This is a genomic window from Pandoraea faecigallinarum, assembly GCF_001029105.3.
GTDB lineage: Bacteria > Pseudomonadota > Gammaproteobacteria > Burkholderiales > Burkholderiaceae > Pandoraea > Pandoraea faecigallinarum.
Genome location: NZ_CP011807.3, coordinates 4547718 through 4605388 on the forward strand (window position 1 = coordinate 4547718; position 57671 = coordinate 4605388).

Sequence of the window (57671 nt, forward strand, 5' to 3'; positions counted from 1 at the left end):
GCCGCCACGGCCGATATTGGTGCCCGCACCGCCGGCCATCGCCTCGAGACGTTCGTCTCCCGCTTCGGCTTCGTGCACGAATTCGGCGTCCGGATTTTTGCGCGGATCGGCGGTATAGAGGCCCGACTGGTCGGTAAGGATGACGAGCGCATCGCCATCGATCAGGTTCGTGACGAGCGCTCCGAGTGTATCGTTGTCGCCGAACTTGATTTCGTCGGTCACGACCGTGTCGTTCTCGTTGATGATGGGCACCACGCCGAGACGCAACAACGTGAGCAACGTCGTTCGCGCGTTCAGATAGCGTTCGCGATCGGCCAGATCGGCATGCGTGAGCAGAATCTGTGCCGTTCGCACGCCATGCTCGGCAAAGCGGGTCTCATAGACCTGTGCGAGTCCCATCTGGCCCACGGCGGCGGCGGCCTGCAATTCATCGATGGCTTTCGGGCGGCGCGCCCACCCCAAACGCTGCATACCCTCGGCGATTGCGCCCGAACTCACGAGCACAACCTGCTTTGGCGGTCGCCCATCGCCCCCGTGCCGCAACGCGGCGATCTGCTGCGCCCAACGCGCAATGGCAACATCGTCCAGCCCGCGACCGTCGTTGGTCACGAGACTGGAACCCACTTTCACCACGAGCCGCCTGGCATCGGCGATGACCGAACGCATGGAACTGGATTCTCCTGCGGATGTATTGGGAAGACGGGGCCGCTGCGGGCGGGGACGACGCGGCGCACCGGTCCGTCCCTCATCTGGCCGCAGCAGCCGGATCGCTGGCGTAGGCGCGCGATGTCCGAAACGTCGGCGCCAGCGTTTGAGTGATGTGGAGTTTACGCCTTTGGCGCGTCGTCCGTTGGGATTTGTGGTGCGTCTTCGGCGACGGGAGCCGCACTGCCGGCGCGGAAGCGCGGGTCTGCGGCAGCGTCTTCGATCGCCTCTTCGACGGCGCCGCGTTGCTGATACAGATACTCCTGCACCGCCAGGCACAACTTCTCGCAGCCCTCGCCCGTCAAGGCGGAGATCTCGAAGGTCGGGCCGTCCCAGCCGAAGCGCTTCCTGAAATCTGCCACGCGCTCAGCGCGCTCCGCTTCCGCCACCATGTCCACCTTGTTGAGCACCAGCCAACGCGGCTTCTGGAACAGCGCTTCGTCGTACTTTTGCAGTTCGAGAACGATGGCATTGGCCTCCGCCACCGGATCGACTCCTTCGTCGAACGGCGCGATGTCCACGATATGGAGCAACAAGCCGGTACGCTGCAAGTGGCGCAGGAACTGGTGGCCGAGTCCGGCGCCTTCCGCGGCACCTTCGATCAGGCCCGGAATGTCGGCGATCACGAAGCTCTTGCCCGGCGCAGTACGCACCACGCCCAGGTTCGGATGCAACGTCGTGAACGGATAGTCCGCGATTTTCGGACGCGCGTTCGACACCGACGCGATAAACGTCGACTTGCCTGCGTTGGGCATACCAAGCAGGCCGACGTCAGCGAGCACTTTGAGCTCTAGCTGGAGCATGCGGCGCTCACCGGGCTTGCCGTCCGTCTTCTGACGGGGCGCGCGGTTCGTGCTCGACTTGAAGTGGAGATTGCCCAGACCGCCCGCACCGCCTTGCGCCAGCACGACTTCCTGACCATGCTCGGTCAGGTCGGCGATAGTCTCGCCGGTGTCCATGTCGGTGATGATGGTGCCGACCGGCATGCGAAGGAAGATGTCGTCTCCGCCCTTGCCGTAGCAATCCGAGCCGCGACCGGATTCACCGTTCTTCGCCAGATGCTTCTTCGAATAACGGTAATCGATCAGGGTGTTGATGTTGCGATCCGCCACGGCAAACACGCTGCCGCCGCGACCGCCGTCGCCGCCGTCAGGTCCGCCGAACGGCACGAACTTCTCACGGCGCATCGATGCCGAGCCGTTGCCGCCGTTCCCGGCGATCACCTCGATTCGTGCTGCGTCAATGAATTTCATGTGGGTCCGCCCCGCTTAACGACCGTCCGCAGACGATCCTGAATACTGTTCAATGCCCCGCTCCGGGCGCGACAGGTTCGCGGCACGCTGGCGGGACAAACAAAAAAGGCTCCGCATGAGAGCGGAGCCTTTTGGTGGCAAAAGGCTTAGCTTACGCTGCCGGCACCACGCTAACCACTTGCTTCTTCGCTGCGCCCTTGACGGCGAACTGCACGTGACCGTCGGCCAGTGCAAACAGCGTGTGGTCCTTACCGATGCCGACGTTTTCGCCAGCATGCATACGAGTACCACGTTGGCGAACGATGATGCCGCCAGCCAGGATCGCCTGACCGCCGTACACCTTCACGCCAAGGCGCTTCGACTCGGAATCGCGGCCGTTACGGGACGATCCGCCTGCTTTTTTGTGTGCCATGACTTAACTCCTTACCTAGCTCGATCGATTAGCCGTTGATGCTGTCGATGCGCAGCTCGGTGTAGTTTTGGCGATGGCCTTGACGCTTTTGGTAGTGCTTGCGACGGCGCATCTTGAAAATCTTCACCTTGGGGTGACGACCCTGGGCGATAACGGTAGCCTTGACGGAAGCCCCACTGACCAACGGCGCACCGAACTTAATCGATTCACCCTCGCCAACGGCGAGAACCTGGTCGATGGTGATTTCAGCGCCAATGTCAGCCGGTATCTGTTCTACTTTGAGCTTTTCGCCAGCAGCAACCTTATATTGCTTACCGCCGGTTTTTATGACCGCGTACATTGTTGAACCTCACTCATAAACAAGAGAATTTCCGCGCAGACCGAGGGTCCCGAAAGGACTCGACTTACCGGCCATCGCACCGCCGCGGGGCCGTCATACCGAAGTATTTTCGGACCAGGCGCAACGAATGCGCGCACGAAAACCGGGGATTATACAGACTTTCTCCTTTTGCGTCAAAGACTTCCATGACGCCAGTCATTCCGCGGCCCTGGTGCCCGAAAGTCGCCGCGCCCACTATATAATTTGGGGCGAATTTTTCCTCACCCGAGCCTTGTCTTGACTGCTTCGACTTCTTCCCAGAACGTACTGGCCGCCATCGCCGACGACATGCGTGCCGTCGACCAGCTTATCCGCCACCGGCTGGCCTCCGAGGTGGTCCTGATCAATCAGATCTCGGAGTACATCATCAATTCGGGCGGCAAACGGCTGCGTCCGGCATTGCTGCTACTCGTGTCCGGCGCGCTGGGCGTGAGCTCACCGGCGCGCTACGAGCTGGCCGCGGTCATCGAATTCATTCACACCTCCACGCTGCTGCACGACGACGTCGTCGACGAATCCGACCTGCGTCGCGGCAAGCAGACCGCCAATGCGCTGTTTGGCAACGCGGCGTCGGTGCTGGTCGGCGACTTCCTGTATTCGCGCTCTTTCGAAATGATGGTGAGCGTGGACAACATGCGCGTGATGCAGATCCTGGCGCGCGCGACCAACGTGATCGCCGAAGGGGAAGTGCTGCAACTGCTGAACATGCACGATCCGGATGTGGACGAAGCGCGTTACTTGCAGGTCATCAAATACAAGACGGCAACGCTGTTCGAAGCGGCCACCCAGTTGGCTGCCGTGCTGGCCAACGCCGATGCGCAGACTGAAGCGGCCGTGCGCGAATACGGTGGACGTCTGGGCACCGCCTTCCAGTTGATGGACGACTGGCTGGACTACGCCGGCGACACCGACGCGATGGGCAAGAACGCCGGCGACGATTTGCGGGAAGGCAAACCGACGCTACCGCTGATCCATGTGCTTCAGCACGGTACGGACGAAGAACGCGCGCTCGTGCGTGAAGCCATCGAGAACGGCGGCACCGACAAGTTCGAACCCATCCTCGCTGCCATCACGCGTACGGGCGCGCTCGATTACACGTTGGCGCGGGCCAAGGAAGAGGCAGACGCGGCTGCACAAACAATTTCTGCACTTCCCCCTTCCCATTACAAAAATAGCCTGCTAGAATTATGTTCTTACTCGATAGCGCGACGCACTTAGCGAAGTAGCAGTATCGAAGCGGGGTGTAGCTTAGCCTGGTAGAGCGCTACGTTCGGGACGTAGAGGCCGGAGGTTCGAATCCTCTCACCCCGACCAGGATTTACTTTGCGTTGACTTTACGTTACGCGGAGCAAAAAAACCGACGGCCTTGTCCGTCGGTTTTTTATTTTCGCGGCCGGATTCTCTCCATCGCCGCACGCTTGGTACTCCGTCGCATCCTGGCGATGCGCTCGCCGATCAGTACGTTGGCGCGCTGAGGGCACGATCCGCTCTGATATAGTGGCATCTCGTTGCCACCCCCTGCGCTCAATGCGCATCTAAAAGCTTGGACGCCTTGCCCTTATGGGCGCAGATTTGCGCCGTCGCCTTCCTGATCGTCTGCTCGGGATTCTTTTCCATTTCCGAGACGAGCATGATGGCGCTCAATCGCCATCGTCTGAAACATCTCGTGCGCATGAACGTGCATGGCGCCAGGTCCACGCAAGGGCTGCTCTCGCGCACCGAAGATCTGCTCTCGACGATTCTCGTCGGCAATAACGTCATCAACACGGTTGTGCCGGTGCTCACCACGTCGATTGCGGTGCGCTACTTCGGCAACGATGCCATCACGCTGTCCATCGCCACTGCGGTGATCGCGCTGCTCATCATCATCTTTGCGGAGATCGCTCCAAAGATCGTCGGCGCAACGTATCCGGACCGCATTGCCCTGTCGGTCAGCACGCCGCTCAAACCCATCGTCGCCGTGGCCACGCCGCTCGTGTGGGTGCTCAACAGCTTCGTGCGCGGTATGTTGCGCGTGCTGCGTATCGACACGCGCCGCGCGGCGAGCGAAGCGCGTCTGACGACCGAAGAACTGCGCACCATCGTGCTTGAAGCCGGCAACTACATGCCGACCAAGCCGCGCAGCGTGCTGCTCAACCTGCTGGATCTCGAAAACATCGCCGTCGATGACGTGATGGTGCCGCGCGCACGCATCGAGGCACTGGACATCTCAGCGCCGCTCGACACGATCCTCTCTCAGCTCGAGACCTGCTATCACAACAAATTGCCCGTCTACGACGGCGACATCGACCGCATCGTCGGGATTCTCCCGGTACGCCGTACGCTTTCCGCTCTGCGTCACCCGGACGACATCACCGTGGATACGTTACGCGCGCTGCTCGTCGACCCGTACTTCATTCCGAGCGATACACCGGCGCTGCGTCAGTTGCAGTATTTCCAGGAAAACCATCGTCGCGTGGGACTGGTCGTCAACGAATACGGCGAAGTCGAAGGGCTTGTGACGACCGAAGACATCATCGAAGAACTCATCGGCGAATTTACGACGAGCGTGCCGGGTACCGGTGGCAGTCGTTCGGGGTGGACGGCCGAAGGCGACTGTCTCGTCGGTGGCGGTGTCGGACTGCGCGACCTGAATCGTCGCCTGGGGCTGCATCTGCCGACCGATGGCCCCAAGACGCTCAACGGCTTGATTCTCGAAGTGCTGCGCGAAATTCCGGAAGCCGCCGTCAGCCTGGAGATAGACGGGCTGCGCATGGAAATCGTGCAGATCGACAATCAGGCCATCAAGACGGTCCGGCTGTTCAAGCCCGGCGCGCATCCCGCCCCTCACGGCGCATAGACGCGCATAGGTGCACATGGGCTCGCATAAGGACACATAGGGGACACATAAGGGACGCATAAGGGACGCGACGGTAGCGCCAACGATTCACGATCGACGTGACACGATCGCGCCGCCCTCGCTCACTGCCCGTCACCCCCCTCCATTTTTCGGGTTATTCCGATTGAGTCGTCGCAAGGTTACGACGAGACTGAAGCTTCACGCAGCTCTCGCCAAACCCCGTCATGCCACACTCAACCGCCGCCTCTGGTCACGCTTCGTCGTCGGCACGAGATCCCTTCCCGATGCCATCTTCAGGACCTCCCGCCCCCGGCATTGCCGCCACCTCCGCGCTGCAATGCCTCGAACATATTCTGAACGACGCGGTTCGCGCAGGGGCTTCCGACGTGCATTTCGAACCGATGGCACAGCGCTTTCGCGTTCGGCTGCGAATCGATGGCCGCTTGCAGGAACATCGCGACGTGCCACTGCCCTGGCGCGATATGCTCGTCTCGCGACTGAAGATTCTCGCGAATCTGGACATCGCGCAGAAGCGCTTGCCACAGGACGGACGACTCGTGTGGCGCGAGGCCAGCGAGCCGGTCGAGTGCCGTGTGAGCGCACTGCCGACATTGCACGGCGAGAAGCTCGTGGTGCGATTGCTCGACGGCGCCAAGGTGCCGCTCTCGCTTGAAGGTCTCGGCTACACACCGGCCCAATACCTCGCGCTCACACAAGCGATTGCACGTCCGCACGGCATGATTCTGATGACCGGCCCCACCGGCAGCGGCAAGACCGTCTCGCTATACAGTTGCCTGCGACGCCTCAACGACACGTCACGCAATATCGTCACCATCGAAGACCCGGTGGAAATTCGCTTGCCGGGCGTGACACAGGTCAATCTCAACGAACGCGCCGGACTCGACTTCGCCACCGCGCTGCGCGCCTTTCTTCGACAGGACCCGGACGTTCTCGTGGTCGGTGAGATACGCGATGCCCGGACCGCGGAGATCGCCGTGCAAGCGGCGCAAACCGGCCATTTGGTATTTGCCACGGTTCACGCCAACGACGCGCCAAGCACGCTCGCACGCCTCTTCGATCTCGGCGTCGCGCCATTCAATCTTTCGTCGACGCTGTTGCTCGTCAGTGCGCAGCGACTGCTGCGACGCCGCTGCCCTGCCGGGTGCGAACCGCGCCATGCCGTTCACAGCGAAGCCGGCTCGCCGGATCTCTGCATGCGCTGCCACGGCAGCGGTTTCGCGGGACGAATCGGTGCGTTTCAGGTTATGCCGATCAGTGCCACGCAAGCCGTTAACATCGCGCAGGCGCGCAGTCCGCACGAACTCGCGGCGCAGGCACGCAGCGAAGGCGTCATGACGTTGCGTGAGTCGGGACAGTGGCACGCCGACGCCGGCACCGTCGCCCAGGAGGATGTCGATGCAACCACGCCCGTCTGATTTGGGGTCGAGGGGGAATGGCCGACGGCGTTGGCAGATCGCCCGCACGGAGCGCGTCCTATGTCCCGAATAGGCCGATCACGCCAGTGGCACTGGCAAGGTCGCGACGCAGACGGCCAGCGTCGACGCGGCGATATCGTCGCACTCGGCGAGGCGGCGGCGCGGCTGGCGCTGCGCCAGCAGTATCCGCAGATGACGATTACGCATCTGGCAGCAGGACGCCGACGTGCGCCTGCCGCGCGTACCCGGTCCGCGGACGCCACGGACCTCGTCCGTCGCCTCGCCACCTTGCTCGGCGCCGGTGTACCGTTAAGCGCCGCACTAGACGTAATGGCGCGCGGCGCACATACGCGCGGGCTCAAACGCCTGGCCTCCGAGATTGCACAGGATGTGGCGATGGGGCACCCGCTGGCGTCGGCAATGTCGCGCGCCAGCCGTCGATTCGGTAGCGTCGATTGCCAACTGATCGCCGCTGCGGAACTGAGCGGTCAGCTCGGACCAACGTTGGCGCGTCTTGGCGCGCATTACGATCATGCGCGGGGCGTACGGGACAAATTGCAACGCGCCCTCGCCTACCCGCTGACCGTGCTGGCCGTGGCGCTTGCGGTTGTCGTCGCATTGCTGCAATGGGTGATTCCGGAGTTCGAGCGCCTGTTCGCGAGCGCCGCTGGCGGGGGCATGCCATTACCTCCTCTGACTCGCGGGTTGATCGATCTCTCGCGAGCGTCCGTGAGTCAGGGGCCGGGAATACTCGCGAGTGTCGGTGCCATCGGCCTGATCGCCGCGATGGCCGTGAGACGCAGCATCCGGGTGCGGCGCCAGCGGGACCGCTGGATACTGTGCTTGCCGCGCGCGGGCGGGATCATCCGCATGATGAGCGCGGCCCGCTGGGCCCGAACGCTGGGCACGCTGCTCGATGCCGGGGTTGCCCTGCCGGACGCCATGGACGCCGCCGCGGGTGCCTGCGGCAACCTCGTCATGCAGCAGGCCGCGCATGAAGTGCACCGGAAGGTCACGCGTGGTGCCCGGCTGGCAACGGCGCTCGAGGCCGACGCGCGCTGGCCTCTGGCCGTGGCGCAACTGGCCGTGATAGGGGAGGAATCGGGTACACTCGGGCGCATGCTCAATCAGGCCGCAGGTCTGCTCGACGAAGAGGCATCGCAGGCGCTGGTCAGCACCTGCGCGATGCTGGAACCCATGATGATTACATTTCTCGGCCTGCTCATCGGCGGCATGGTCCTTGCCATGTATCTGCCGATGTTCCAACTCGGATACGGTGTCGCATGAATGCCCTCGACGGCTACGCTGAGCTGCTTCTGGTCGATTGGCTCGCACAGCTGGCGCCGCACTGGCGTCTTGCAATCTTCGCGGTCGCGGGCGTGGTGGGAGGGCTGCTACTCGATGTCGTCGTGCGGCGCGTACCGGCGGCCATCGAACGCGCGTGGCTCGAGGAACTGCAAGCCACCGAAACCCCGGAAGGCGTGGCTCCCGGTTCGCTTTCCGGGACATCGGCTTCCTCCGCATCGCTGCTCACCGGATTACACGCGCGCGCCACTGCGCCTGTACTCGCATCTTCAGCGAAGGATTCCGGCGTCGGCGCAACCGAGTTGCCGACGGCATTGACGGAGGCCCCGCCACCGCGTCGCTGGCGGCTCGCGCTGCTCACCGGTGCACTCAGTGCGGCCATCTCATGGCGCTTCGGACCGACGTGGCAGAGCATTGGCGCACTCGGTCTCGTCTGGACACTTGTCGCGCTCGCCTACATCGACCACGACACACAGTTGCTGCCCGACATTCTCACGCTGCCGCTGCTCTGGGCCGGACTGCTCTGTAATCTCGGCCACTGGTTCGCGGCCTTGCCGTCAGCCGTTATCGGGGCCGCCGCCGGCTATACGAGTCTTTGGGCGATGTACTGGGTGTACTGGTGGATCCGTCGCCGGGAAGGCATGGGCTTTGGCGACTTCAAACTTTTTGCGGCGCTGGGGGCCTGGTTCGGCTGGACAGCGCTGCCCCAGATTCTGCTGGTCGCGTGCGTCCTCGCCATTGTTTTCGCCGGCAGCGCGTGGGTGATGGGACGGCTGCGCAGCGACCAGATGTTTCCTTTCGGCGCCTTTCTCGCCGTCGCAGGCGTCGTCACGCTCTTTGGCGGCGATGGCCTGATGCTCTGGATCGGAGGAACTCCATGACGTACGCCATCGGCCTGACCGGCGGCATCGGCAGCGGCAAGACGACCGTTGCCAATCTGTTCGCCACGCACGGTATTACGATCATCGATACCGATGCCATCGCGCACGGCATCACTGCCCCGGGGGGCGCTGCGATGCCGGCGATTCGCCGCGAGTTCGGCGACGCGTTCGTTGCGCCGGATGGCTCGCTCGACCGCGCCCGCATGCGCGAAGCGGTGTTCACCGACGATGCAGCGAAAGCACGTTTGGAGGCCATCACCCATCCGCTCATCCGCACGGAATGCGAGCGGGCGGCCGCCGAAGCCGAAGGGCCCTATCTGATTTTCGTGGTGCCGTTGCTGGTCGAATCGGGCACATGGAAAACGCGCGTCCAGCGCGTGCTCGTCGTCGACTGCACGGAAGAGACGCAGATCGCACGCGTCATGTCGCGCAACCGATTCACCCGGGAGCAGGTGCAGGCCATCATGGCCCGTCAGGCCTCTCGCGCACAGCGCCTCGCTGCGGCGGACGACGTCATCGATAACGATGTGCACGACGCGCCGCTCGCGCCGCAAGTCGACCGCCTGCATGCGGCCTATCTTCAGTTGGTCAGGCAGACCGGGGGCGAATAAGCGTCGCGGGCGACGCATCGGAAAAAGTGAGGTTGGCGGGCGTTTCGTGCAGAAGTCTCGCATGCTGTCCCCGATTGAGCGCCGACTCGCGTTGCACCCCGACAGATTCCCGCATTAGAATGTCGCCATTACGCTGAAAAGCGCCAACTTTTGGGCCAACGCGCTTGATCCTGTACGAATATCCGCTCAACGAACGCATTCGCACGCTGCTTCGGCTAGAAGAGCTGTTCGGGCGTTTTGCCTTTTTCGTCGGACAGGAGCAGCCGCTAGATCACCACGCGGCCCTGATCACGATGTTCGAAATTGCCGACATCGCGGGTCGCACCGATCTGAAGAACGAACTGGTCAAGGAACTCGACCGGCAACGTCAGACGCTGCAAACCTATCGCGGCAATCCCGATATCGCCTCCGACGCGCTCGAACAATTCATCGGCGAAGTCGAACTCGCGATCGCGAACCTCAACCAGATTCCCGGCAAGCCCGGCCAGCATCTGAACGACAACGAATGGCTTGCCAGCATTCGCAGCCGATCCGTGATTCCCGGTGGTACATGCCGCTTCGACCTGCCGTCGTATTACGCGTGGCGCCATAACGACGCCGAGCAGCGACGTCACGACATCGACAAGTGGATCGGCCCGCTGTTCCCGATTCGTGACGCCATCGGTATCGTGCTCGGACTTGCGCGAGAATCCGGCCACGCGAGCAAGGCCATGGCGCAGCAAGGCAGCTATCAGCAGATGCTCACCGGCCGTGTGTATCAGTTGATGCAGGTGCGTGTCGCGGCGGACCTTCGCGTAATTCCGGAAGCGAGCGCGAACAAGTACATGCTGTGGGTACGTTTCACGACGCAGGACGGTGATCTGAAGCCGCGTCCGGTCGACAGCGACGTGCCGTTCCTGCTGACCCTTTGCAATCTGTAAGACGATGACGAGTGTCGTGAACTGTCCGACCTGCGGCAAGAAGGTGGTTTGGGAGCCGCAGGCCAAATTCCGCCCGTTCTGCTCGGAGCGCTGCAAGCAGATCGACATGGGCGCGTGGGCGGCGGAGAAGTACACAATCCCGGCCGAATCGCCGGAAGATCCGTCGCAGGAATCGCCGCTCGACCCGACACAGCGCTGATCGGCGGCTACACAGCGGCCGGCACAAAGGAAAAGGCACCCAAGGGTGCCTCAGATTGCTGACAAACCCTCGCCAAGTGCGAGGGTTTTGTTTTTTAATAGCAGGATGCTAAAGATCCCGACGCCCACGCAGCACGAACTCGAGATGGTGACGCTCGAGGAACTCGTGCCGAAGGACCACCTGCTGCGCCAGATCGACGCGGCAGTGGATTTCGAATTCATCCGCGAAAAGGTCGCGCATCTGTACTGCGCAGACAACGGTCGTCCGGCGCTCGATCCGGTGGTGATGTTCAAGCTGCTGTTCATCGGCTACCTGTTTGGAGTGCGCAGTGAGCGGCAGTTGATGCGCGAGGTCCAGGTCAACGTCGCCTATCGGTGGTTCGCCCGGTTTCGGCTGACCGACAAGGTGCCGGATGCGTCGACGTTCTCACAGAATCGCCGCCGACGCTTCACGGACACGACGGTGTATCAGGAGATCTTCGACGAGATCGTGCGCCAGGCGATGGGCCGTGGTCTGGTCGATGGCCGGGTGCTGTACACCGACAGCACGCACCTGAAAGCCAACGCGAACAAGAACAAATTCGACGTGGTAAAGCTGGAACAGACGCCTGCGGCCTATCTGGAGAAGCTCAATGCGGCAGTGGATGCGGACCGGGCCGCGCATGGCAAGAAGCCGCTGAATCGCGACGGCGATGAGCCGCCGTCGAGCAAGGACACCAAGATTAGCCGGACCGATCCGGACAGCGGCTACATGGTGCGGGACGACAAGCCGAAGGGGTTCTTCTATCTGGACCACCGCACGGTGGACGCGAAGCACGCGATCATCACCGATACGCATGTGACGCCGGCCTCGGTGCACGACAGCCAGCCGTATCTGGAGCGGCTGGATCGACAGCGCGAGCGCTTCGAGTTCAAGGTGGAAGCGGTGGGGCTGGATGCTGGCTACTTCACGCCGGCGGTGTGCCAGGGGCTCGAGGAGCGGGAGATTGCCGGGGTGATGGGCTATCGCACGCCGAACCACAAGCCGGGGCTGTTCTACAAACGGCAGTTCCAGTACGACGCGTACCGCAACGAGTACGTGTGCCCGCAGGGACAGGCGCTGCCGTACAGCACGACTAACCGGCTCGGCTATCGGGAATACAAATCCGATGCTCGGATATGCCGGTGCTGCCCGGTACGAGCACAGTGCACGAACAGTGCCAACGCGGTGAAGGTGGTGACGCGCCATGTCTGGGAGCGCGCCAAGGAGCGGGTGGATGCGAGGCGGCTGAGCGAGTGGGGGCGACGCATTTACGCGCGGCGCAAGGAGACGGTGGAACGCAGCTTCGCCGATGCCAAGCAACTGCATGGGCATCGCTATGCGCGCATGCGCGGGCTGCGCAAGGTGGCCGAGCAGTGCTTGTTGGCTGCGGCGGCGCAGAACATCAAGAAAATTGCGATGCTGGTGGCGCGCCTACGGGCGCGTTTAGGCGAGCGTTCGTACCTCTGGCGCCCGTTTCGGTGGCTCATGAGCGTCCTGAGGGCTTGTCTCTCAATGTGCGCGCCCTTACGCTGCCCATTCGCCCTTGCCTAAAAGCCAAAAACCCCTCGCTCCGAAAAACGAGGGGTTCGTCAGCAATCTGAGGCACCCAAGGGTGCCTTTCGTCATTTCAACGTACGTCACGCGTTGCGCAAGCCGACGGCGTCACCTTCGTCCCGCACGATCCAGCACGGCCCACCATGTGCCCGCCCGCATCCCCACGGCACCGACGCGCCACCGTCACGCCCGCTGCGCCAACTCCTCAGCAAGCCACGTCAGCGGCGGCAACGCCGCCGGGAGCAACGGCTCGACGCTCACGGGTGGATGCTCCCACGCCAGCGCCTGCCCTTCCTTGCCGTGAGGCTCACCCTGCCACGCCGTCACCTTGCAGAAGTGCAAACGCACGTAAGCATGCGGATAGTCATGTTCGAGCACGCGCCACGGCGCACAGCGCTCGACTGTCACACCGAGTTCCTCGTGCAACTCGCGCGCGAGTGCGGCGGCAACCGACTCGCCCGCTTCGAGCTTGCCGCCCGGAAACTCCCAGTACCCGGCATATGGCTTGCCGGCGGGACGCTGGCCCAGCAGCACCGCACCATCGGGGCGCACCATCACGCCGACCGCCACTTCCGTGACGGGACGCCCGTCGGGCGCAAATTGCTTCGAGTCTGTCATATCGCTACACACCTACGGTATTTCCTGCCCGGACACACGGCGATCGAGCCAGGCCAAGCCCGGTGCAATCGCTACGCCCGCCAGATTCTTACGACGCCGGCGCCAACGCGCCACGCTGCTTACCCGCCCAGTCACGCGCGAACTGAAACGCCACACGCCCCGAGCGCGATCCGCGCTCCAGCGCCCAGATCAACGCTTCCTGACGCGCGCTCTCCGTCTGCTCCGCCGGCACGCCGAAATGCTGCAACCAGTGACCGACGATCGTCAGGTAATCGTCCTGCTTGAACGGATAGAAACTGACCCACAGCCCGAAGCGCTCGGACAACGAGATCTTCTCCTCGATCACTTCGCCCGGGTGAATTTCACCGTCTTCGGTATGGCGATAGCTCTCGTTGTCCTTCATGTACTCAGGCAGCAAGTGACGGCGGTTGGACGTCGCATAAATCAGGACGTTGTCCGACTGCGCGGCCACCGAGCCGTCGAGCGCCACTTTGAGCGCCTTGTAACCGGACTCCCCGTCTTCGAACGAAAGGTCGTCGCAGAACACGACGAAGCGTTCCGGGCGCTGCGAAATCAGATCGACGATATCGCCCAGATCGGTCAGATCGTCCTTGTCGACTTCGATCAGACGCAAGCCTTCCGGCGCGTACTGGTTCAGGCAAGCCTTGATCAGCGACGACTTGCCCGTGCCACGCGCCCCGGTGAGCAGCACGTTGTTGGCCGGTTCACCGCGCACGAACTGCCGCGTGTTCTGTTCGATCAGCGCCTTCTGACGCTCGATGTTCTGCAAATCGCCCAGCGTGATGCCAGATACATGCGCGACCGGTTGCAGGAAGCCCCGTCCCTGCTTCTTGCGCCAGCGAAATGCCGTGGCGACGCTCCAGTCGATCTCGGGGGCGGCCGGGGGCAACATCGCCTCCAGCCGGGCCAGCACGCCTTCGGCGCGCGTCAGGAACTGTTCCAGTTTGTCCATGCTTCGAAATCCCCGCGCCGCTCATGGGCGCTCGTGTCGATGCTTCGCGTTGTTGTCGTTTCCCTTCGCTGTGCGCCACGGTGCTTTTGCCACCCACCGGCGATACCCGCGATGTCGATATGCCAGGGCTATCGGCGCGCTCACTTCCACCGGCGCACGGTCAATGCCGGTCAGGCATTGGCCTCGTGCGCCGACGGCCCCTGCTCCCTGTGGGAAGCCGAATACGGTTCGGGCCGTCGCGTCGGGTCTTAAGAGCGGTAATCCGCGTTGATGCTCACGTAATCGTGCGAGAGGTCGCATGTCCACAGCGTTGCCGCAGCATCGCCGCGGCCCAGCACCACGCGCACCGTAATTTCGCTTTGTTTCATCACGCGCTGACCGTCCTCTTCACGGTAATCGGCATTGCGACCGCCTGCGCGCGCGACAAGCACGTCATCCAGATAGAGGTCGATCTTGCTGACGTCGAGATCGTTCACACCGGCGTAGCCAATCGCAGCCAGAATGCGTCCCAGATTCGGATCGGACGCAAAGAAGGCCGTCTTCACCAGCGGTGAATGCCCGATGGCATACGCGATCTGACGGCATTCGGCCACGTCACGACCGCCTTCGACAGTCACGGTGATGAACTTGGTCGCGCCTTCGCCGTCGCGCACAATGAGTTGCGCCAGTTCCTGCGAGATCGACAGCAGCGCGTCGCGCAGTGCCGCGAACGCCGGCGTATCCGTGCTCGCGATTTCCGGCAGTTCGGTCTGCCCCGTGGCAGCCACGATGAACGAATCGTTCGTCGACGTATCGCCATCGATGGTGATGGCGTTGAACGAGCGGTCGGCCACGAACTTCACGAGCGCGTCGAGCACCGGCTGCGCCACGCGGGCGTTGGTGCCGACGAAACCGAGCATGGTCGCCATGTTCGGCTTGATCATCCCGGCGCCCTTGCTGACGCCCGTGAGGACGATCGTCTGGCCGTCGATCACGATCTGACGCGATGCGGCCTTGGGCAGGGTGTCGGTTGTCATGATCGACTGCGCGGCTTCATACCAGTGCGCGGGCGCGAGATTGCCGATCGCCTGCGGCAGACCGGCGACCAGACGGTCGACCGGCAGCGGCTCGAGAATCACGCCGGTCGAGAATGGCAGAATCTGGTTCGACGACACATTCAGCAGCTTGGCCAGCGCGTCGCACGTCGCACGGGTTGCGAGCATGCCCGGCTCGCCGGTTCCGGCGTTGGCATTACCCGTATTGACGACGAGCGCACGAATGCCGGCCTTCGCCGCCAGATGCTCCTTGCACACCGTTACCGGCGCCGCGCAGAAGCGGTTAGTCGTAAAAACGCCCGATACCGTGCTGCCGGCGGCAAGTCGCATGACCAGCACGTCCTTGCGGTTCGGTTTGCGGATATTGGCTTCGGCCCAGCCCAGTTCCACGCCGGGAACGGCGTGCAGTCGGGAGGCTTCGATCGAGGGGAAATTGACGGCCATGAGGGTTCGCCCGCGAGAGGTAAGGGTTGCAGCTCCCGCCCCGGCGATGTCTGCACGACAGCCCGCCGGGGCGGCGGTTGATCGGTGCGGCCGGTCGCAAAAACCGGCGCGACAAACGACGCGGCGCCGAAAAGGAGTCGGCGCCGCGTCGATTGGTTCACATCTTAAGACAGTTTGCCGTGGCAGTGCTTGAATTTCTTGCCGCTGCCGCACGGGCACGGATCGTTGCGTCCGACCTTCGGCAGGAAGTCGCCGCCAGCTGCGCCCGCACCTGCGGCCGCCTGCGCAAGCGCCGCGACCACCGGGCGGCCCGCGTCCTCGTCGACCTCGCCCTCGCCGCCCACCGTCTCCAGTTCATCGTGCTTGAACTCGATATTGACCAGGCCACCGGCGTGGTAGTCGAACGATTCCGTGGCCTGTTCGAGTTCTTCCTGCGACTGGATACGCACGTTCATGATGACGCGCGTGACTTCCAGCTTGATGGTCTCGAGCAACTGCGCGAACAGTTCGAACGCTTCGCGCTTGTACTCCTGCTTCGGGTTCTTCTGCGCGTAACCGCGCAGATGAATGCCCTGACGCAGGTGATCGAGCGCCGCCAGATGCTCGCGCCAGTTCGAGTCCACGCTTTGCAGCATGACCGAGCGTTCGAACCCTGAGAACGACTCGCGTCCCACCAGTTCGACCTTGGCCGCGTAGGACGCTTGCGCGGCGTCCATCACTTCCTTGAGAATATCCTCGTCATCGATTTCTTCCGAACCTTCGATGCGCGATTGCAGCGGCAAGTCGAGCTGCCACTCTTCGCGCAGCGTCGTCTCCAGGCCCTTCAGGTCCCACTGCTCTTCGACAGTACCGACCGGCACGTAAGTGCGCACCAGATCCTCGAACACGCTTTGGCGCATGCCCGCGATCGTTTCCGAAACGTCCTGCGCTTCGAGCAGTTCGTTACGTTGCTGATAGATCACCTTGCGTTGATCGTTGGCAACGTCGTCGTACTCCAGCAGTTGTTTGCGCACGTCGAAGTTACGCGCTTCGACCTTGCGCTGCGCCGACTCGATCGAACGTGTGACGATGCCCGCTTCGATCGCTTCGCCTTCCGGCATCTTCAGACGATCCATGATCGCGCGCACGCGATCGCCTGCAAAAATGCGCAGCAGCGGGTCTTCCAGCGACAGATAGAAACGCGACGACCCCGGGTCGCCCTGACGGCCCGAACGACCGCGCAACTGGTTGTCGATACGACGCGACTCGTGACGCTCGGTGCCGATGATGTGAAGACCGCCGGCCGCCTTCACCTGCTCGTGCAGCCCTTGCCACTCGTCCTGCAATTGCTTGATGCGGGCTTGCTTGTCGGCGTCGGACAGCGATGCGTCGGCTTCGATGAACGCCGATTGTTTTTCGACGTTGCCGCCGAGCACGATGTCGGTGCCGCGGCCAGCCATGTTGGTCGCGATGGTAATCACGCCCGGACGACCGGCCTGCGCCACGATCTCGGCTTCGCGCTGGTGCTGCTTGGCGTTGAGCACCTGATGGGGCAGCTTTTCACGCGTGAGCAGTTGCGAGAGATATTCCGACGTCTCGATCGAAGTCGTGCCCACCAGCACCGGCTGGCCACGCTCCACGCAATCGTGGATGTCCTTGATGACGGCGTCGTACTTTTCCTTGGCCGTCTTGTAGATCTGATCCTGACGGTCAATACGCTTGGGCACGCGGTTCGTCGGAATCACCACCGTCTCGAGACGGTAGATTTCGTTGAATTCGAACGCTTCGGTATCCGCCGTGCCCGTCATGCCCGAGAGCTTCGCGTACATGCGGAAGTAGTTCTGGAACGTGATCGACGCAAGCGTCTGGTTCTCGTTCTGAATCTTGACGTGTTCCTTCGCTTCCACGGCCTGGTGCAGGCCTTCGGACCAGCGGCGGCCCGCCATCAGACGGCCCGTGAACTCGTCGACGATCACGATCTCGTCGTTCTGCACCACATAGTGCTGATCCTTGTGAAACAGCGTGTGCGCGCGCAGGGCGGCGTACACATGGTGCATGAGCGTGATGTTCTGCGGTGCATAAAGGCTGTCGCCCTCGGCGATCATGCCCCACTCGGCGAGCAGTTGTTCGGCCTTCTCATGGCCGCGCTCGGTCAGGAACACCTGACGGCCCTTCTCGTCGAGCGTGTAATCGCCCGGCACTTCGACACCCGTGCCGTCAGCCTTCTCTTCGCCGATCTGACGCTCCAGCATCGCCGGCAGACGATCCATCTTGACGTACAGTTCGGTGTGATCTTCGGCCTGACCGGAGATGATCAGCGGCGTACGCGCCTCGTCGATCAGGATCGAGTCCACTTCGTCGACGATGGCGTAGTTGAGCGTGCGTTGCACTCGCTGCTCGGTCTCGTACACCATGTTGTCGCGCAGGTAGTCGAAACCGAATTCGTTATTCGTACCGTACGTGATGTCGGCGGCGTAGGCCGACTGCTTCTGATCGTGAGGCATCTGCGACAGGTTGATACCCACCGACAGGCCGAGGAAGTTGTACAGACGCGCCATCCACTCGGCGTCGCGCTGTGCCAGATAATCGTTCACGGTCACAACGTGCACGCCCTTGCCCGAGAGCGCATTCAGATAGGCGGGCAACGTAGCGACGAGCGTCTTGCCCTCGCCCGTACGCATTTCGGCGATCTTGCCGTAGTGCAGCACCATACCGCCGATGAGCTGGACGTCGAAGTGGCGCATCTTGAGAACGCGCTTACCCGCCTCGCGACACACGGCAAAGGCTTCAACGAGTAACGAGTCGACGCTCGCCCCCTGGGCGATGCGTTGCTTGAATTCCTCGGTCTTGCCGCGCAGTTGCTCATCGCTCAGTTGGGCGATCTGCGGCTCGAGGGCATTGATCGCCGCGACGGTTTTCTGGTACTGCTTGATGAGCCGCTGGTTGCGGCTGCCAAATACTTTTTTGAGAAGACCGGGAATCATCGGATCACTGGTTAGGGCGGCAAATGTCGTTCGCATCGGCGCAGCCGGTCCGTGGACGGAATCTCACCCCGGAGTTGTGCCCCGTGAGTCATGACCCGACCACAGCGTCTGTGCGCTGCGGGTCACCGTGTTTGGCACTCTGGCCGCACGCCGGTTCGATATATGTACTGAAAAATGGATTCTAGCATGCTGTCGTGGCACGTCCCGACGGCACCCGGGCTCGGCAATCCGGCCTTTGTCGGACGATCCAAGGAGGCGACGCCCGATCGCGGGGTAAAATATGCGGCGATATCTGTCTCATCATATGAAACGACCCAAAGCACCCCGCGTTGCCCGCCCGCTCACCGACCTGCTGTCCGCATCCGACGGCGCAGGTTCGCTACTGGTCGCCGCCGAACAACTCGGGCGGCTGGAACGGGACGTCCGCGCGCTGCTCCCCCCCGCCCTTGCCGGGAGTGTGCGGCTCGCGCCGCCTCGCGAAGGGGCGCTGGTGTTCCTGGTCTCGAACAACGCGCTGGCCGCGCGTCTGCGTCAGCAAACGCCGTCGCTCATCGACGGCCTTGCGACGCGCGGATGGCTCATCCGGACCATCCGGATTCGCGTGAGCATCGCCGCCCCCGAGCCGCAAAAGCCGCCCAAGGAAGCCCGCCTCTCGCGCCAGGGACTGGTCAGTCTGCGGGATCTGCGCGACTCACTCGATCCGTCCCCGCTTCGCGACGCGCTCGCCCGCCTCGTCTCACGCCATTCGTACGGCGGCACACGCAAACCGTAGGCAGCATGGCACTTCGCCCGCTTAAACCCGACGCCGAAAATAAGCGCGCGTCAAATAAAAAAGCGCCGGATTTCCGGCGCTTTCCTTTTGTTACATCCCGTCACCAGACGTCACGACCGGCGAGGTCTTGCGTGACTTACGCGAACTGCGTCTGCGGTTCGAACTGGAATCCGCGCGGGGCGTCCTCCGCACGCTCGAATGTAACGATTTCATAGGCTTGCTGTGCGAGAAGCTCGCGCAGCAGCTGGTTGTTCAAACCATGTCCCGACTTGTAGGCGGTATACGAGGCGAGCAGCGGATGACCCACCACATACAGGTCGCCGATGGCGTCGAGCATCTTGTGCTTCACGAACTCGTCGTCATAACGCAGCCCGTCGTTGTTCAGGATGCGGTATTCATCGAGCACGATGGCATTGTCCATGCTGCCGCCGCGCGCCAGCCCCAGCTCGCGCAGCATTTCGACTTCATGAGCGAAGCCGAACGTACGCGCCCGCGCGATTTCCTTGGCATACGACGTATCAGCGAAGTCGACTTCAAGCGCCTGGCCCGTGCGGTCCACGGCCGGATGACGGAAGTCGATGGTGAACTTGAGGCGGAAGCCGTCGTACGGTTCGAGACGAGCGAGCTTGTCGCCTTCGCGAATCTCCACGGGCTTCGTCACGCGAATGAACTTCTTGGCGGCCGGTTGCTCTTCAATGCCCGCCGACTGAATCAGGAAAACGAACGTCGCCGCGCTGCCGTCCATGATCGGAATTTCTTCAGCAGTCACGTCGACATACAGATTGTCGATGCCCAACCCCGCGCACGCCGACATCAGATGTTCCACCGTGGACACCCGCGCACCATCCTTCTGCAACACCGACGCCAGGCGCGTGTCGCCGATCGCCATTGCCGAGGCCGGAATCTCCACAGGCGGATTCAGATCGGTACGGCAAAAGACGATGCCCGTGTCGGGCGGCGCCGGACGCAGCGACAACTCGACCTTGCGACCGGAGTGCAAGCCGATGCCGACTGTCTTGGCGATGGATTTGAGAGTGCGCTGCTTAAGCATGCTATTTATTAAAACTATCAGACGCTAAGGATCATAGATCGAATTATATCAGATCGGCGCCGTCATCGCTGTGCCACAAACACAACGCTTCGTTACTAAACATTCCGAATCTTGCCTCATCGGACTGTCCCCGCCCATATCGCGATACGAAATAACATCTTCGCGAAAAAAGCATGGTTCCATCTTAGACGTCAGGCCATGGACCTGCGCGTCGAATCTTGTTCGGGGCACCCCGGCCGCTGCGACGGAGGCATGCCGCAACGGTCGGGGGGACAGATCCGCGAGACCGGGTCAGGGATCACGAACGCTTACCCGTAACGTCGTCATCTGTGACGCGTCGATACCTCTTGCGACTCTGGTTGTCGCAGCCACAAGGCATCTCCGTGCGTCACAACCTTGCCGTATCGTCGTTCGGACGCGTACCGAGGCGCGCCTTCCCCACGCCACGTGGCATGGTAGTCGGAGCGACGGCGAATCCTCACGACGACCTGCGTAGGTCTCGCGATTCCCAAGGTGCGGCGGCGCCGAGCACTGGCACCCGGCCCGCGCGCAACCCTGTCAGTCGGCTTGCTTGCGCAGGAACGCCGGAATGTCGTACGTGTCGACACCCTTTTCCTGCAACGCGGCAACGTGCGAGGCTGCGGTCTCGCGCGTGCTGCGCCACACGGCCGGCGTATCGAGCGCGCCGTAATCCGTACCGGCTGCCTGACCGACGTTCGGCACGTGGCCGGTCGCAATCGGCATGTTGTCGGTACCGGTCTTGAGCAGCGTCATCGGTGCAGCAGCCTTCTTCGCCACGGCACGGCCCAGGCCGGTCGCCACGACGGTCACGCGCAGCGCATCGCCCATCTTGTCGTCGTAAACGGTACCGAAAATCACGGTCGCGTCTTCGGCGGCGTAGCTCTTGATGGTGTTCATCACTTCACGCGTTTCCGACAGACGCAGCGAACGCGATGCCGTGATGTTCACCAGCACGCCACGCGCGCCCGACAGGTCCACGCCTTCGAGCAGCGGGCTTGCCACCGCTTGCTCGGCGGCCAGACGTGCACGATCGACACCGGCCACCGTCGCCGTACCCATCATCGCCTTGCCCTGCTCGCCCATCACCGTCTTCACGTCTTCGAAGTCGACGTTCACGAGACCGTCGACGTTGATGATTTCGGCGATACCTGCCACGGCGTTATGCAGCACGTCGTCGGCGCACTGGAAGCACTTGTCCATCTCGGCGTCGTCGCCCATGACTTCGAACAGCTTGTCATTGAGCACCACGATCAACGAATCGACGTTGTCTTCCAGTTCCTGCGCGCCCGTCTCGGCCACGCGCATACGCTTGCCGCCTTCGAACTCGAACGGCTTCGAAACCACGCCGACCGTCAAAATACCCATTTCCTTGGCGATCTGCGCCACCACCGGCGCCGCGCCCGTGCCCGTACCGCCGCCCATACCGGCGGTAATGAACACCATGTGCGCGCCACGCAGAGCGTCGGCCACACGCTCACGTGCCTCTTCCGCGGCGGCACGGCCCATTTCCGGCTTCGCGCCGGCCCCCAGACCGGTCTTGCCGAGCTGAATGTTGACGCCGGCCTGCGAGCGGCCCAGCGCCTGCGCGTCGGTGTTCATGGCGATGAATTCCACGCCTTGCACACCACGGTTGATCATGTGCTGGACGGCATTGCCGCCAGCGCCACCAACACCCACCACCTTGATGATGGTGCCGTTGGTTTCCGTTTCCAACATTTCAAAGTTCATAGCGCCTCCAGTGAATTAAAAGCAGATCCGGTACTGCGGGTCACGTGCCACTCGGGTAAGTCGCGCGTGTTTTCAACACCGAATCCACACCCCTCAAAAACCAAAAAACAGCTTAAAAATTGCTGAAGAACCAGTCGCGCATACGCGCCCAGACCTGGTTCGCCTGCCCCGACTGCACCGCGACCTTGCGTCCGCGCATGCGTTGGGAACGTCCTTCGAGCAGCAGGCCCATCGCCGTTGCATAGCGCGGGCTGCGCACCACGTCGGCAAGACCGCCTGCGTATTCCGGCACACCAATGCGCACCGGCTTGAGGAAGATGTCCTCGCCAAGCTCGACCATGCCCGGCATCATTGCCGCGCCGCCGGTGAGCACGATGCCCGAGGACAGCAACTCTTCGTAACCCGACTCGCGCACCACCTGCTGCACGAGCGAGAACAACTCTTCAACGCGCGGCTCGATCACCGCCGCGAGCGCCTGGCGCGAGAGCGTGCGCGGACCGCGCTCGCCGAGCCCCGGCACTTCGATCATTTCGTCCGGATCGGCCAGCGACTGCTTGGCGATGCCGTGCTGAATCTTGATGTCCTCCGCATCCGGCGTTGGCGTGCGAACGGCCATGGCGATGTCGCTCGTGATCTGGTCCCCGGCAATGGGAATCACGGCCGTGTGACGGATCGCGCCTTCGCTGAAGATCGCGATATCGGTCGTGCCGCCGCCGATGTCGATCAGCACCACGCCCAGTTCCTTTTCGTCTTCCGTGAGCACCGAGATGCTCGACGCCAGCGGTTGCAGAATCAGATCGTTGACTTCGAGGCCGCAACGGCGCACGCATTTCACGATGTTCTGCGCGGCCGACACCGCGCCGGTCACGATATGCACCTTCACTTCGAGACGGATACCGCTCATGCCGATCGGCTCGCGTACGTCCTCCTGACCGTCGATGATGAATTCCTGCGTGAGGATATGCAGTACCTGCTGATCGGTCGGAATGTTGATCGCCTTGGCCGTCTCGATGACGCGCGCCACATCCGCCTGCGTCACTTCCTTGTCCTTGATCGCCACCATGCCGCTCGAATTGAAGCTGCGGATATGGCTGCCGGCAATGCCGGTGAAGACGTTGGTGATCTTGCAGTCGGCCATCAGCTCGGCTTCTTCGAGCGCACGCTGAATGGACTGCACCGTGGCCTCGATGTTCACCACGACGCCCTTTTTCAGGCCCCGCGATTCGCTCTGGCCAAGGCCGATCACTTCATAGCGGCCTTCAGGGCGCAGTTCGGCCACCACCGCCACGACTTTCGACGTGCCGATATCGAGGGCGACCAACAGATCCTTGTAATCTTTGCTCATAGCGTGTGTAAGTCCTGAAGTCTCACTGGCTTCGCTTTGCCGGCGCGGCAGGTTTCGCTGCCGGCTTCTGCGAATCCCGCTTTTGCACGGGTGTCGCGGCAAGCTTCTTGGCCTGTTCTTCGCTCAAGAAACGCATGCCCGCGGCACGCACTGCAAAACCGTTCGGGTACCGCAGATCGGCATACTCGATCTGATTCCCCCAGCGTGCCGCCACCTGCGGATACGCCTGTACGAAGCGCCGGCTGCGCGTGGCGAGGGTCTCGGGGGTACGCTCCCGTCCCAGCGCCAGTTGCACGCCCCCTGCGAGCCGCACGCCCCATGCGTAGCGATTCGACAGCGTGACCGCCTCGGGTTTCATGTTCAGCGGCGCGAACCATTTCACGAAGTCGTAGTACCGCGCCGTCACATCCTTCTCGCTGCCCGGCGGCCCCGCGAATTCCGGCAGCTTGCCGTCGTCCTCGGCTTCCGCCAGGTTGGCGGCGAACAACTCGCCATCCACACTCACCAAGCGGCCATCGTTCCAGGTGGCCAGCGGTTTGTATTCTTCGATCGTCACCGCCAGTTGATTCGGCCAGACACGCCGAACACTCGCATGGCGCACCCAGGGCACGGCTTCGAACGCGGCCCGCGTGGCATCCAGATCGATCGTGAAGAAGTTGCCCTTGAGTCGCGAGACGGCATTCGCGCGCAAGGTCGGACCATTGATGTGGGATACATCCCCATCGATCTGAATCGCCTTGAGCGTGAAGACCGGACGCTGGATCAGCCAATGACCGCCCGCCGCGAGCGCCGCCAGCACGACGAGTGCGACGAGTGCACTCGCGATGGCGTTGAGCAGGCGTACGTTGTGCCACATGGCGATTTGCTTTCCGTATCAGGGCGTTCTTCAACGCGTTCAATGTTTTGCTCGGTTCACTCAGGCTTCCACTGCGCGTTCGGATGCAGATCGAGCGTCGCAGTTGCCAGAATTTCAACCACCAGGTCTTCATACGACAGGCCCGCCGCACGCGCCGAGATGGGCACGAGCGAGTGACCGGTCATTCCCGGCGACGTATTGATCTCCAACAGGTACGGCTTGTTGTCGCGCTTGCGCAGCATGACGTCGGCACGCGCCCAGCCACGGCAGCCCAGCACGAGGTAGGCGCGCAACACGAGACGCTGCACCTCCTCCTGCAACGACACGGACAACGGCGGCGGGCATTCGTAGCGCGTGTCGTCCTTGAAATACTTGTTCTGGTAGTCGTAGTTCGCGTCCGGTGCAACGATGCGGATCACCGGAAGCGATCGGGCGGCATTTGCGCCCTTGGTGCCGATACCGAGCACCGGCACGGTCAGTTCGTCGCCATCGATGAATTCTTCGGCGAGCACGTCCGGATCGAGCGCCACGGCCTTCTCGAACGCGGCCTTCAGTTGCGAGGCTTCGGTCACCTTCGTCAGACCAATGGTCGAGCCCTCGCGTGAGGGCTTGACGATAAGCGGCAGGCCGAGGTCACGCGCAACGGCGTCGAAGTCGGTATCGGCGCTGAGCATCGTGAAGCGCGGCGTCGGCAGACCTTCGTTGATCCAGATGCGCTTGGTCATCTCCTTGTCCATCGCCAGCGCGGAAGCCAGCACGCCGCTGCCGGTGTACGGAATGCCAAGATGCTCCAACGCGCCTTGCAGCGTGCCGTCTTCGCCATAACGGCCATGCAGCGCGATGAATACGCGGTCGAACTTCTGCGCGGCGAGCGCGGCGAGATCGTTCATGCCGGTGTCGAAGGCATGCGCGTCCACCCCGCGATTACGCAGGGCTTCGAGCACGCCATTGCCCGAAATCAGCGAGATCTGACGCTCGGCCGAGCGCCCGCCCATCAGGACGCCAACCTTGCCGAAACGTTTCGGATCGAAAGCACTCACGTCAGACTCCTTGCTGAACTTGCAACTTGCCGGGCACCGCGCCGATGGAGCCGGCACCCATGGTGATAACGACGTCGCCCGCGCGGGCGACTTGCAGAATGGCGTCGGGCAGTTGCGCAACGTCTTCCACGAAAACCGGTTCCACCTTGCCGGCGACGCGCAACGCGCGCGCCAGCGCACGGCCGTCGGCGGCCACGATGGGCGCCTCACCGGCCGAGTACACTTCGCCGAGTACCACGGCGTCGGCGTCCGAGAGCACCTTCACGAAGTCCTCGAAGCAATCGCGCGTTCGCGTGTAACGGTGCGGCTGAAAAGCCAGCACGATGCGGCGTCCTGGGAACGCACCGCGCGCGGCGGAAAGCGTCGCCGCCATCTCGACCGGGTGATGGCCGTAGTCGTCGATGAGCGTGAACGCGCCCTCGCCACTCGACTTCGGCAGCGCGATGTCGCCATAACGCTGAAAACGCCGGCCGACGCCGTTAAATTCCGCCAGCGCCTGTTGAATCGCGGCGTCCGGCACTTCGAGTTCGGTCGCGATCGCGATGGCGGCCAGCGCATTGCGCACGTTGTGCTCGCCCGGCAAATTGAGGGTGATATCGAGCGGTGCGGCGCCCGCACCGAACTGACGCAGCACCGTGAAGCGCATCTGTGCGCCATCGGCACGCACGTCGATGGCGCGCACCTGCGCGTCTTCCGACAGGCCGTAACGCACAATCGGCTTCGACACGAACGGCAGAATCTCGCGCACATTCGGGTCGTCCACGCACAGCACGGCGATTCCATAAAACGGCAACCGCTGCGTGAACGCCACGAACGACTGTTTCAGACGGGCGAAGTCATGGCCGTACGTGTCCATGTGATCGGCATCGATGTTCGTGATGACTTCGATGACCGGGTTCAGGTTCAGGAACGATGCGTCCGACTCGTCGGCCTCGACCACGATGAAGTCGCCGGTGCCGAGCTTCGCATTCGCCCCCGCGCTGTTCAGACGGCCGCCGATCACGAAGGTCGGATCCAGTCCGCCCTGTGCCAGCACGCTCGCCACGAGGCTCGTCGTGGTTGTCTTGCCGTGCGTGCCCGCGATGGCCACCCCCTGCTTCAGACGCATGAGTTCCGCGAGCATCAGCGCGCGCGGCACGATCGGGATCTGACGGGCGCGGCCGGCGAGCACTTCCGGGTTGTCCGCCGTGATGGCGGTGGACACGACGATGGCGTCGGCGCCTTCGATGTGCTGCGCGGCATGGCCGCGCGCAATGCGCGCGCCAAGGCCGGCGAGGCGCTGCGTCACCGCGTTGTCGCCGAGGTCGGAGCCGCTCACCTGATACCCCAGGTTGAGCAGCACCTCGGCAATGCCGCTCATGCCCGCGCCGCCGATGCCGACGAAGTGAATGTGTTTGACGATGTGTTTCATTTCAATCCTTGGCCAGAGCCGCGCACACGCGCGCCACTTGTTCGGTGGCGTCCGGCTTGGCGAGCGCCCTGGCTTTCTCTCCCATCGCGAGCAGCGATTCGCGCGTCTGACGGCGCAGCCACTCGGCCAGGGTCTCGACCGACAGCTCGCGCTGGTCGATCAGCGTTGCCGCGCCCTTGTCGGCGAGAAAACGCGCGTTCGTCGTCTGGTGATCGTCGACCGCATGCGGGAACGGCACGAACAATGCCGCCACCCCTGCCGCCGCCACTTCGGCCACCGTCATCGCACCCGCCCGGCAGATCACCAGATCCGCCCCGGCGTAGGCCGCGACCATGTTGTCGATGAACGGCACGGCTTCGACCGTCACCCCCGCTGCGGCGTAATTCGCCTGCAACGTCTGAATATGTTTGACGCCCGCCTGATGCGTGACCTGCGGACGTGCGTCGCGCGGCAACTTGGCCAGCGCCTTCGGCACGATCTCATTGAGCACCGTCGCGCCCAGACTGCCGCCCACCACCAGAACGCGCAGCGGGCCGGTGCGTGCGTTGTAGCGCTCGGCCGGTGGCGTCATCTCGTCGAAGTCCGCGCGAATCGGATTGCCGACCCACTCCCCGCCCGCAATGGTGTCCGGAAATGCCAGCAGCACCTTGTCCGCCACGCGCGCGAGCACCTTGTTCGCCATCCCCGCGACCGAGTTCTGCTCGTGCAGCACTAGCGGTCGGCCCAGCAACGACGCCATCATCCCTGCCGGAAACGTGATGTAACCGCCCATGCCGAGCACCACGTCCGGCCGGGCACGACGCAACGCGCCGAGGCTCTGCCAGAACGCGCGCAGCAGATTGAGCGGCAGCAGCAGCTTGGTCATCAGCCCCTTGCCGCGCAGCCCACCGAACTTCACGAACTCCATCGGAATGTCGTACTTCGGCACGAGCGTCGCTTCCATGCCGGCCGGATTGCCGAGCCACACCACGCGCCACCCCTGCACCCGCAGGAAGTTGGCGACCGCGAGCCCCGGGAAGACGTGACCGCCCGTGCCGCCGGCCATGACCAGCAGCGTGCGTGTCTTCGTTTCCGGAGCCGGCATCGCGGTAGCGCGCTCGGTCATACTTTTCCTCCCCGCATCAGCACGCGGTTTTCGTAATCCACCCGCAGCAGGATCGCCACGGCCACACAGTTGAGCAAGATGCCCGAGCCGCCGTAGCTCACCAGCGGCAACGTCAGCCCCTTGGTCGGCAGCAGGCCGAGGTTCACGCCCATGTTGATGAAGGTCTGCGCGCCCAGCCACACACCGACGCCCTTCGCGAGCAAGCCGGCGAACGTACGCTCGAGCGCGAGTGCCTGACGTCCGATCTCGAACGCGCGGCGCACCAGCCAGTAGAAGAGGAGAATGACGACCAGCACGCCCACGAAACCGAACTCTTCGCCGATCACCGCAAGGATGAAGTCGGTGTGCGCTTCGGGCAGGTAATGCAGTTTTTCGATGCTCCCGCCGAGTCCGACACCCGTCCATTCACCGCGCCCGAACGCGATGAGCGAGTGTGTGAGCTGATACGCCTTGCCGAGCGCGTAGTCTTCGCGCCAAGGATCGAGATAGGCAAAAATCCGCTCCCGGCGCCACGGCGACAGCCAGATCAGCATCGCGAAGGTGCCCACCGCCGTGAGCGCGAGTCCGCCGAACAGCCGTCCGTTCACGCCACCGAGGAACAGAATGCCCATCGCGATGGCCGCGACCACCATGAACGCCCCCATGTCCGGTTCCAGCAGCAGCAACATGCCGACGAACACCACGGCGATGCCCATCGGCAGGAAGCCCTTGCCGAAGCTCTGCATGAATTCCTGCTTGCGCACCGTGTAATTCGCGGCGTACAGCGTGACCGCGAGCTTCATGATTTCCGACGGCTGGAGGTTGAGTATGCCGAACGGAATCCAGCGCTTCGAACCGTTCACGCCCTTGCCCACGTGCGGGATCAGCACGATCACCAGCAACAGCAACGCCAGCAGGAAGAGCTTGGGCGCGAGCCGGTCCATCGTCTTGACGGGAATCCGGAACGTGATGACCGCCGCCACCAGACCGATCGTGAGCGACACGATGTGACGGCCGAGGAAGTGGTACGTCGAGTAACCGCTGTACTTGGGCGAGTCCGGCAGCGCGACCGACGCCGAATACACCATGACGAGGCCCAGCGACAGCAGCGAGATCACGACCCATACCAGCGCGTGATCGTATTCGAGCATGCGCGAGCGCGTCGGCTTGATGCTGCCGAGGGTGCGATTGGCGGCGGTCGTCGCGGCGCCCGGCGCCGTGGCCGTGCCGGCACCGGCGAAACCGGCCTGACGCTTCTTGCTGAAGAACGACTTGATACGGTTCATAGCATCACCCCCGCGTCGGCGGCCAGGTCAACCACGGTGTCGCGAAATACCTGAGCGCGGTGCTCGTAGTTGCGGAACATATCGAAGCTCGCGCAGGCGGGCGAGAGCAGCACGGCGTCACCAGGCTGCGCCCGTTTCGCGGCTTCCCGCGTGGCGTCTTCGAGCGTCGGCGCATCGATCAGGTCGACGCCGGTGTCCGCCAGCGCTTCGCGCAGCAACGGCGCGTCGCGGCCGATCAGCAGCACGGCGCGCGCGTGATGGGCGACGGGATTGGCCAGCGGCGAGAAGTCCTGCCCCTTGCCGTCGCCACCGGCGATCAGGAGCAATGTCTTCTCCAGCCCGTTGATCGCCGCGACGGTCGCGCCGACGTTCGTGCCCTTGCTGTCGTCGTAGAACTCGACTTCATTGATCGTGGCAACGAGTTGCACGCGATGCGGCTCGCCGGGATATTCGCGCAGGCCGTGCAGCAACTTGGCGAGCGGCAGGTCGATCGCGCGCGTGAGCGCAAGCGCCGCCAGAGCGTTTGCCGCGTTGTGCTGACCGCGAATGCGCAGCGCGTCGGCCGGCATCAACCGCTTGCCCAGCACCTCGACGCTCGCTTGCGCCGCGCCGGCACCGGCCTTGCTGCGGCGCTTGGGCGCGGGCGGCGCGTCGTCGCGCGTGAACCCTTCGACCAGCCACGACATGCCGCCCTCCATCTCCAGCCCAAAGTCGCCCACCGCGTCGGGCTTGCCCGTGCCGAAGGTCACGACACTGGCCTCGGGCGAGGCGAAGGCGATGACGCGGGCGTCGTCGCGGTTGAGCACACGCACCGTGTGTTCACCGAAGATGCGCGCCTTGGCCTTGGCATAGGCGTCCATGTCGCCGTGCCAGTCCAGATGGTCCTGCGTGATATTGAGAATGGCGGCTGCGTCCGGCGCGAGCGAATGCGTCGTCTCCAACTGGAAGCTGGACAGTTCGAGTACCCAGACGTCGGGCAGCGTCGCCTCGGCAATGCACTCGCTCAACCGGTCGAGCGCCGACGGGCTGATGTTGCCCGCCACGGCCGTACGCTTGCCGGCCCGGCGGCACAGCAAACCCGTCAGGCTCGTGGTCGTGGTCTTGCCGTTCGTGCCCGTAATCGCGAGCACCTTCGGCGCGTAGCCGCTGGTCGCCTGCATATGGCGCAGCGCCTGGGCGAAGAATTCGATTTCGCCCCACACCGGAATGCCGCGCTCGGCGGCAACCGCCAGCAGCGCCGCCACGTCCGGGGCGAGCGGCGACAGCCCGGGGCTGATGCCGATGAGTTCGATTTCCGCGAGCAGCGTGTCGACCTGATCGGCGAATGCGCCGCCCACGAACTCGGCCTGCGGCGCGTCGACGCGCAGCGTCGCCACGTTCGGTGGTGTCTCCGTGGACGCAAAGCGCGTGTCGGCTGCGCGCACACGGCAGCCGTAGCGCGCGCACCAACGCGCCATCGCCAGGCCGGACTCTCCCAGACCCAGGATCAGGACACGCGGTTGCCAGGATTCACCAAACTTCTCGCCGAACACGTCGCTCTTTCCCTTTAATCGATTCAAACAACCTACGAATGCATCGCTTCAACGACACCGATCTACTGCTATCGGCGCGAGCGGCCCTACCTTTAGTCGAACTTTGCGTGAAAGCGACTCCGCACTTCGGCGGCGTCGTGATCTCGTCTTCTGTATGCCTTCCTGCGCCGCGGGCGGCGTCAACGCAGTTTCAACGTGGACAGGCCGATCAGCACCAGCATCAGCGTGATGATCCAGAAGCGGACCACCACCTGCGTTTCCTTCCATCCCGACAATTCGAAGTGGTGGTGCAGCGGCGCCATCTTGAAAATGCGCCGCCCCTCACCGAACCGCTTCTTGGTGTACTTGAACCAGGTGACCTGCAACATCACCGAAATCGTCTCCGCGACGAACACGCCGCCCATCACGAAGAGAACGACTTCCTGACGCACGATCACGGCAACCGTGCCAAGCGCGCCGCCGAGCGCCAGTGCGCCCACGTCGCCCATGAAGACCTGCGCCGGGTGCGTGTTGAACCATAGGAACGCCAGCCCCGCGCCCGACATCGCCGAACAGAACACGAGCAGTTCGCCCGCGCCGGGTATGTGCGGGAACAGCAGGTACTTGGAGTACACAACGTTGCCCATTACGTACGCGAACACCCCAAGCGCTGCACCGACCAGCACGACCGGCATGATCACCAGCCCGTCGAGGCCGTCGGTGAGGTTAACGGCGTTGGAGGAGCCTACGATGACAAAGTACGTGAGCGCGATGAAACCGAACACGCCCAACGGATAGCTCATCGTCTTGAAGAACGGCACGATGAAGTCCGCCTTCGGCGGCAGATCGAGCGGGAATCCGTTGCGCACCCAGCTGATGAACAGCTCGAAAACCTTGAGATTGCTGGTCTCCGACACCGAGAACGCGAGATAGATCGCCGCGAACAGACCGATAATCGACTGCCAGAAATACTTTTCGCGCGACGACATGCCGCGCGGGTCCTTGTAGACGACCTTCCGGTAGTCGTCGATCCAGCCGATGATCCCGAAACCGAGCGTAACGAGCAGCACGATCCAGATGAAACGATTGCTCAGATCCGCCCAGAGCAGCGTGGCGACGGTAATGCCGATCAGAATCAGCACGCCGCCCATCGTGGGCGTACCCGACTTCACCAGGTGAGTCTGCGGGCCGTCGGTGCGCACGGCCTGACCCACCTTCATTTCGGCGAGCTTGCGAATGACCATCGGCCCGAACGAGAGCCCGATCACCAGCGCCGTGAGGCTTGCCATCACGGCCCGAAACGTCAGGTAGTTGAACACGCGCAAGTAGCTCGCATCCGCTTGCAGCCATTGCGCCAACGTCAGCAACATTCCATCAATCCTTTATCACTTGGCCGGGGCGTCTCCGCCCCCGCTTTCACTCGTCGCGCGCAATTGTTCGAGCACGCGCTCCATCCGCATGAAGCGGCTTCCCTTCACCAGCACGGTGGCCGGCGCACTTAACGTGGCTTTCAACTCGGCCACGAGCGGCGAAACATCGGTCACATCCGAAAAATGCTCGCCGCCGTCGCCGAAAGCGGCGACGCTCGCCGGCGTCTGCGCGCCCAGCGCCAGCAGCCTGTCGATACCGCGCTGTGCGGCGTATTCGCCCACCTCGCGGTGAAATGCGGGGCCGTTGTCGCCCACTTCGCCCATGTCGCCCAGCACGAGCACACGCGGCGCAGGGGTTTGGGCGAGCACATCGATTGCGGCCCGTACAGAATCGGGGTTCGCATTATAGGTGTCGTCGATCAACGTGACACCTGCAAGAGGTCCCTTTGAGAGCGTGGACACCTGGAGACGGCCTTTGACGGCGGAAAATGCTTCGAGTGCCCGCACGATCGAACCCACGTCGACGTGCGCGCCCAAAGCGCAGGCAATCGCGGCCAACGCGTTGCGCGCGTTGTGCTCGCCCAGCAGCGGCAACGTGAGTGAGAACTCGCCCGCCGGCGACGCCACACGCAGCACCCGCGTCGCCACGTCGTAGCGGCCGGACACCGCCGCGCGTGTGTCGAGCGCAAAGTCGAGTACGCGGCGCTTGCCAGCGATCTCGCGCCACATCGATGCGAATTCGCTTTCCGCCGGGAACACGGCAACGCCATCGGCGGGTAGCGCCGCCAGTACGGCCGAATGCTCTTCGGCCACGGCGGCCACGCTCACCATGAATTCCTGATGTTCGCGCTGCGCGTTGTTGATCACGGCCACCGTCGGCTGGGCGATCTGCGCGAGGTACGCAGTCTCGCCCGGGTGGTTCATGCCGAGTTCGAGCACCGCCAGTTTGTCGCCGTCTTTCAGACGAAACACAGTCAGCGGCAGGCCGATGTCGTTGTTGAAATTACCCGCAGTGGCCAGACGCGCGTCCGCCCCCGCCGCCTCGGCGAAAATCGCCGAGATCATCTCCTTGACGGTCGTCTTGCCATTGCTGCCGGTCACGGCGACCACGGGAATCGAGAAGCGGCGACGCCACGCCGCAGCCATCTCGCCCAGTGCGATACGCGTGTCCGGCACGAGCAGCGCCGGCGTGCCGAAACCTTCCGGAAGGCGCGTTGCGACCACGGCGGCGGCACCGGCGCGCACCACGTCGGGCAGAAAGTCGTGCGCGTCGAAACGCTCGCCCTTGAGCGCGACGAAAAGATCGCCCGGCTGAACCGAACGGCTATCCGTCACGATGCGCGAGAACGCCGTCGACGCTTCGCCAAGCACTTGCGACCCGGTTACGGCGACGTTGACATCGCGCAGGTTCCACAGGGGCGTGGGGGTCGTGGGGGTCGTTTGCGTCATTCGCCACCTCCGCGCACAGTGGTCGCACGCGCGGCGAGTGCCAGACGTGCGTGTTCCTGATCGGAGAACGGCCGCTTCTTGCCCATGATTTCCTGTGTACTTTCGTGTCCCTTGCCCGCGATGAGCACGACGTCCGCCGCCTGCGCCCCGCGCACGGCCTGGAGAATCGCGCTGGCGCGGTCTTCGATACGACGGGCGGCATCGGGTTGCGCGAGTCCCGCGGCGACTTGCGCCATGATCTCGGCCGGCACCTCGGTGCGCGGGTTGTCGCTCGTGAGCACGACAGCGTCTGCCAGACGCTCGGCCACCGCCCCCATCTGCGGACGCTTGCCCGCATCGCGATCCCCGCCACAGCCGAATACGCAGACGAGCTTGCCGCCACGGGCCTCGGCCACCGGCCGCAGGGCCGCGAGCGTCTTGTCGAGGGCATCGGGCGTGTGCGCGTAATCGATGACGACCAGGGGCTGCCCCGGCTGTCCGATCTGCTCCATGCGGCCGGAGACCGGTGCGAGGGTCGCCAGACCTGCGATAGCGGCATCTTGCGGCACTCCGGCGGCGAGCGCCGCGCCGAGCACGGCCAGTGCGTTGCTGACGTTGAATTCGCCGATCAGCGGCACCGTGACCGGCTGACTCTGGTCGTCGATATGCAGCGTGAAGCGCGTGCCCGCGGTCGTCGCACGGATGTCTTCCGCACGCACGACCCGGTTGCCGTGCGCCGAGACCGCATTGCCGTGAATGCCGTACTCGAACACCGGCGTCTTGCCGGCCAGGCGCGCGAGCAGGCGCTGCCCCATCGCGTCGTCGCGATTGATGACGGCGGCCTTCAGGCCTGGCCAGTCGAACAGACGTGTCTTGGCGGCCTCGTACTCGGCCATCGTGCCGTGATAGTCGAGATGGTCCTGCGTCAGATTGGTGAACACCGCGACGTCGAATGCGACACCGTTGACGCGGCCCTGGTACAGGCCATGCGACGACACTTCCATCGCCACCGCAGCGGCGCCTTGCGCGCGAAGGTCGTCGAGGCTGTGTTGAAGCTGGACGGCGTCGGGCGTGGTGAAGCCCGTGACGGTGAGATGTCCGGGAAAGCCGCTGCCCAGCGTGCCGATCACAGCGCTGCGCACGTTCGACTTCGTGAGCAATTGCGCCAGCCACTGGCTGCACGAGGTCTTGCCGTTGGTGCCCGTCACGCCGAGCATCGTCATGCCGGCGCTCGGCTCGCCGTACCAGAGCGCCGCCAATGACCCGGCGAGCCAGTCCAGACGCGGCACGCCGAACTGCGGCACGCTTGCGAGGCGGGTCAGCGATGCGGGCCACGTAAAGTCGTCCGTCTGCCAGAGCACGGCGGCGGCCCCCCGCTCGACGGCGTCGGCAATGAAACCGCGGCTGTCGGCGCCCTTGACGGCGTACGCAACGAACACATCGCCCGGCAAGACACGACGGCTATCCGCATGCAGCGTTGCCCCGGCGGGCACCGTACGACGCAGCCAGTCCCATGCCTGCGCGAGCGCGGCGCGCTCGGCAGCGTTCGCGATCATGGCGAATGTGGCGGGATTTTGCGGCGTCGGCGTCACGGGGCCCATGGCTCGCTCTCCTCCACCTTGTCGCTCACGACGAGCTTGGTCACCGGCGAATCCGGCACCACGTTCAATGCGCGCAACGTGCCGCCCACGATCGACGCGAACACCGGACCGGCGGCCACGCCACCATAGTGGGAACCGCGCCCCGGTTCGTCGAGCGTCACCGCCACGATGATGCGCGGCTCCGACATCGGCGCCATGCCGACGAACGACGCGCGGTACTTGCTCTTGTCGTACCCCTTGCCCGACTGCTTGTAGGCCGTGCCGGTCTTGCCGCCGACGCGATAGCCGATGACCTGCGCTCGCGTGGCGGTGCCGCCCGGCGACGTCACCATTTCCAGCATCTTGCGCACTTCACGCGCCGTTGCCGGCGAGATCACGGGCGTTCCCTTCACGACACTGCCGTCCGTCTTGTAGATGGAGATGGGCAACAGCTCGCCGTCATGAGCAAACACGGTGTACGCGCGCGCCAACTGAATCAGCGAGGCAGACAGGCCATAACCGTAGCCCATCGTCGCCTGCTCGATCGGACGCCAGCTCTTGGCAGGGCGCAAACGTCCTGCCACCGCTCCCGGGAATCCGAGCTTCGGCGCCTGGCCGAGGCCGACGCTGGCGAACATGTCCCACATTTCCTGCGGCTTCATCTGCAACGCGATCTTGGCGGTACCGATGTTGCTCGACTTCTGAATGACGCCCGCCACCGTAAGCAGACCGTAATCGTGCGTATCCGTGATGTTTGCGCCAAAGAAGTTGGCGCGACCGGTGGTCATGACCGTCGACGTCGGCTTCACGTAGCCGTTTTCGATCGCCGCCGCGATGGTGATCGGCTTCATGATCGAACCGGGCTCGAACGTGTCCGTAATGACCCGGTTGCGCAACTGCGCCCCCGTCAGGTTCGTACGATTGTTGGGGTTGTACGTCGGCAGGTTGACCAGGGCGAGCACTTCGCCCGTGCGCACGTCGAGCACCACGGCGCTGCCGGCTTTGGCGCCGGTGCGCTCGATGGCGTCCTTGAGTTCGCTGTAGGCGAGGAACTGAATCTTGCTGTCGATCGAGAGCGTGATGTCGTGCCCGTCGCGCGGCTGCGCCAGGATGTCGAGGTCTTCGACCACGCGTCCCAGCCGATCCTTGATCACGCGGCGGCTGCCCGGCGTGGCGGCCAGATCCTTCTGCATCGACAGCTCGACGCCCTCCTGACCGATATCCTCTACATTCGTAAAGCCGACCACGTGCGCCGCAATTTCGCCTTCCGGATAGAAGCGCTTGTATTCCTTGCGCTGGTATACCCCCGGAATGTCGAGATCCGCGACTTGCTTGGCGACGTCGGGCAGGACTTGCCGCTTCACGTAGACGAAGCTCTTTTCCTGATTGAATTTGCGGCGCAGGTCCGGCTCGCTCATCTCGAGCAGGCGTGCGAGCTTGCGTACCTGATCGGCCGATACGTCGTCGGGCACGTCTTCCGGAATCGCCCAGATGGCCTTGACGGGCAGACTGGTGGCAAGCACCTGACCGTTACGGTCGAACACTTTGCCGCGCGTGGCGGACATCTCCAGAGTGCGTTCGTAACGGCTCTCGCCCTGACGTTGATAGAAGGCGTTGCCCGGCCCCTGAATCCAGAAGGCGCGCGCGACCAGCGACGCGAACGCGCCGAAGATCACGAAGACGAGCATCTTCGAGCGCCACATCGGCAGACGCACGGACAGGACCGGGCTGGCAGAGAACTGCACATCCTTGGTCTTGGATTTGGCGTCTTTGCGGCGAATCATCGCTTGCCTCCGCTCGCGGGGGCGGACGCGGCGCTCGCCGTCGGCACCGGCACGTCCACCATCGCACCCGAACTACCGGCCGGGGCGGACAGATATTGCGTGCGGCCCGGCGAGACGGCCTGCATCTTCAGGTCGCTGCGGGCCACGCTTTCGATACGGGCGCTCTTGCTCTGGGCGCTCTGCTCGTACTGAAGACGGTCCCAGTCCTGCAACAGCTGATGCTCGAGCGCCTGCTCGCGGTTCAGTTCGACGAACGTGCCGCGCGCACGGTACTGCGCATTGATCAGGGAGAGCGCGCAGCCGATGAGCAGCGCGAGCAGAAGAACGTTGAGCCGGCTCATGACGACACCCGCTCCATGACGCGCATGATCGCCGAGCGCGAACGCGGGTTCGCTTCCACTTCGGCAGCGGACGGCTTGATCTTGCGGCTGGCCTTGAACGGCGGCTCGGGAATTTCGTGGGCGCGCAAAGGCACGCGGCGATCCACCGCCGGCGCGCTCGAGCGCGCTTGCATGAAGCGCTTCACGATACGGTCTTCCAGCGAATGAAAGCTGATCGCCACGAGTCTGCCTCCCGTTTCGAGGACATCGGCCGCCACATCCAGTGCTATCTGCAAGTCCGCAAGCTCTTGATTGACGTGAATCCGTAGAGCCTGAAAGGTACGTGTTGCCGGGTCCTTGCCCTTCTCACGGGTCTTGACGGCACCCGCCACGATCGAGGCAAGCTCGCGTGTACTGACGAGAGGCCCGAGGCGGTCGGCGTCTGCCCGGCGAGCAACAAGCGCCTTTGCAATCTGAAAAGCAAACCGTTCTTCCCCATAGTCCTTGATGACCTCCGTCATTTCTTCCAGCGTTGCCCGTGCCAGCCACTCGGCGGCCGACTCGCCGCGCGTGGGATCCATGCGCATATCGAGCGGGCCGTCGGAACGAAAACTGAATCCGCGCGCGGGGTCGTCGATCTGCGGCGACGACACGCCCAGGTCCAGCAAAACGCCCGACACTCTGTCGATACCGCGCCGGGCCAGCGCTTCGCGCAACGTCGCAAAGCTCTCGTGCTCAATCGAAAATCGCGGATCGGCAATCTTTGCCGCCTCCGCGATCGCTTGAGGGTCCTTGTCGAACGCGATCAACCTGCCCTTCGGACCCAGCCGTTCGAGCAGCCCGCGACTGTGCCCGCCGCGGCCGAACGTGCCGTCGACGTATACGCCATCGTCGCGCCACAGCAAGGCATCCACGGCCTCCTCCAGCAGGACCGTGCGGTGCTGCATTACCGTTTCCACCGCGTGCGCCATGCTCGTCGGACCACCTGATCTATCAAAAAGTGAAGTTCTTCAGTGCCTCCGGCATACCCTGCGCCATCGCTGCCTGCTCCTTGGCGGCGTACGTCGCGGCATCCCAGAGTTCAAAGTGACTGCCCATGCCCAACAGCATGACTTCCTTGTCCATGCCCGCGGCCGCGCGCAATTCGGGCGCCACCAGGACACGGCCCGCCGAATCCATCTCGACGTCGGCTGCGTTGCCCAGGAAGATGCGTCGCCACCAGTGCGCGTCCATCGGCAGTGCGGCGATCTTGCCGCGAAAGATTTCCCATTCGGGCCGAGGGAACAGCAACAGACATCCATCCGGGTGCTTGGTGATCGTCACCTTGCCTTGCGCGTCGCCCTGAAGCACGTCACGGTGCCGGGCCGGAATCGACATCCGTCCCTTTGCATCCAGTGAAAGTGCCGAGGCCCCTTGAAACACGTGCGCTCCCGTGAGGTTTCGTCCGCCTGCCCGTCATGCCGAAAGAGAAAGATTTTGTGGCCTACACCACACAAAAATACACTTTCTCACACTATTTCCCACTTTAGAGGAGAGTGTATGGCCGGTCAAGCGTTTCGCCCGTTTTTCGAAGGGAATTTGGTAGTCAGAACAATGACTTAGCTCACTTTCCTAAAGCAGGAAAACGAAATTTTGTCAGAAAAATTAAAGACATAAGTGCGATAGTGAAAGTGGAACCTCATATTTTAGGCATCGCCTCGGGGAGGCCCGCCATCACTATCGATACCGGGTAGTGCGCGCTCACGCCGTGCCGAAACGAAGGAATCGCTGGCTGGCGCGCATCGCGAGGAGGAAAATCGACTCAGAAGGTGGGGGTCGTTCGGGGGGACATTCCGGACACACTATATATAGTAGGCCGTCGTCGTCATCACCTTTGCAGCGGCGCGCATTACGCGCTGCACGGGGATGGGCAATTCGACCCCGCCGGCATCGCGCGCGGCCTGACCGTGCTCGATCTCATCGCGCCGCATCTGATCGACGATGGCCCGCGAGCGCAAGTCATGTGGCGGAAGATCGGCCAGATGGCTATCCAGATGGTGCTCCACCTGACGCTCGGTCTCCGACATGAAGCCAAGACTCACCTTGTCGCCGCACTTGCCGGCAACGAAGCCGATGGCAAACGCACCGGCATACCACAGCGGGTTAAGCAGACTCGGGCGCGAGCCAAGCTCGGAGAGACGGTGCGCCGTCCACGCCAGATGGTCCTCTTCTTCCTTGCCTGCATGCTCGAAAGCCGTCCGTAGCTCCGGGCGCTTCGTCGCCAGTTTCTGCGCCTGATACAACGCCTGCGCACAAACCTCCCCAACATGATTCACCCGCATCAGGCCAGCCACGTGACGACGCTCTTCCGGCGTCAGGGCGTCATCGCCAACGGGCGCATCGCGATGCGAAGACGGCGCCGCGGCAGGCGTGGGACGGGATGCTTGCGTAACGCCGGCGATCGCGCGCAGGCCACGGTCAAGCTCGGAGATCAGGCTATCGGAGAACATCGTACTTTCAACTCGCTTAAATCTTTCACCATGTGGGACGCTGGACGATTCTATCGCGTCCGCCGCCGATGACACGCCCCTTTATCCGGCGCGCCTTGCGCGGGCGCAAACGCGGGAAATCCCCGTCTGACGCCGGTTTCCGGGATGTTGCGTAAACGAAACAAAACCCGTCGCAAACCCGCGTAAAACCGGCCTTTTCCTTTGCCGCCCAAAGTGAATTTGTTACATTACGTCCAACTTCTCGCGAAGTTGATTAGCAAGGACGTTATCACTAGTGACCTTGTTAAACAAATCTCACAATCCTTTGGAGATCACTCAATGAAAAAGTCGCTTCTCGCTCTGGGTGTGCTCGGCGCATTCGCTGGCGCTGCTCACGCACAAAGCAGCGTGACCCTGTACGGTATCATCGACGCTGGCCTGCAATACGTCAGCAAGACCGGTGGCAGCCTGGCCGGCACGGGCAACGCAACGAAGAACTTCCAGTTCGCTAACGGTAACCTGCAAGGTTCGCGTTGGGGCCTGAAGGGTGCTGAAGACCTCGGTGGTGGCCTGAAGGCGATCTTCGTCTTGGAAAACGGCTTCAACCTGGGCAATGGCACGCTGGGCCAGAACGGTCGTATGTTCGGCCGTCAAGCCTACGTTGGCCTGAGCAGCGCAACGGCTGGTACGCTGACCATCGGTCGTCAGTACGACTCCGTGGTTGACTTCGTTGGTCCGTACGCTTCGGGTAGCCAGTGGTCGACGTTCGCGGGCGCTCACCCGTTCGACAACGACAACCTGAACAACTCGTTCCGCGTTAACAACTCGGTCAAGTACACGACGGTCAACTACAACGGCTTCAGCGCCGGCGGTATGTATGGCTTCTCGAACTCGGCCAACAACGGCACGACGGGTTCGGGCTTCGCTAACAACCGCGCTTACTCGTTCGGCCTGGGCTACGCTAACGGCCCGGTGTCGTTCGGTGCAGGTTACTTGTACCTCGGCTCGCCGGCTAGCAACGCCAGCGGCGTGATCAACAACGGCGGCGATGCTACGACCCCGATGACGCTCGGCGGCGCAGCTGCTAGCGACAAGGCATGGATCGCATCGGCAGGCGGTTCGTACGCCTTCGGTCCGGCAACGCTGGGTCTGGTCTACGCCCACAGCGTGTATCAGTACATCGGTGGCGGCAGCTGGAAGTTCGACAACGCCGAACTGAACGCCAAGTACATGCTGACCCCGGCTCTGCAACTGGGCGCATCGTACACGTACACCTGGTCGACGCTGAACGCACTGGGCAGCAATGTGTCGCCGAAGTACCACCAAGTCAACCTGGGCGTCGACTACTTCCTGTCGAAGCGCACGGACACGTACCTGGTTGGTCTGTGGCAACACGCCAACAACGACGCTCCTGGCGGTGCATCGTTGAACGGCCTGGGCTTCTCGAACAGCACGAACCAGTTCGCTGTTACGGCCGGTATCCGTCACAAGTTCTAAGCTGACAGTTTCTGTCACTTAGGCTTTGACGAAAGGGCACCTTCGGGTGCCCTTTTTTATTTCCTCACGCATCCGCGACACACATACACGTATTGACGACCGCACTCGTATCCCCTCACTTGACCGTTCGTTTATTTCAAACCTAAAATTTCCACACTGTAAATTTTTTGACCATCGACCATGAGCCTCGCCGACTCCGACTCTCTCGATCTCGAAACGCGAGCCCACGACCGGGAGCATGACGCGCTACGCCTGTGGCTGCGCCTGCTGACATGCGCCAATCTGATCGAGACCGACATTCGCTCGCGCTTGCGTCAGGAATTCGATTGCACGCTGCCGCGTTTCGATCTGCTCGCGCAGTTGGATCGTCATCCCGAGGGACTCAAAATGGGCGAGTTGAGCAAGCGGATGATGGTCACTGGCGGCAACGTCACCGGCATTACGGACCAGTTGGAAAAGGAAGGATGGGTAACGCGCGAGACGGTGGTCAATGACCGCCGCGCGTTTCTGATCAAACTCACGCCACGCGGGAAAAAAGCGTTCTCCAACATGGCGCACGCGCATGAGGCGTGGATCGAACAGCGTCTGGGCAGACTCCCGGAGGAACAGCGGCGGCAACTTTACCTGTTGCTGGGAGACTTGAAGTCAGTGATCGTTTGATGCGTTCGCCGCTGAGGATTCGCGCGGCACGATCAAGTCCGGCGGCTGTCCCCTCCATCGCGCCCGCCTAGCGCCCCGCACGCAGGGGCATGTCCAACGCGGCTCTCGCCGCGGCCGCTTCGGGTGTCCGATCCAGCGTTGCAAGCGCGGCGTTGCGCTCCGGCTCGGGGCGCTTCGACATCGCCTTGACGGTTGCATAGAACTTCGGCAGTTCGTCCTGCTCTTGCGCCAGTAACGCCAAAAACGCCGGCACCCATTGATTGTAGGTAGCGAAGGACCCGATCTTGGCGTTGTTCAGATCCGTCGCGAACCACAGGTCGAATCCCTTATAACCGCCCCACGACGCTTTCAGCGCCTCGTAATCGGCGCGCATACGTGCGAACAGCGCCTCTTTGGCCGCAATTTTCTCGGTATCCGTTTCCGAACTCCCATACAGTGCCTCGAGCCGTTTGCGGTACCCGTCCACCAGTTTCCGGAACTCACGGCGATGCGCATCGTATCGCTCGTACTCTATCGCCGCATCGGGATGCGCAGCCAGCCAGCGACGGACTCCCACGGTTTCCACCGTCACGGCGAAGGATTCATTGAACGCGGTGTCGCCGCGCACAAACAGAATCTGATGCGCGAGCTCGTGGAAAATCATGCGCGCCACTTCTGCCCTGGGCAGATAGATGAAGGTATTGAGAAGCGGATCGTCGAAATAGCCGAGCGTCGAGTACGCCGGAATACCCGCTACGAACGTCTCCCAGCCATCACGATGCAGTTCCGCCGCATAGGCCTCCGCCGATTCTCGCGAGTAATAGCCGCGATACTCGACACAGCCGACGACCAGAAGACACGACTCGTGCAGTTTCAGCGACAGCGCCGGTGCAGCGAAGACGTTATAGACGACGAATGGCCGCTTCAGGTCGGCGTAGCTTCGATAGCTTCCGTTATCGGGCTCTCCCAGCGCCGACACGGCGTAGCTGCGAATCTGCTCCGCTTCGATCAGGCGCGTGCGCAAGCGTGGATCGATGGTCGGGTCAGCCAGCAGATCCGACACCGGTTGCGCCGTATGCAACACCGTAAAGTGCCCATTGATCGACTGCGCGTAATAACCGACCTGCCCACAGCCCGAGAGCACGAGCATGACGCCGCAAGCGATGACGGTCCCGATCTTGTGCCACGGCGGCCGCAAGTGCATCGCAAACCAGATCGGCATTGCTGGGCTCCTGAGCATCGACCGGACATCGACACCGAACGTCAGACCGGTGCCACCTCGACCAGACAATCGTAGAACGTTGGGGCTCGTCCCAGATCCGTGAGCTGTTGACTCGTGACCTCGTTGGCATTCTTGCCGTCCGGCGCGAGCTTCTTCCACCAAATCGACAAGCCAACGACAACGCCTTCACGCGCCTTGTCCGTGACACGCGCCTTGGCGTTCAGCGTGCCGCGATCGTTGTAAATGCGCACGCCCGCGCCATCCACAATGCCGCGGGGTGACGCATCCGCCGGGTGAATATCCAATGTTGGCTCACCAACCGATGCCCGCAAACTATCAACGTTCACGAAACTCGAATTCAGGAAATTGCGTGCAGGTGGCGAAATCATCGCCAGCGGATACCGGGCCGCCAATTCGGGGTTGCTGGCAGCGGACTCATAAGGCGGGATCCAATCGGGCAGAGGGTCGAGCCCTTCCTGCAACATGCGTTCGGAGTAAAACTCGCACTTGCCGGACGGCGTGTAGAACTGCCCGTTGGCAAACGGCGCTTCCGGGAGATCGTATCGGATCCAGCCGTCACGTTTGAGCGTTTCCCAATCGCTACCGGCCATGCGTGCATCGTCCCACCGGATCGATTGCGCGGCCAACTGGTCGTCGGTATCGGAGAAACAGGCGTCCTGCCATCCCATCCGCTTAGCCAGCAGACGGAATATTTCCGAGTTCGGCTTCGCCTCACCGAGCGGGGCGATCGCCGGGTTGTTCGCGAGCAAGTAGGTGTGGCCGTAGGCCTTGTGAATGTCCAGATGTTCAAGTTGTGTCGTCGCCGGCAGCACGAAGTCCGCGTAGTCCGCAGTGTCCGTCTGGAAATGTTCGAGCACGACGGTGAACAGATCTTCGCGACCGAACCCGGTGGCCACCTTGCCCGATTCCGGAGCGACGGCTACGGGATTGCTGTTATAGACCACCAGCGCCTCGATCTTCGGACCGAAGGTCTCGTCGCCCGGGTGACACAGCGCGTCGCCAATTGCGCTCATATTCACGATACGCGGCGCTTTGTCCCGTTTCGGCCGAAGATCGGGGCGAGCTTGCGCCAGCGTGTCCACGGGGGCGAAGCCGGAGGTCGACATCAGCATGCCGCCCGCGGGATCTCGCCAGGCGCCGATCAGCGCGGGAAGACATGCCACTGCGCGCGTTGCCTGGCCGCCGCCCCTGGCACGCTGCATGCCGTAATTCAATCGAATTGCTGCGGGTTTCGCACTCGCATACTCCCGCGCGAGCGTAACGATCGTGTTTTCGGTGATACCACAAATTTCTGCCACGCGCGGCGGTGTGTACCTTCGCACGCGATCCTTGAGTTCCGCGTAGCCCACCGTATGCCGAGCGATGTATTCGTGATCGACGAGGTCCTCCGCAATGAGGACGTGCATCATACCCAGCGCCAGCGCGGCATCGGTGCCGGGCAGCAATGCAATGTGCTGGTGGCATTTTTCGGCCGTGAGCGAACGATAGGGGTCGATGGCGATCAGTTTCGCACCACGCCGCTTCGCTTCCTGCGCAATCGCCCAGAAATGCACGCTAGAGGTAATGGGGTTGCTTCCCCAGATGAGGATCAGTTTGCTGTCGACAAAATGCTCGACGTGCATCCCCACGCCCGCGCCATAGGTGTAACGCATGCCCGCCGCGCCGGCGCTCGCGCATATGGTACGGTCGAGCTCGGACGCACCTAGCTTGTTGAAAAAGCGCGCGGCCATCGACTCGCCCTGCACGAAGCCCATGGTGCCGGCGTAGCTGTACGGCAGAATGGCTTCCGGCTCACGCGCAGCAATCGTACCCAGCCGGGCCGCGATCTCCTCTAGCGCCTCGTCCCAGCTCACACGAACAAACTGGCCGCTACCCTTGGCACCAACGCGCTTGAGCGGATGCAATAAGCGATCCGGATGATAGGTTCGTTCGGTATAGCGAGCGACTTTCGTACACAAGACACCCTTGGTCGTCGGATGGTCGGGATCGCCCTGCACCTTGATTGCGACGCCATTCTCCACGGTCACATGCAGCGCACACGTGTCGGGACAGTCATGCGGGCATGCGGCTCGAACGACGTGGGTATTGGTCGTCATCAAACTACTCCTCTCTCTACCGAATCGCCGCGTCCGCTAACATTGGGACGCTGGCGATATTGTATTACGTTCGTTTGCGCGCTGCCCCGCCAGACGGGGGCTTCGGCCACTTTTCGGCTTAATCCGGCGCGCCGCTCGGACATTTCCGACCAGGGTGCCAGTCCCCTCCATTCGGGGTAAGATGGGCCATTGCGCTCAGCAGGAAACCCGTCATGAAGCTCATTCCAGAAATCGACGCCGCTCGCGGCGAAATTCAGACCATCCGACGCGACATTCACGCGCATCCGGAACTCTGCTTCGAAGAGAAGCGCACCTCCGACGTGGTCGCGGATACTCTGACCAAATGGGGCATCCCGATCCACCGTGGTCTTGGCAGGACCGGTATCGTCGGCATCATCAAGAATGGCAGTAGCAACCGCGCAATCGGTCTGCGCGCCGATATGGACGCCCTGCCGATTCACGAAGCCAACACGTTCGAACATGCGTCGAAACATGAAGGCAAGATGCATGCGTGCGGTCATGATGGACACACCGCCATGCTGCTTGCTGCGGCGCAATATCTTCAGAAGCATCGAAATTTCGACGGCACGGTCTATCTGATTTTCCAGCCCGCCGAGGAGGGTGGCGGCGGAGCACGCGAGATGATCAAGGACGGTCTGTTCGATCGCTTCCCGATGGAGGCGGTGTTCGGCATGCATAACTGGCCCGGGGTGCCTACCGGTACGTTCGCCGTTACGCCCGGGCCGATGATGGCATCGAGCAACGAATTCAAGATCACGATTCGCGGCAAGGGCACGCATGCGGGTATTCCGAACGCCGGCATTGATCCCGTCATTGCCGCCGTTCAGGTTGCACAGGCGTTGCAAAGCATCATTACGCGCAATAAGCGGCCCATCGATGCGGCCGTGCTTTCCATCACGCAAATTCATGCCGGCGATACCACGAACGTGGTGCCCGATGTGGCGTGGCTCGGCGGCACCATCCGTACGTTTTCCATAGAAGTCCTCGATTTGATCGAAAGTCGACTGCGCGAAATTTCCGAGTTCGTCGCCAAGGGGCTGGGTTGTTCGGCAGAAATCGAATTCCTGCGCAACTATCCGCCGACCATCAATGAACCGGGTATGGCTGCACTCTGCGCCGATGTGATGCGTCAGGTCGTGGGCGACGAGAACGTGAACGACAAGGTCGAGCCGACGATGGGTGCCGAAGACTTCTCGTTCATGCTTCTCGAAAAGCCGGGCGCCTATGTCTTTATCGGCAATGGCGACGGCACGCACCGAGACACCGGCCACGGCCTCGGCCCCTGCAACCTCCACAACGCGAGCTACGATTTCAACGACGATCTGCTGCCGCTCGGAGGGACATACTGGGTCAAGCTGGTCGAAACGTATTTCGAGCGAAACAAGTAAGCGTTTTCCAAACTTGGCACCATAAAAAACGCGGGCAGTTCGACATTGCCGGCGTTTTTCTTTGGTGCGGACAGCGATTACATCATTTGGCTGCTGTTGTCGTTGGGATGCTATCCGTATCCAGGTGGATGTCGCCGTACCACGCGGTGAACTTCGTTTGCGTATTGTCACCGTCGCTCATGATGGCGATGCCGACCAACCGTCCCGGCGGCTCTCCGAACGCGCGCTCGTAGTCTTTTGCGATATCACGGGAGTATGTCTGCCATGCGCCCAGATTGCGCCCGCCGCGTTCGACGACGATCGATCGAATTCGGCCGGTGTACGGATTCGGTACCACTTCGTTGGCGGCCAATTTGTCGTCTCCCCACGTGTACATCAGTGTGGCGAACGGTAATTCGCGTCCACTTACCATTCGCGCCAACTCACGATGCATATGGTCCAGCATGGTGAGTTTGGCCAGATCCCCGTCGAACGCGAGCGCGATGCGCACCGGGGCATCGTCGAAGCGTTTGGTCCGAATATCGGCGTTCAAGGGTAAGGTGTCGGCACGCCATCGCCACGTCAACTTGGCCCCCGGATATATCGGAATATCGAGTTTTTGAGCGAGTCCCGACGCAGATCCGTCCACGGTGGCACGCATTACGGCAATCCCGTCGGCATCCGTAGTTTGCTCGTAGTGCGTAAGCCGCTTGTTGCGCGTTACAAGGTAGGTCTCCCAATGCGGCGGAAGACCGTCTGAATTCACAGCTGCCGAGAGAGGTGCGATTTCCTCGCTGTGCATCAATGCGGCGGAGGTCATACGTTGCGTCAATGACGAGCCGGGCGATGCGCATCCCCCGATTCCCCAAACGAGGGCAGCGCTAACGCATGCCACACCAACACGCCCAAATGTACGGCACTTATTTCGACAATGATTCAACACCTGTTTTGCTCCCCGAACTGCCGCTAACCCCGTGCCGGAATGCTAAGCGAGAAAGCAAGTGTCGATGTACCCGGGAATACGATTCGTGACGCCACCCCAACAACAGGCGCCTAGCGATGACGTAAGAGGAAGGGATGTTGCAAAGCAAAAACCCCTTGCTACGGGAGTAGCAAGGGGTTTTTAAGGGGAGCCTGACGATTACCTACTTTCACACGGGAATCCGCACTATCATCGGCGTGGAGTCGTTTCACGGTCCTGTTCGGGATGGGAAGGGGTGGTTCCAACTCGCTATGGTCATCAGGCATAACTTGTATGTTCTGCTGGCCTGGGGCCAACAAAACCAATTCGGAAGAAGCGTAGTACAACACATGTGGGTTGTGAGTTGTATCGGCACATCGATACTCACACCAGGAAAAACACACTGGTTATAGGATCAAGCCTCACGGGCAATTAGTATCAGTTAGCTTAACGCATTACTGCGCTTCCACACCTGACCTATCAACGTCCTGGTCTTGAACGACCCTTAAGGGGAATCGAGTTCCCAGGGAAGTCTCATCTTAAGGCGAGTTTCCCGCTTAGATGCTTTCAGCGGTTATCTCTTCCGAACATAGCTACCCGGCGATGCCACTGGCGTGACAACCGGTACACCAGAGGTTCGTCCACTCCGGTCCTCTCGTACTAGGAGCAGCCCCCTTCAAACTTCCAACGCCCACGGCAGATAGGGACCAAACTGTCTCACGACGTTTTAAACCCAGCTCACGTACCTCTTTAAATGGCGAACAGCCATACCCTTGGGACCGGCTACAGCCCCAGGATGAGATGAGCCGACATCGAGGTGCCAAACACCGCCGTCGATATGAACTCTTGGGCGGTATCAGCCTGTTATCCCCAGAGTACCTTTTATCCGTTGAGCGATGGCCCTTCCATACAGAACCACCGGATCACTATGACCTGCTTTCGCACCTGCTCGACTTGTCAGTCTCGCAGTTAAGCACGCTTTTGCCATTGCACTATCAGCACGATTTCCGACCGTACCTAGCGTACCTTCGTACTCCTCCGTTACACTTTGGGAGGAGACCGCCCCAGTCAAACTGCCTACCATGCACTGTCCCCGATCCGGATTACGGACCTAGGTTAGAACCTCAAACAAGCCAGGGTGGTATTTCAAGGACGGCTCCACAGAAACTAGCGTTCCTGCTTCAAAGCCTCCCACCTATCCTACACAGACCGGTTCAAAGTCCAATGCAAAGCTACAGTAAAGGTTCATGGGGTCTTTCCGTCTAGCCGCGGGTAGATTGCATCATCACAAACACTTCAACTTCGCTGAGTCTCGGGAGGAGACAGTGTGGCCATCGTTACGCCATTCGTGCAGGTCGGAACTTACCCGACAAGGAATTTCGCTACCTTAGGACCGTTATAGTTACGGCCGCCGTTTACCGGGACTTCAATCAAGAGCTTGCACCCCATCATTTAATCTTCCGGCACCGGGCAGGCGTCACACCCTATACGTCCACTTTCGTGTTTGCAGAGTGCTGTGTTTTTATTAAACAGTCGCAGCCACCAGTTTATTGCAACCCCTTCACCCTTCTGGCGCAGGCCAGTCAAGCTACAAGGGCGTACCTTATCCCGAAGTTACGGTACCAATTTGCCGAGTTCCTTCTCCCGAGTTCTCTCAAGCGCCTTAGAATACTCATCTCGCCCACCTGTGTCGGTTTGCGGTACGGTCTCGTATGACTGAAGCTTAGAGGCTTTTCTTGGAACCACTTCCAATTGCTTCGCGAACAAGTTCGCTCGCCCCACAGCCTTGAATTACGCGCCCGGATTTGCCTAAGCGCCTTCTCCACTGCAGGGACCGGGACTTCCAACACCCGGACAACCTTCCGCGATCCGTCCCCCCATCGCATCATACGACGGTGCAGGAATATTAACCTGCTTCCCATCAGCTACGCATCTCTGCCTCGCCTTAGGGGCCGACTCACCCTACGCCGATGAACGTTGCGTAGGAAACCTTGGGCTTACGGCGAGGGGGCCTTTCACCCCCTTTATCGCTACTCATGTCAGCATTCGCACTTCTGATACCTCCAGCATCCTTTACAAGACACCTTCACAGGCTTACAGAACGCTCTCCTACCATGCGAGCAAGCTCGCATCCGCAGCTTCGGTATATTGCTTAGCCCCGTTACATCTTCCGCGCAGGACGACTCGATCAGTGAGCTATTACGCTTTCTTTAAAGGGTGGCTGCTTCTAAGCCAACCTCCTGACTGTTTTAGCCTTCCCACTTCGTTTCCCACTTAGCAATATTTAGGGACCTTAGCTGGCGGTCTGGGTTGTTTCCCTCTTGACACCGGACGTTAGCACCCGATGTCTGTCTCCCGTGATTGCACTCTTCGGTATTCGGAGTTTGCTATGGCGAGGTAATCCGCAATGGACCCCTCAACCATGACAGTGCTCTACCCCCGAAGGTGATACACGAGGCACTACCTAAATAGTTTTCGGAGAGAACCAGCTATTTCCAAGTTTGTTTAGCCTTTCACCCCTATCCACAGCTCATCCCCTAACTTTTCAACGTTAGTGGGTTCGGTCCTCCAGTACGTGTTACCGCACCTTCAACCTGGCCATGGATAGATCACTTGGTTTCGGGTCTACACCCAGCGACTGGACGCCCTATTCGGACTCGCTTTCGCTACGCCTTCCCTATTCGGTTAAGCTCGCCACTGAATGTAAGTCGCTGACCCATTATACAAAAGGTACGCCGTCACCCCTTACGAGGCTCCGACTGTTTGTATGCATGCGGTTTCAGGATCTATTTCACTCCCCTCCCGGGGTTCTTTTCGCCTTTCCCTCACGGTACTGGTTCACTATCGGTCGATTACGAGTATTTAGCCTTGGAGGATGGTCCCCCCATCTTCAGACAGGATTTCACGTGTCCCGCCCTACTTTTCTCAAGCTTAGTTCCACACCAGGGTTTTCTCATACGGGGCTATCACCCACTATGGCCGGACTTTCCATTCCGTTCTGATAACACCGGTGCTAAATCTTGAAGGCTGGTCCCATTTCGCTCGCCACTACTTTGGGAATCTCGGTTGATTTCTTTTCCTGCAGCTACTTAGATGTTTCAGTTCGCCGCGTTCGCTTCGCTAGACCTATGGATTCAGTCTAGGATGACCTAAAAGGCCGGGTTTCCCCATTCGGACATTTGTGGATCAATGCTTATTTGCCAGCTCCCCACAACTTTTCGCAGGCTATCGCGTCCTTCATCGCCTGTAATCGCCAAGGCATCCACCACATGCACTTATTCGCTTGACCCTATAACGAGTGCGTCTCTCGACACATCCTTCATAGGTTGAGTATTCGCGTTGTGCCGTATTCCAAGTCATCTTTCGATCACTTTAAATACTGGTTGATACAATCACAACCCGTACAATTTCCACGCGCCATCTCTAACGCGCTTCCGTTGTACTACTTCTTCTTCCAAATTGTTAAAGAACAAATACTGCATGACATTGCTGTCATTCAAAAGCATTCACAGAACGCGTACTCACCACAGGGGGATTGACTACAGACGTAAAGCGCTTTTGACTGACATCGATGTGAGATCCAAGGTGTTGGTGGAGGCAGACGGGATCGAACCGACGACCCCCTGCTTGCAAAGCAGGTGCTCTCCCAGCTGAGCTATGCCCCCCAAATCAGTCTGATGCGGCGTTACAAAAAACCTTGCATACCGGTGTATGCCGCGGCTTTTTGTGCCTTGCCTCAGCCAGATTTCTTTCTACCAGACATCGGTGGAAAGAGTTGGTGGGTCTGGAAGGACTTGAACCTTCGACCCCCGCCTTATCAAGACGGTGCTCTAACCACCTGAGCTACAGACCCGACTTAGATCTACGCAGTCAACAACCGATAAGCGTGAGCACTCAACTTCCAGTGCATGCTCTAGAAAGGAGGTGATCCAGCCGCAGGTTCCCCTACGGCTACCTTGTTACGACTTCACCCCAGTCATGAATCCTGCCGTGGTAAGCGCCCTCCTTGCGGTTAGGCTACCTACTTCTGGCAAAACCCACTCCCATGGTGTGACGGGCGGTGTGTACAAGACCCGGGAACGTATTCACCGCGACATGCTGATCCGCGATTACTAGCGATTCCAGCTTCACGCAGTCGAGTTGCAGACTGCGATCCGGACTACGATCGGTTTTCTGGGGTTAGCTCCACCTCGCGGTTTGGCAGCCCTCTGTACCGACCATTGTATGACGTGTGAAGCCCTACCCATAAGGGCCATGAGGACTTGACGTCATCCCCACCTTCCTCCGGTTTGTCACCGGCAGTCTCCTTAGAGTGCTCTTGCGTAGCAACTAAGGACAAGGGTTGCGCTCGTTGCGGGACTTAACCCAACATCTCACGACACGAGCTGACGACAGCCATGCAGCACCTGTGTTACGGCTCTCTTTCGAGCACTCCCGCCTCTCAGCAGGATTCCGTACATGTCAAGGGTAGGTAAGGTTTTTCGCGTTGCATCGAATTAATCCACATCATCCACCGCTTGTGCGGGTCCCCGTCAATTCCTTTGAGTTTTAATCTTGCGACCGTACTCCCCAGGCGGTCAACTTCACGCGTTAGCTACGTTACTAAGGAAATGAATCCCCAACAACTAGTTGACATCGTTTAGGGCGTGGACTACCAGGGTATCTAATCCTGTTTGCTCCCCACGCTTTCGTGCATGAGCGTCAGTATTGGCCCAGGGGGCTGCCTTCGCCATCGGTATTCCTCCACATCTCTACGCATTTCACTGCTACACGTGGAATTCTACCCCCCTCTGCCATACTCTAGCCTTGCAGTCACGAATGCAGTTCCCAGGTTGAGCCCGGGGATTTCACATCCGTCTTACAAAACCGCCTGCGCACGCTTTACGCCCAGTAATTCCGATTAACGCTCGCACCCTACGTATTACCGCGGCTGCTGGCACGTAGTTAGCCGGTGCTTATTCTTCCGGTACCGTCATCCCCCCGAGGTATTAACCCAGAGGATTTCTTTCCGGACAAAAGTGCTTTACAACCCGAAGGCCTTCTTCACACACGCGGCATTGCTGGATCAGGCTTGCGCCCATTGTCCAAAATTCCCCACTGCTGCCTCCCGTAGGAGTCTGGGCCGTGTCTCAGTCCCAGTGTGGCTGGTCGTCCTCTCAGACCAGCTACAGATCGTCGCCTTGGTGAGCTTTTACCTCACCAACTAGCTAATCTGATATCGGCCGCTCTTGTAGCGCGAGGCCCAAAGGTCCCCCGCTTTCCTCCTCAGAGCGTATGCGGTATTAATCCGGCTTTCGCCGAGCTATCCCCCACTACAAGGTACGTTCCGATATGTTACTCACCCGTTCGCCACTCGCCACCAGGTGCAAGCACCCGTGCTGCCGTTCGACTTGCATGTGTAAGGCATGCCGCCAGCGTTCAATCTGAGCCAGGATCAAACTCTTCAGTTTAAACCTGTTACTGTTTTCGGTCTTTCGCGATACATCGCTAGAACCGGTCGCTCTCAAAGTATGCTGACAAGTTAATTTCTTAACTTACCTATTACTATGTGAGCCTCAATAAATTTAAAGCTTATCTGCCGAAGCAGACGCACCATTCATCGAGTGCCCACACTTATCGGTTGTTCAATTTTTAAAGATCAATCGCATCGAACTTCGCTTCGTCGCCAACTTGCCGCGCCGTCGCTTCGTTTTCTGCGTCGCTGCATCAGCAGCAGAGAAGTGAGATTATGTCGCAGCTTCTCGTCGTCGTCAACAGTTTTTTTCGCCTTCATCGCTCGTCGCTCTCGCAACTCACCAGCCCCAAAACCGCTAACCACCGGGCTTTTCGGCCCGTCGCCCCAACCTCGCCGCCGCTTTCGCTGCGCCGCCGTCGTTGCGAGAGACGAGATATTAGTGAAAACCCCGAACCTTGGCAAGCGCTTTGTGAAAATAATTTGAAACCCCATGAAAAAGCCCCTTCGCGGGCTTTTTTCATTTCACGCGGCGCCAGCCGGCGCCGCGTCCCGTCGACCGTCAGGACTTCTTCTTGCCGAAGTAGCGCTCGTAGATCGCGTCGTACGTACCGTCCGCCTTGATCGCGTCGATGCCTTTGTTGATCTTGGCCAGCAACTCGGCGTCGCCCTTGCGGACAGCAATGCCGTAGTACTCCTTCGGGAAGCTTCCATCTGTCACCGTGCGAAGCTTGGCATTCGGATTATTCGCAATGAAATTCACCACAACACCGTTGTCTGCGACCACCGCGTCTACGCCCCCGGCCTCAAGTTCCTTCATCGCAAGCGGCGTGCCTTCGAACCGTTTGACCGACGGATTGTTCTTGCCCATCAGCTTCTGCACGACCTCATCACCGGTCGTCGCCGTCTGCACGCCGACCTTCATCGACTTCAGGTCGTCAAACTTTTGTACCGTCGAGTTCGCCGGCACCGCGATCAATTGCGACGCCTCGAAGTAAGGCGTGGAGAAGTCCATCTGCTTGCTGCGCTCGTCCGTGATCGTGATCGCCGAGATCAGGATGTCACGATCGCCTTGCACCAACGAGTTGAAGATGCCTTCGAACGGCGTATTGATGAACCGAATGGAGATACCCGCCTTGTCGGCAACCGCCTTCATCACATCGATATCGAAACCGGCGATCTGACGGTTGTCGGTTTCGAACTCGAACGGCGCATAAGCGGCGTCCGATCCGACGACGTACACGGGCTGCGAACCGTCGGGCCCGACCGAGCGCCCCGAAGCCGTTTCTTCCTTCTTCCCGCAGGCACTCAACAGCAGCCCCGAGGCCACGACCAAGGCCAGCGCAAATGCACGTCGTTTCATCGACATCGTTTCGTCCCTTGCTGAAAAAACCGGCAGACTATCACAGGACAGCCGCCCCGCAGGCAGCCGTCCCGGCTTTTTCACAACGGCTTCAGCGATGCTTGAAAACCGGCTTGCGCTTCTCGACGAACGCGGCCATGCCCTCCTTCTGATCTTCCAGCGCGAAGAGCGAATGGAACATGCGACGCTCGAACTGCACGCCTTCGTCGAGCGTAGATTCGAAGGCTCGGTTGACGGCCTCCTTCGCCGCCATGACGACCGGCAACGAGAATTCGCAGATGGTGTTGGCAGCACCGATCGCCTCGTCGAGCAACTTGTCGAACGGCACGACACGCGACACGAGACCGGCGCGTTCGGCTTCGGTGGCGTCCATGAAGCGCGCCGTCAGACACATGTCCATCGCCTTGGCCTTGGACACCGCACGCGTCAGACGCTGCGTGCCGCCCGCCCCCGGAATCACACCGAGCTTGATTTCCGGTTGACCGAACTTCGCGTTGTCGGCGGCAATAATGAAGTCGCACATCATCGCCAACTCGCACCCGCCGCCCAGAGCGAAACCCGACACGGCGGCAATCACCGGCTTACGGATGCGGCGCACCGTCTCCCAGTTGCGTGTGATGTAGTCGCCCTTGAACACATCGGCAAAGGTGTACTTGGACATCATGCCGATGTCCGCCCCCGCCGCGAACGCCTTCTCGCTCCCGGTGATCACCATGCAACCGATGGCTTCATCGGCATCGAATGCGGTGAGTGCCGCGCCCAGTTCGTCCATCAGCGCATCGTTCAGCGCGTTGAGCGCCTTCGGACGATTCAGCGTGATCAGACCGACGCGGCCGCGCGTCTCCACCAGAATGTTCTCGTACGTCATCCTCTTGTTCCTCCAGTCAAAGTCTCGTCTTGTGATTCGGGGGCTGGCACCGCCCGGGCGCGACGCGCCTGAGAGCATCGCGACCCGGCAGACGCCGGAAACAGATAAGGCGATCGACGCGCCATCGGTTCGCAATGGCGCTGCGGCGCTCCTGGCAGGACGGGGTACGTGGCCCACCGGGCGTCGACTGTAGTGGTTAGGCATGATGCCATCGATCCCCCACATACGCACCTTTCATTGCGCCAAACTCCCTATCCACCGCGGCACGCGTGGGCTTCCTGCCGAACATTCCTATATATAGAGGCACGCCAACCTGCCTTGTCCCACGCTAACCTCTTGAAACCAAACCCGTCGGGGAAAACCCGGCGTCAACGTGCGCCACGCGCGGAAGATTTGGTGCTATATTAACAAACCAACCGGTCGGTCAATTAATGTTCGCGACGAACTTTCTTGAGACGATCCGGTGCCGTCCCCTGCGTCTTGCCGCGCGAGCCACGAACTTGCCCGCAGGCACAGACAGCGAATCCGCCAGCCGCATCCCGACACGGACAGATCCACAACCATGACTCATCCCCTCTTCGCCAAACACCAAGAGACTCTCGAGCGCGCCCTTCAGGCCATCGCCACGCGTGGTTACTGGAGCCCGTTCACGGAAATGCCGAGCCCGCGTGCCTATGGCGAGACGGCTGCCGCCGATGGCGAAGCGGCCTTCAAACAATATCTGAACGCTGCTTTCCCGCTGGAGCAGCGCGGCAGCACGGGCAGCGTGGGTCAGGAGACTTCGCCGTTCGGCTTCGCGCTCGGCACGACCTACCCCGGTTTCGAGATCGACACCCTGCTCGCCCGCGTAAGCGACGCCCACAAGGCCTGGCGCGCCGCCACGCCGGACGCCTGGGCCGGTGTCTCGCTCGAAATTCTCAAGCGCCTGAACGCCCGCAGCTTCGAGATGGCCAACGCCGTGATGCACACCACCGGTCAGGCCTTCATGATGGCCTTCCAGGCCGGCGGCCCGCACGCACAGGATCGCGGTCTCGAAGCCGTGGCCTATGCCTGGGACGAGCTGCGCCGCATCCCCGCCAACGCCTACTGGGAAAAGCCGCAAAGCAAGAACCCGCCGCTCGCGATGGAAAAGCGTTACACCGTCGTGCCGCGCGGCGTGGCACTCGTGCTCGGCTGCTGCACGTTCCCGACGTGGAACGGCTACCCGGGCCTGTTCGCAAGCCTCGCCACCGGCAACGCCGTGATCGTCAAGCCGCACCCCGGCGCGATTCTGCCGCTCGCCATCACCGTGAAGATCGCGCGTGAGGTGTTGAAGGAAGCTGGTTTCGATCCGGACGTCGTTACCCTGGCGGCCACCAACCCGAACGATGGCGCAATCGTCCAGCAACTGGCCACGCGCGGCGAAGTGCGCGTGATCGACTTCACCGGCAGCACCGCCAACGGCGACTGGCTGGAGACGAACGCCCGTCAGGCGCAGGTGTACACGGAGAAGGCCGGCGTGAACCAGATCGTCATCGACTCGACGGACGACCTGAAGGGCATGGCCCGCAACATCGGCTTCTCGCTGGCGCTCTACTCCGGTCAGATGTGCACGGCACCGCAGAACATCTATATTCCGCGTGACGGCATTCAGACGCCCGACGGCAACGTATCGTTCGACGAGGTCGTCGCCGCCATCGCCGGCAGTGTCCAAAAGACATGCAGCGACCCGGCCAAGGCCGTGGAACTGCTCGGCGCGATCCAGAACGAAGGCGTGCTTGCCCGCATCGACGAGGCTCGCAAGGTCGGCCGCGTCGTGCTCGACAGCCAGACGCTCCAGCACCCGGCGTTTGCCGATGCCCGTGTGCGCACGCCGCTGATCGTCGCGCTCGACGTCGCCGACGAAGCCACCTACACCCGCGAATGGTTCGGTCCGATCACGTTCGTGATCGCCGTGGACAGCGCCGCGCAAGCGTTCGCGCTGGCCGGACGCACCGCTGCCAAGCATGGCGCACTCACGTTGTCGGCGTACACCACGTCCGCAGAGGGCGAGGCGCGGGCGCTCGACGCCGCCATCGAAGGCCGCGTTGCCCTGTCGCTCAACCTGACCGGCGGCGTGTTCGTCAACCAGTCGGCGGCGTATTCGGATTATCACGGCACCGGTGGCAACCCGGCAGCCAACGCCAGCCTGGCAGACGCCGCCTTCGTCGCCAACCGCTTCCGCGTCGTGCAAAGTCGTCACCATGTGCCGGCCAAGTCCGAAGCAGGCGCCGCGTAAGCCATTTCTTATATAGAGAGGACGGGAAACTCCTCACGCGGAGGCGACGGTAAGTCACTACCATAGTCACTCACCGCCGCACGGCGGCCGCCAGTTCACCGCGCGTCCGCCCGCTGCGTCTCCCGCCCCAAAGCAACGACAGGAACGAGACACCATGACCGAAGCCTTCATCTGCGACGCGATCCGCACCCCCATCGGCCGTTACGGCGGTGCACTGAAGGACGTTCGCGCCGACAACCTCGGCGCGATTCCGCTCAAGGCGCTGATCGCGCGCAACCCCAGCGTGAACTGGACGCTGATCGATG

General features: G+C 61.8%; 45 protein-coding genes, 3 tRNA genes and 3 rRNA genes (2 of these 51 cut by a window edge). 16 read left to right on the forward strand and 35 right to left on the reverse strand.

The features are described 5' to 3' along the window. The 4 genes from proB to rplU all read right to left on the reverse strand — a co-directional run. On the reverse strand, nt 1-666 hold the 5' portion of the coding sequence (proB, locus tag AB870_RS19985) for a glutamate 5-kinase (RefSeq protein WP_047906030.1). 468 nt of this gene lie to the left of the window's left edge; only the first 666 of its 1134 coding nucleotides appear in the window; the start codon lies at nt 664-666; its stop codon lies off the left edge, out of view. A gap of 161 nt (nt 667-827) precedes the next feature. Beyond that, on the reverse strand, nt 828-1958 hold the full coding sequence (gene cgtA / locus AB870_RS19990; protein ID WP_047906031.1) for an Obg family GTPase CgtA: 1131 nt from the start codon (nt 1956-1958) through the stop codon (nt 828-830). 151 nt (nt 1959-2109) lie between these two features. Beyond that, on the reverse strand, nt 2110-2370 hold the full coding sequence (gene rpmA / locus AB870_RS19995) for a 50S ribosomal protein L27 (protein WP_010803931.1): 261 nt from the start codon (nt 2368-2370) through the stop codon (nt 2110-2112). A 28-nt stretch (nt 2371-2398) separates the two neighbouring features. Beyond that, nucleotides 2399-2710 carry a 50S ribosomal protein L21 gene (rplU, locus tag AB870_RS20000; protein ID WP_010803930.1) on the reverse strand — a complete coding sequence of 104 codons (312 nt, stop codon included), beginning with the start codon at nt 2708-2710 and terminating at the stop codon, nt 2399-2401. 327 nt (nt 2711-3037) lie between these two features. Between rplU and AB870_RS20005 the strand changes: the two genes are divergently transcribed. From AB870_RS20005 to AB870_RS20050, 10 genes are all read left to right on the forward strand, one after another. Beyond that, nucleotides 3038-3967, forward strand: coding sequence for a polyprenyl synthetase family protein (locus tag AB870_RS20005; protein WP_237170147.1), 930 nt, complete (start codon nt 3038-3040; stop codon nt 3965-3967). 19 nt (nt 3968-3986) lie between these two features. Further along, nucleotides 3987-4063, forward strand: a tRNA-Pro gene (locus AB870_RS20010). A gap of 229 nt (nt 4064-4292) precedes the next feature. Continuing rightward, complete coding sequence (locus tag AB870_RS20015; RefSeq protein ID WP_084663923.1) at nt 4293-5588, forward strand: HlyC/CorC family transporter; 1296 nt, start codon at nt 4293-4295, stop codon at nt 5586-5588. A gap of 284 nt (nt 5589-5872) precedes the next feature. Beyond that, nucleotides 5873-7024 carry a GspE/PulE family protein gene (locus AB870_RS20020; protein WP_237169992.1) on the forward strand — a complete coding sequence of 384 codons (1152 nt, stop codon included), beginning with the start codon at nt 5873-5875 and terminating at the stop codon, nt 7022-7024. Between the two features lie 60 nt (nt 7025-7084). Beyond that, nucleotides 7085-8311, forward strand: a complete 1227-nt coding sequence (locus AB870_RS20025; protein WP_047906035.1) for a type II secretion system F family protein — start codon at nt 7085-7087, stop codon at nt 8309-8311. Then, a complete protein-coding gene (locus AB870_RS20030; RefSeq protein ID WP_047906036.1) occupies nt 8308-9210 on the forward strand; it encodes a prepilin peptidase in 903 nt (300 codons plus the stop codon). Before AB870_RS20025 ends, AB870_RS20030 begins: the two co-directional genes overlap by 4 nt. Continuing rightward, complete coding sequence (gene coaE, locus AB870_RS20035) at nt 9207-9821, forward strand: dephospho-CoA kinase (protein WP_047906037.1); 615 nt, start codon at nt 9207-9209, stop codon at nt 9819-9821. The genes AB870_RS20030 and coaE overlap by 4 nt, the downstream gene beginning before the upstream one ends. A gap of 164 nt (nt 9822-9985) precedes the next feature. Next, the gene (zapD, locus tag AB870_RS20040; protein WP_047906038.1) at nt 9986-10741 is read left to right on the forward strand and encodes a cell division protein ZapD; all 756 of its coding nucleotides are present in this window, start codon (nt 9986-9988) and stop codon (nt 10739-10741) included. Between the two features lie 4 nt (nt 10742-10745). After that, entirely contained in the window at nt 10746-10940 is a 195-nt protein-coding gene (gene yacG / locus AB870_RS20045; protein ID WP_047906039.1) for a DNA gyrase inhibitor YacG, read from the forward strand. A 105-nt stretch (nt 10941-11045) separates the two neighbouring features. Further along, nucleotides 11046-12512, forward strand: coding sequence for an IS1182 family transposase (locus AB870_RS20050; protein ID WP_157112225.1), 1467 nt, complete (start codon nt 11046-11048; stop codon nt 12510-12512). A 186-nt stretch (nt 12513-12698) separates the two neighbouring features. Here the strand turns inward: AB870_RS20050 and AB870_RS20055 are convergent, their stop codons facing one another. From AB870_RS20055 to secA, 4 genes are all read right to left on the reverse strand, one after another. Next, a complete protein-coding gene (locus AB870_RS20055; protein WP_047906040.1) occupies nt 12699-13133 on the reverse strand; it encodes an NUDIX domain-containing protein in 435 nt (144 codons plus the stop codon). A gap of 88 nt (nt 13134-13221) precedes the next feature. Next, the gene (locus AB870_RS20060; RefSeq protein WP_047906041.1) at nt 13222-14106 is read right to left on the reverse strand and encodes an ATP-binding protein; all 885 of its coding nucleotides are present in this window, start codon (nt 14104-14106) and stop codon (nt 13222-13224) included. A gap of 248 nt (nt 14107-14354) precedes the next feature. Beyond that, the gene (argJ, locus tag AB870_RS20065; protein ID WP_047906042.1) at nt 14355-15584 is read right to left on the reverse strand and encodes a bifunctional glutamate N-acetyltransferase/amino-acid acetyltransferase ArgJ; all 1230 of its coding nucleotides are present in this window, start codon (nt 15582-15584) and stop codon (nt 14355-14357) included. A gap of 164 nt (nt 15585-15748) precedes the next feature. Further along, the gene (gene secA, locus AB870_RS20070; protein ID WP_047906043.1) at nt 15749-18547 is read right to left on the reverse strand and encodes a preprotein translocase subunit SecA; all 2799 of its coding nucleotides are present in this window, start codon (nt 18545-18547) and stop codon (nt 15749-15751) included. Between the two features lie 304 nt (nt 18548-18851). Here secA and AB870_RS20075 point away from each other — a divergent pair, with 304 nt between their 5' ends. After that, nucleotides 18852-19319, forward strand: a complete 468-nt coding sequence (locus tag AB870_RS20075; protein ID WP_053059453.1) for a DciA family protein — start codon at nt 18852-18854, stop codon at nt 19317-19319. A gap of 136 nt (nt 19320-19455) precedes the next feature. Here the strand turns inward: AB870_RS20075 and lpxC are convergent, their stop codons facing one another. The 17 genes from lpxC to coq7 form a co-directional block, all read right to left on the reverse strand. Next, a complete protein-coding gene (gene lpxC, locus AB870_RS20080; RefSeq protein WP_047906045.1) occupies nt 19456-20370 on the reverse strand; it encodes a UDP-3-O-acyl-N-acetylglucosamine deacetylase in 915 nt (304 codons plus the stop codon). A gap of 558 nt (nt 20371-20928) precedes the next feature. Beyond that, the gene (gene ftsZ, locus AB870_RS20085; protein WP_047906046.1) at nt 20929-22119 is read right to left on the reverse strand and encodes a cell division protein FtsZ; all 1191 of its coding nucleotides are present in this window, start codon (nt 22117-22119) and stop codon (nt 20929-20931) included. Between the two features lie 112 nt (nt 22120-22231). Further along, entirely contained in the window at nt 22232-23464 is a 1233-nt protein-coding gene (ftsA, locus tag AB870_RS20090) for a cell division protein FtsA (RefSeq protein WP_039406003.1), read from the reverse strand. 22 nt (nt 23465-23486) lie between these two features. Further along, entirely contained in the window at nt 23487-24320 is an 834-nt protein-coding gene (locus AB870_RS20095) for a cell division protein FtsQ/DivIB (protein WP_047906047.1), read from the reverse strand. Nucleotides 24321-24376: 56 nt separating this feature from the next. Continuing rightward, nucleotides 24377-25315, reverse strand: coding sequence for a D-alanine--D-alanine ligase (locus AB870_RS20100; RefSeq protein WP_237170149.1), 939 nt, complete (start codon nt 25313-25315; stop codon nt 24377-24379). A gap of 46 nt (nt 25316-25361) precedes the next feature. After that, nucleotides 25362-26771, reverse strand: coding sequence for a UDP-N-acetylmuramate--L-alanine ligase (gene murC / locus AB870_RS20105; RefSeq protein ID WP_047906049.1), 1410 nt, complete (start codon nt 26769-26771; stop codon nt 25362-25364). A gap of 1 nt (nt 26772) precedes the next feature. Further along, the gene (murG, locus tag AB870_RS20110) at nt 26773-27876 is read right to left on the reverse strand and encodes an undecaprenyldiphospho-muramoylpentapeptide beta-N-acetylglucosaminyltransferase (protein ID WP_084663927.1); all 1104 of its coding nucleotides are present in this window, start codon (nt 27874-27876) and stop codon (nt 26773-26775) included. Continuing rightward, complete coding sequence (gene ftsW / locus AB870_RS20115; protein WP_047906050.1) at nt 27873-29141, reverse strand: putative lipid II flippase FtsW; 1269 nt, start codon at nt 29139-29141, stop codon at nt 27873-27875. The genes murG and ftsW overlap by 4 nt, the downstream gene beginning before the upstream one ends. Then, nucleotides 29138-30673 (reverse strand): UDP-N-acetylmuramoyl-L-alanine--D-glutamate ligase, encoded by a 1536-nt coding sequence (gene murD / locus AB870_RS20120; protein ID WP_047906051.1) that lies wholly within the window; start codon nt 30671-30673, stop codon nt 29138-29140. Before murD ends, ftsW begins: the two co-directional genes overlap by 4 nt. 179 nt (nt 30674-30852) lie before the next feature. Continuing rightward, on the reverse strand, nt 30853-32022 hold the full coding sequence (gene mraY / locus AB870_RS20125) for a phospho-N-acetylmuramoyl-pentapeptide-transferase (protein WP_044457166.1): 1170 nt from the start codon (nt 32020-32022) through the stop codon (nt 30853-30855). A 15-nt stretch (nt 32023-32037) separates the two neighbouring features. After that, a complete protein-coding gene (locus tag AB870_RS20130; RefSeq protein WP_047906052.1) occupies nt 32038-33471 on the reverse strand; it encodes a UDP-N-acetylmuramoyl-tripeptide--D-alanyl-D-alanine ligase in 1434 nt (477 codons plus the stop codon). Further along, entirely contained in the window at nt 33468-35006 is a 1539-nt protein-coding gene (locus tag AB870_RS20135; protein WP_047908476.1) for a UDP-N-acetylmuramoyl-L-alanyl-D-glutamate--2,6-diaminopimelate ligase, read from the reverse strand. Before AB870_RS20135 ends, AB870_RS20130 begins: the two co-directional genes overlap by 4 nt. A 32-nt stretch (nt 35007-35038) precedes the next feature. Further along, nucleotides 35039-36814, reverse strand: coding sequence for a peptidoglycan D,D-transpeptidase FtsI family protein (locus tag AB870_RS20140; RefSeq protein WP_047906053.1), 1776 nt, complete (start codon nt 36812-36814; stop codon nt 35039-35041). After that, the gene (gene ftsL, locus AB870_RS20145) at nt 36811-37155 is read right to left on the reverse strand and encodes a cell division protein FtsL (RefSeq protein WP_047906054.1); all 345 of its coding nucleotides are present in this window, start codon (nt 37153-37155) and stop codon (nt 36811-36813) included. The genes AB870_RS20140 and ftsL overlap by 4 nt, the downstream gene beginning before the upstream one ends. Further along, complete coding sequence (rsmH, locus tag AB870_RS20150) at nt 37152-38081, reverse strand: 16S rRNA (cytosine(1402)-N(4))-methyltransferase RsmH (RefSeq protein WP_418303972.1); 930 nt, start codon at nt 38079-38081, stop codon at nt 37152-37154. The genes ftsL and rsmH overlap by 4 nt, the downstream gene beginning before the upstream one ends. Nucleotides 38082-38127: 46 nt before the next feature. Further along, on the reverse strand, nt 38128-38556 hold the full coding sequence (mraZ, locus tag AB870_RS20155) for a division/cell wall cluster transcriptional repressor MraZ (RefSeq protein ID WP_047906056.1): 429 nt from the start codon (nt 38554-38556) through the stop codon (nt 38128-38130). A gap of 419 nt (nt 38557-38975) precedes the next feature. Continuing rightward, entirely contained in the window at nt 38976-39623 is a 648-nt protein-coding gene (gene coq7, locus AB870_RS20160; protein WP_047906057.1) for a 2-polyprenyl-3-methyl-6-methoxy-1,4-benzoquinone monooxygenase, read from the reverse strand. A gap of 318 nt (nt 39624-39941) precedes the next feature. Here coq7 and AB870_RS20165 point away from each other — a divergent pair, with 318 nt between their 5' ends. Together AB870_RS20165 and AB870_RS20170 are read left to right on the forward strand one after the other, a co-directional pair. Beyond that, nucleotides 39942-41099 carry a porin gene (locus tag AB870_RS20165; RefSeq protein ID WP_047906058.1) on the forward strand — a complete coding sequence of 386 codons (1158 nt, stop codon included), beginning with the start codon at nt 39942-39944 and terminating at the stop codon, nt 41097-41099. Nucleotides 41100-41279: 180 nt separating this feature from the next. Continuing rightward, nucleotides 41280-41759: a MarR family winged helix-turn-helix transcriptional regulator gene (locus AB870_RS20170; RefSeq protein WP_047906059.1), complete on the forward strand. Its 480-nt coding sequence runs from the start codon at nt 41280-41282 to the stop codon at nt 41757-41759. A gap of 67 nt (nt 41760-41826) precedes the next feature. Here the strand turns inward: AB870_RS20170 and AB870_RS20175 are convergent, their stop codons facing one another. Further along, nucleotides 41827-42888: an aminopeptidase gene (locus tag AB870_RS20175; protein WP_053059720.1), complete on the reverse strand. Its 1062-nt coding sequence runs from the start codon at nt 42886-42888 to the stop codon at nt 41827-41829. Between the two features lie 113 nt (nt 42889-43001). Beyond that, the gene (locus AB870_RS20180; RefSeq protein WP_047906060.1) at nt 43002-45077 is read right to left on the reverse strand and encodes a molybdopterin-containing oxidoreductase family protein; all 2076 of its coding nucleotides are present in this window, start codon (nt 45075-45077) and stop codon (nt 43002-43004) included. Nucleotides 45078-45289: 212 nt separating this feature from the next. Here AB870_RS20180 and AB870_RS20185 point away from each other — a divergent pair, with 212 nt between their 5' ends. After that, complete coding sequence (locus AB870_RS20185) at nt 45290-46486, forward strand: M20 aminoacylase family protein (protein WP_047906061.1); 1197 nt, start codon at nt 45290-45292, stop codon at nt 46484-46486. 82 nt (nt 46487-46568) lie between these two features. Here the strand turns inward: AB870_RS20185 and AB870_RS20190 are convergent, their stop codons facing one another. The 8 genes from AB870_RS20190 to AB870_RS20225 form a co-directional block, all read right to left on the reverse strand. Then, nucleotides 46569-47285: a DUF3047 domain-containing protein gene (locus AB870_RS20190; RefSeq protein WP_053059454.1), complete on the reverse strand. Its 717-nt coding sequence runs from the start codon at nt 47283-47285 to the stop codon at nt 46569-46571. A gap of 312 nt (nt 47286-47597) precedes the next feature. After that, nucleotides 47598-47710, reverse strand: a 5S ribosomal RNA gene (gene rrf / locus AB870_RS20195). A 127-nt stretch (nt 47711-47837) separates the two neighbouring features. Further along, a 23S ribosomal RNA gene (locus tag AB870_RS20200) occupies nt 47838-50715 on the reverse strand. Nucleotides 50716-51015: 300 nt separating this feature from the next. Continuing rightward, a tRNA-Ala gene (locus tag AB870_RS20205) sits at nt 51016-51091 on the reverse strand. A gap of 111 nt (nt 51092-51202) precedes the next feature. After that, a tRNA-Ile gene (locus tag AB870_RS20210) sits at nt 51203-51279 on the reverse strand. A 64-nt stretch (nt 51280-51343) separates the two neighbouring features. Beyond that, nucleotides 51344-52876 (reverse strand): 16S ribosomal RNA (locus AB870_RS20215). Together the 16S, 23S and 5S rRNA genes with 2 tRNA genes alongside form the textbook arrangement of a ribosomal RNA operon. Before the next feature lie 564 nt (nt 52877-53440). Next, complete coding sequence (locus AB870_RS20220) at nt 53441-54247, reverse strand: basic amino acid ABC transporter substrate-binding protein (RefSeq protein ID WP_047906062.1); 807 nt, start codon at nt 54245-54247, stop codon at nt 53441-53443. Between the two features lie 85 nt (nt 54248-54332). Next, entirely contained in the window at nt 54333-55109 is a 777-nt protein-coding gene (locus AB870_RS20225; protein ID WP_047906063.1) for an enoyl-CoA hydratase, read from the reverse strand. Nucleotides 55110-55671: 562 nt separating this feature from the next. Here AB870_RS20225 and paaN point away from each other — a divergent pair. Continuing rightward, nucleotides 55672-57366, forward strand: coding sequence for a phenylacetic acid degradation protein PaaN (paaN, locus tag AB870_RS20230; protein ID WP_047906064.1), 1695 nt, complete (start codon nt 55672-55674; stop codon nt 57364-57366). A gap of 154 nt (nt 57367-57520) precedes the next feature. After that, nucleotides 57521-57671: the beginning of a 3-oxoadipyl-CoA thiolase gene (gene pcaF, locus AB870_RS20235; protein ID WP_047906065.1), read on the forward strand. It continues 1052 nt past the right edge of the window; only the first 151 of its 1203 coding nucleotides appear in the window; its start codon is at nt 57521-57523; the stop codon falls past the right edge of the window.

What these genes read in the sequence shown, in the direction of transcription:
- cgtA (WP_047906031.1), bottom strand. Translation starts at nt 1,958, where the DNA reads ATGAAATTCATTGACGCAGCACGAATCGAGGTGATCGCCGGGAACGGC.
- rpmA (WP_010803931.1), bottom strand. Translation starts at nt 2,370, where the DNA reads ATGGCACACAAAAAAGCAGGCGGATCGTCCCGTAACGGCCGCGATTCC.
- rplU (WP_010803930.1), bottom strand. Translation starts at nt 2,710, where the DNA reads ATGTACGCGGTCATAAAAACCGGCGGTAAGCAATATAAGGTTGCTGCT.
- AB870_RS20005 (WP_237170147.1), top strand. Translation starts at nt 3,038, where the DNA reads ATGCGTGCCGTCGACCAGCTTATCCGCCACCGGCTGGCCTCCGAGGTG.
- AB870_RS20020 (WP_237169992.1), top strand. Translation starts at nt 5,873, where the DNA reads ATGCCATCTTCAGGACCTCCCGCCCCCGGCATTGCCGCCACCTCCGCG.
- AB870_RS20025 (WP_047906035.1), top strand. Translation starts at nt 7,085, where the DNA reads ATGTCCCGAATAGGCCGATCACGCCAGTGGCACTGGCAAGGTCGCGAC.
- AB870_RS20030 (WP_047906036.1), top strand. Translation starts at nt 8,308, where the DNA reads ATGAATGCCCTCGACGGCTACGCTGAGCTGCTTCTGGTCGATTGGCTC.
- coaE (WP_047906037.1), top strand. Translation starts at nt 9,207, where the DNA reads ATGACGTACGCCATCGGCCTGACCGGCGGCATCGGCAGCGGCAAGACG.
- yacG (WP_047906039.1), top strand. Translation starts at nt 10,746, where the DNA reads ATGACGAGTGTCGTGAACTGTCCGACCTGCGGCAAGAAGGTGGTTTGG.
- AB870_RS20050 (WP_157112225.1), top strand. Translation starts at nt 11,046, where the DNA reads ATGCTAAAGATCCCGACGCCCACGCAGCACGAACTCGAGATGGTGACG.
- AB870_RS20055 (WP_047906040.1), bottom strand. Translation starts at nt 13,133, where the DNA reads ATGACAGACTCGAAGCAATTTGCGCCCGACGGGCGTCCCGTCACGGAA.
- AB870_RS20060 (WP_047906041.1), bottom strand. Translation starts at nt 14,106, where the DNA reads ATGGACAAACTGGAACAGTTCCTGACGCGCGCCGAAGGCGTGCTGGCC.
- argJ (WP_047906042.1), bottom strand. Translation starts at nt 15,584, where the DNA reads ATGGCCGTCAATTTCCCCTCGATCGAAGCCTCCCGACTGCACGCCGTT.
- secA (WP_047906043.1), bottom strand. Translation starts at nt 18,547, where the DNA reads ATGATTCCCGGTCTTCTCAAAAAAGTATTTGGCAGCCGCAACCAGCGG.
- AB870_RS20075 (WP_053059453.1), top strand. Translation starts at nt 18,852, where the DNA reads ATGAAACGACCCAAAGCACCCCGCGTTGCCCGCCCGCTCACCGACCTG.
- lpxC (WP_047906045.1), bottom strand. Translation starts at nt 20,370, where the DNA reads ATGCTTAAGCAGCGCACTCTCAAATCCATCGCCAAGACAGTCGGCATC.
- ftsZ (WP_047906046.1), bottom strand. Translation starts at nt 22,119, where the DNA reads ATGAACTTTGAAATGTTGGAAACGGAAACCAACGGCACCATCATCAAG.
- ftsA (WP_039406003.1), bottom strand. Translation starts at nt 23,464, where the DNA reads ATGAGCAAAGATTACAAGGATCTGTTGGTCGCCCTCGATATCGGCACG.
- AB870_RS20095 (WP_047906047.1), bottom strand. Translation starts at nt 24,320, where the DNA reads ATGTGGCACAACGTACGCCTGCTCAACGCCATCGCGAGTGCACTCGTC.
- AB870_RS20100 (WP_237170149.1), bottom strand. Translation starts at nt 25,315, where the DNA reads ATGGGCGGGCGCTCGGCCGAGCGTCAGATCTCGCTGATTTCGGGCAAT.
- murC (WP_047906049.1), bottom strand. Translation starts at nt 26,771, where the DNA reads ATGAAACACATCGTCAAACACATTCACTTCGTCGGCATCGGCGGCGCG.
- murG (WP_084663927.1), bottom strand. Translation starts at nt 27,876, where the DNA reads ATGACCGAGCGCGCTACCGCGATGCCGGCTCCGGAAACGAAGACACGC.
- ftsW (WP_047906050.1), bottom strand. Translation starts at nt 29,141, where the DNA reads ATGAACCGTATCAAGTCGTTCTTCAGCAAGAAGCGTCAGGCCGGTTTC.
- mraY (WP_044457166.1), bottom strand. Translation starts at nt 32,022, where the DNA reads ATGTTGCTGACGTTGGCGCAATGGCTGCAAGCGGATGCGAGCTACTTG.
- AB870_RS20130 (WP_047906052.1), bottom strand. Translation starts at nt 33,471, where the DNA reads ATGACGCAAACGACCCCCACGACCCCCACGCCCCTGTGGAACCTGCGC.
- AB870_RS20135 (WP_047908476.1), bottom strand. Translation starts at nt 35,006, where the DNA reads ATGATCGCGAACGCTGCCGAGCGCGCCGCGCTCGCGCAGGCATGGGAC.
- AB870_RS20140 (WP_047906053.1), bottom strand. Translation starts at nt 36,814, where the DNA reads ATGATTCGCCGCAAAGACGCCAAATCCAAGACCAAGGATGTGCAGTTC.
- ftsL (WP_047906054.1), bottom strand. Translation starts at nt 37,155, where the DNA reads ATGAGCCGGCTCAACGTTCTTCTGCTCGCGCTGCTCATCGGCTGCGCG.
- rsmH (WP_418303972.1), bottom strand. Translation starts at nt 38,081, where the DNA reads ATGCAGCACCGCACGGTCCTGCTGGAGGAGGCCGTGGATGCCTTGCTG.
- coq7 (WP_047906057.1), bottom strand. Translation starts at nt 39,623, where the DNA reads ATGTTCTCCGATAGCCTGATCTCCGAGCTTGACCGTGGCCTGCGCGCG.
- AB870_RS20165 (WP_047906058.1), top strand. Translation starts at nt 39,942, where the DNA reads ATGAAAAAGTCGCTTCTCGCTCTGGGTGTGCTCGGCGCATTCGCTGGC.
- AB870_RS20170 (WP_047906059.1), top strand. Translation starts at nt 41,280, where the DNA reads ATGAGCCTCGCCGACTCCGACTCTCTCGATCTCGAAACGCGAGCCCAC.
- AB870_RS20175 (WP_053059720.1), bottom strand. Translation starts at nt 42,888, where the DNA reads ATGCTCGTGCTCTCGGGCTGTGGGCAGGTCGGTTATTACGCGCAGTCG.
- AB870_RS20180 (WP_047906060.1), bottom strand. Translation starts at nt 45,077, where the DNA reads ATGACGACCAATACCCACGTCGTTCGAGCCGCATGCCCGCATGACTGT.
- AB870_RS20185 (WP_047906061.1), top strand. Translation starts at nt 45,290, where the DNA reads ATGAAGCTCATTCCAGAAATCGACGCCGCTCGCGGCGAAATTCAGACC.
- AB870_RS20190 (WP_053059454.1), bottom strand. Translation starts at nt 47,285, where the DNA reads ATGACCTCCGCCGCATTGATGCACAGCGAGGAAATCGCACCTCTCTCG.
- AB870_RS20220 (WP_047906062.1), bottom strand. Translation starts at nt 54,247, where the DNA reads ATGTCGATGAAACGACGTGCATTTGCGCTGGCCTTGGTCGTGGCCTCG.
- AB870_RS20225 (WP_047906063.1), bottom strand. Translation starts at nt 55,109, where the DNA reads ATGACGTACGAGAACATTCTGGTGGAGACGCGCGGCCGCGTCGGTCTG.
- paaN (WP_047906064.1), top strand. Translation starts at nt 55,672, where the DNA reads ATGACTCATCCCCTCTTCGCCAAACACCAAGAGACTCTCGAGCGCGCC.